Source organism: Aeromonas sp. MTB, from assembly GCF_056632455.1.
In genome coordinates this window covers 4,227,501-4,283,520 of the sequence record NZ_CP147026.1, presented here as the reverse complement: position 1 = coordinate 4,283,520, position 56,020 = coordinate 4,227,501, and the positions used below count along the sequence as shown (strand labels likewise).

Below are 56,020 nucleotides of genomic sequence, written 5' to 3'. Positions count from 1 at the left end.
TTTTTGTTACCGGTTTATCCGTATCACTCAGCCACGGCCGAGGCGATTCTCCGGGTAGTTCTTGGCCAGCACTTCGCGGGCGTGCTTGGCCAACTGCGGCATCTTCAGAGCATCGTAAGACTCGACCATGATCTCCAGCGCCTTCTCGGTTTCGGCTGTGTCGGGGTAGGTTTCGACAATCAGCTTGGCCCGGTTGGCGGCCGCGACCAGTGCATCACGCTTCACGTAATACTCGGCGACGCTCAGGTCATATCGGGCCAGACGATTCTTCAGGCCAATCATGCGGGCGCGGGCATCGGCGGCATAGACGCTGTTGGGGTAGTTCTGCAACAGGGTCTTGAAGTCCTGGAATGCCTGACGGGCATAAGCCGGGTCTTTGTCGTCACGACCGATACCGAACAGGCTCTGGAAGAAATTGTAATCCGCCGCCATGTTGGTCAGGCCGCGCATATAGAAGACGTAATCGATATTTTTATGCGCCGGATTGAGGCGGATAAAACGGTCGATATTGGCGATCGCCTGAGCGGTATCATCCTGCTTGTAGTAGGCATAGATGAGGTCAAGCTGCACCTGATTGGAGTAGGCGCCGAACGGGTAGCGAGAGTCCAAAGCCTCCAGCAATTCAGTGGCTTGCACGTAATTGCCAACGTCCAGTTTGAGGCGTGCTTTCTGGTACAGGGTCTCCGGCGGTTCGTCGGGTACCTTGGGTTTGGTGCTGGAACAGCCTGTGATCAAGGTAGCGACCAAGGCGAGCGACATCAGCAGGTGAGACTTCTTTCCCATCAACAACATCCGGTCCATTTCCACGAAATTGGCAAAGTATCCGTTATGCTTGGCTAAAAGAAAAGCTAGAATACCCGGATTATTTCGAATTGATACCCCCCGCTCAAGAGACCATACATGAGCCAGCATATTGAACTGACAGGCGAATTCCAGGATCACCAATTCGGGCAGCGACTCGACCAGGCCCTGGCCGAATTGTTTCCAGACTACTCCCGCACCCGCATCAAGGAGTGGATTTTACAGGACAGAGTGACCCTGGACGGTCAGGTTGCCAACACCCCGCGCGAGAAGATTCTGGCCGGGCAGCAGGTGCATGTGAATGTCGAGCTGGAAGATGATACTCGCTGGGATGCCCAGGATATCGAGCTCAACATCGTTTATGAAGATGAACACATTCTGGTGATCGACAAACCGGCCGGTCTGGTGGTTCACCCGGGCGCAGGTACGCCGGATGGCACCATCCTCAACGCCCTGCTGCACCGCTACCCCGGCATTGCCGAGGTACCTCGCGCCGGTATCGTGCACCGTCTGGATAAAGACACCACAGGTTTGATGGTGGTTGCCAAAACCGTACCCGCACAGACCCATCTGGTGGAAGCGTTGCAGGCGCGCCAGATCACCCGTGAGTACGAAGCGATCGCCATCGGTCACATGACCGCAGGTGGCACCGTCGATGCGCCCATAGGCCGTCACCCGACCCAGCGTACTCATATGGCCGTGGTGCCCAATGGTCGTCCTTCCGTGACTCACTACCGGGTTCACGAGAAGTTCCGTGGCCACACCCGTCTGCGTCTGCGTCTGGAGACCGGCCGTACCCACCAGATCCGTGTCCACATGGCGCACATCAAACATCCGCTGGTGGGTGATCCCGCTTACGGTGGCCGTCTGCGCCCGCTGCGCAACGCGACCCCCGAGCTGACTCAGGCACTGCGTAACTTCAACCGTCAGGCGCTGCATGCCACCATGCTGCAACTGGCTCACCCCATCACGGGTGAAGTGATGCAGTGGCATTCAGCTACACCGCAAGACATGGTGGAGCTGATGGAAGTGCTGCGCGCGGATACTCTCGCCAATCCGGACGATCTGGTCTGGAACTGATGTGATCGGGCCTGCTGCGTCGGTTTCTGGCGTCATCCGGCCCGAACAGATGCCAAACGGGGTTCCCTTGCAGGAGCCCCGTTTTTATATCGGTGAAATTGAAGGAGTCACAGATGAAATGGATCGAACCTGACTGGCCTGCTCCGGCCAATGTCAGAGCCCTGTCAACTACTCGGGATGGCGGGGTAAGCGAGGGGTTTTTCGCCGAGCTGAATCTGGGCGCCCATGTGGGTGACGAACCGGCGCGAGTCGAGTCTAACCGAGCCCGCTTGCAGCAGGCGGCCGCCATCCCGGGGCCCCTCAACTGGCTTAATCAGGTGCACGGCACCGTGGTTCATCAGGTCAGCAGCCATTATCAGCAAGCACCGGATGCCGATGCCGCCTGCGCCCATGAGGCGGATCAGGCCTGTATCGTGATGACTGCCGACTGTCTGCCGGTGCTGTTCTGCGATCGGGCAGGTACCGTGGTCGCAGCGGCCCACGCAGGCTGGCGTGGACTGAAAGAGGGCGTGCTGGAGGCGAGCATCGCCGCCATGGGCTGCGAGCCGGGTGAAATCCTGGCCTGGCTTGGCCCGGCCATTGGCCCCACTGCATTTGAAGTGGGGGGAGAGGTGCGCGAGGCCTTTATGGCTGAGCAGGCTGAATCGGTCGCGGCTTTCGTGCCTTCCGCCAACGACGGCAAATGGTTGGCGGATATCTACCAGCTGGCGCGGTTGCGCCTTGCCCGTGCTGGCGTCACCGCCGTCTATGGCGGCGAATACTGCACCTTCAGCGATAGCGAGCAGTTTTACTCCTATCGTCGCGATGGTCAGACCGGCCGGATGGCCTCCCTCATCTGGTTGGCCCGCTAAGCAATCACCCGCCAAGTAATAGCCCGTCTCTCTCAAGAACAGATCCGTATGAGAGAGGCGGGGATCCTGCCCTCTCCCCGCTTTGCAGAAAAAATAACCAGCCCATGCCCTTGAAATAGCCCGTACGGGCCTCATCTTTCATCTCAGAAAGTTATGTTGTTTGCCGCGCAAGCGGCGTCTGCCTGTTTGAAGGGGGAGTGCAATGCGCCTCGATCGCCTGACCAGCAAATTCCAGATTGCTATTTCCGATGCCCAGTCTCTTGCGCTGGGTCGTGACCACCAATTCATCGAACCCGTTCACCTGATGACCGCACTGGTCAATCAGGATGGCGGCTCTATCCGTCCGTTGCTCACCCTGACCGGGATGGATATCAACGCCCTGCGCTCCCGCCTCGGTGAGGAGCTGGATCGCCTGCCGCGCGTCAGCGGCGTAGAAGGGGACGTGCAGCTCTCCAACGGCCTCGGCCGCCTGCTCAACGTCTGCGACAAACTGGCCCAGCAGCGCAAGGATCAGTTCATCTCCTCCGAGCTGTTCGTGCTGGCTGCCCTCGACGACAAGGGAACGCTGGGCGAGCTGTTGCGCGCTCAGGGGCTGACCAAGGAAAAACTCGAAGCGGCCATCGACAAGGTGCGTGGCGGCAAGAAGGTGGAAGATGCCAACGCCGAGGAGAACCGTCAGGCGCTGGAGAAGTACACCATCGATCTGACCGAGCGGGCCGAAATCGGCAAACTCGACCCGGTGATCGGCCGTGATGACGAGATCCGCCGCACCATTCAGGTGCTGCAACGCCGCACCAAGAACAACCCCGTGCTGATCGGTGCTCCCGGTGTCGGTAAAACCGCTATCGTCGAGGGGCTGGCCCAGCGCATCATCAACGGCGAAGTGCCGGAAGGGCTCAAGAACAAGCGGGTGCTGTCGCTGGACATGGGGGCGCTGGTGGCCGGGGCCAAGTATCGCGGCGAGTTTGAAGAGCGGCTCAAGGCCGTACTGACCGATCTCGCCAAGGAGGAGGGCAACGTCATCCTCTTTATCGACGAGCTGCACACCATGGTTGGCGCCGGCAAGGGCGAGGGGGCCATGGATGCGGGCAACATGCTCAAGCCTGCACTGGCCCGTGGTGACTTGCACTGCGTCGGCGCCACCACCCTGGATGAGTACCGTCAGTACATCGAGAAAGATGCTGCCCTCGAGCGCCGTTTCCAGAAGGTGCTGGTGGAGGAGCCGACAGTCGAAGATACCATCGCCATCCTGCGCGGTCTGAAAGAGCGTTACGAGCTGCACCACCATGTGCAGATCACCGACCCCGCCATCGTGGCGGCGGCCCAGCTGTCCCACCGCTACATTGCGGATCGCCAGCTGCCGGACAAGGCCATCGACCTTATTGACGAGGCGGCGGCCAGCATCCGGCTGCAGATCGATTCCAAGCCGGAGGCGCTCGATCGCCTCGAGCGGCGCATCATCCAGCTCAAGCTGGAGCAGCAGGCGCTGATGAAGGAGGACGATGACGCCAGTCGCAAGCGTCTGGAGCTGATCAATCAGGAGATTGGCGAGAAAGATAGGGAATACAACGAGCTAGATGAGGTGTGGAAGGCCGAGAAGGCCGCCCTCGCCGGCACCCAGCATATCAAGGCTGCGCTGGAGCAGGCCCGTCAGGATCTCGATGTGGCACGCCGCGCAGGCGACCTGGGCCGGATGTCCGAGCTGCAGTACGGCCGCATTCCCGAGCTGGAGAAACAACTGGATCTCGCCACTCAGGCGGAGATGCAGGAGACCAGTTTGCTGCGCAACCGGGTCACCGACGTGGAGATTGCAGACGTGCTGGCCCGCTGGACCGGTATTCCGGTCGCCCGCATGCTGGAAGGGGAGCGCGACAAGCTGCTGCGGATGGAAGATCAGCTGCACAGCCGGGTGATTGGTCAGGAGGAGGCGGTCGATGCGGTCTCCAACGCCATTCGTCGCTCCCGTGCCGGTCTCTCCGACCCTAACCGCCCCATCGGCTCCTTCCTGTTCCTGGGGCCCACCGGGGTGGGCAAGACCGAGCTGTGCAAGGCGCTGGCCGAGTTCCTGTTCGATACCCAGGATGCCATGGTGCGGATCGATATGTCCGAGTTCATGGAGAAACACAGCGTGGCCCGTCTGGTGGGGGCGCCTCCCGGATACGTGGGTTATGAAGAGGGTGGTTATCTGACCGAGGCGGTACGCCGTCGTCCCTACTCGGTGATCCTGCTGGACGAGGTGGAGAAGGCACATCCCGATGTGTTCAACATCCTGTTGCAGGTGCTCGATGATGGCCGCCTGACCGATGGTCAGGGTCGCACCGTCGATTTCCGTAACTCGGTGGTGATCATGACCTCCAACCTCGGGTCGGATCTGATTCAGGAGCACCACTCCGAGAAGGACTACGACGAGATGAAGGCCATGCTGATGGATGTGCTGACCCGCAGTTTCCGGCCGGAGTTTATCAACCGGATCGACGAGACCGTGGTGTTCCATCCCCTCGGCGAGGATCACATCAAGTCCATCGCCCGCATCCAGCTCAAGAGCCTGATGGGCCGACTGGAGGCTCAGGGCTACGAGGTGGAGGTGAGCGAAGCGCTGCTCGAGAAGCTGGTGCATGCCGGGTTCGACCCCGTCTACGGGGCGCGTCCCCTCAAACGGGCGATCCAGCAGAAGGTGGAGAACCCGCTGGCGCAGGCCCTGCTCTCCGGTCGCATCGTGCCGGGCAAAAAACTGGTGCTGGGGGCCGACAGCAACGGCCTTACCATGACCCAGTAACCGATCTCGTGTCGATGTTTGCAACGCCAGCCTTCGGGCTGGCGTTGTCATATCTGGTGGCGGGGATTCGGGCGCAAAAAAAACGGCAATCCGAAGATTGCCGGGAGGAATGTAGTGACGCGACCTGACGTGGGTTGAGCGGGTCGCAGGGGCAAGCCCCGGTTTCGCCGTGGGCCATCAGGGATGACCACGCGACTTACAGCATGTCCGGACTGCGCTCGTTCAGTCCGCACCGCCACACACCTTCAGGGCTGACTCGCGAGCCACTGCGCGCAGGCCAGACCGATGAAATCAACGCGTTTACAGCATGCCCGGGATGGCGGCTTTCATCTCGGCTGGCCACACACCAACCTGAACCTGCCCGATATGCTCTTTTTGCAGTAACAGCATGGCCAGACGGGATTGGCCGATGCCGCCACCGATGGTTTGCGGCATCCGTGCGGCCAGCAGATCCTGATGCCAGTCATACTGCAGGCGATCCTCGTCGCCGGTGATGGCGAGCTGGCGGCGCAGTGCCTCGGCATCGACCCGGATCCCCATGGAGGAGATCTCGAAGCTGTCTTGCAGCACCGGGTTCCACACCAGAATGTCACCGTTCAGACCCGCCAGACCCAGCTCGCTGTGGCTGCTCCAGTCGTCGTAGTCCGGGGCACGCACATCGTGACGCTCACCGTGGGAGAGGGCACCGCCGATGCCGATCAGGAACACGGCGCCCAGCTCTTTGGCGATGGCGCGCTCGCGCCCCTTGGCATCGAGGTCCGGGTAACGGGCCAGCAGCTCTTCGCTATGCAGGAACTGGATCTCCGCCGGCAGGAAGGGGGTCAGCTCGTGCTCGGCGCAGACCGCGCGCTCGGTGGCCTTGATGGCGGCCCAGATGCCGCGCACGGTTTCTTGCAGATAGGCGAGATCGCGGCGCTCGCTCGGCATCACCTTCTCCCAGTCCCACTGATCCACGTAGACGGAGTGGATGGGGGTGAGGCGATCCTCGTCCGGACGCAGTGCCTTCATGTGGGTGTAGATCCCTTCGCCGGGGCCGAACCCGAAGCGACCGAGAGTCTGGCGCTTCCATTTGGCCAGTGAATGAACCACTTCGTAGCTGTGCTCCGGCAGGGTTTTCACTTTGACCTGCACTGCATTCTCATGGCCAGATAGGTTGTCCTGAGTGCCATCACCGACCCGGCTCAGAATGGGGGCTTGCACCTCCATCAGACCCAGTTGTTGGGCGAGTTGGCGGGAGAACATCTCTTTGACGAAGCTGATCTGCTGTTGGCTGCGAATGTAGTGCTGTTTCATGCTGAATTCCTGTTTCAAACCCCGTTGGATGTGGTGATTCTTCAACGGAATGCCAACTAAATTCAATATTCGATAATAGAAATAGGCTTTGTGTATTTTTTTCTTCAAAATAAGCTGTTGTTTAATGAGGTATCGTCAACGGGAGTGCAAAAAAATGCCGGAAAATTACCGGATCGATAATCTCGATCAGGCCATCCTTACCGCTCTGATGGAGAATGCGCGGATCCCTTACGCCGAACTTGCGAAACAACTGGCGGTCAGCCCGGGCACCATCCATGTGCGGGTGGAGAAGATGAAACAGGCGGGGATCATCGAGGGGACACGGGTGCAGGTTAACCCCAAGAAGCTGGGTTACGACGTCTGCTGCTTTATCGGGATCAATCTGAAGAGTGCCAAGGATTACCCCTCGGCACTGGCCAAGCTGCAGGCGCTGGACGAGGTAGTGGAGGCCTACTACACCACCGGCCACTACAGCATCTTCATGAAGGTGATGACCCGCTCCATCGACGAGCTGCAGATAGTGCTGATCAACAAGATCCAGACCATCGACGAGATCCAGTCCACTGAAACCCTGATCTCGTTGCAAAACCCGATCCTGCGGGATGTGAAACCCTGACCCCTTGATCAGGGTTCGATATAGGGGATGGCGTACTTGTCGTAGAGGGCCTTGAGGCTGCCGTTGCGTTTCATGCGCAGCAGTTCGGCATCGTAGGCCGCCATCAGGGCGGGGGTTTGTGCATCCGCCCGTGCGCGGGCCCAGGTGTTGAAGTAGGGGCTGCTCTTGAGCGGTTTGGGCAGGTAATCGACCTTGCCTGTCAGCCCCTCCTCCTTGATTTGGGTGAAGGCGGTGACCAGTGGCATGGGCACGGTATCGATGCGTCCGGCCAGCAGTTTGCGCAGTTGCAGCTGGTTCATGGTGATCTCCTGGAACTGATAGGCCGGGTCGGTCATGGCCGCTGCCAGTTCAGGGGTATAGGAGAAATCCTTGGTCACACCGATGCGCCAGGGTTTGAGATCGGCCAGCGTTTCGTAGCGGATCTTCAGCAGGTCAGTCTTGCGCACGAAGAAGTGCCAGCTGTGGCGAAGATGTGCCTGTTGGGGATAGATGAGATAGCTCTCCCGCTCCGCCTTGTAGGAGTGGGTCATCACCAGGTCGCAGGCGCCGGTTTCGGCGTTGCGGGTGAGGCGGGCGCCGGAGTCGGCCAGCTCGATCCTAAAAGGCGTCTCCAGCTTGTCGAAGATGGCGGTGACTATGTCGATATCGAGTCCGCGAGGTTTCTGATCGGCATCGAGAAACTTGAGCGGGGGCTCCATGGTGCCGCAGATCACCAGCTCTTTGGCGGGCAATCCGAGTGGAAACAGCAACCAAAACAGGGGGATCACACGCAAACTACGTATCCTGAGCCCGTTTGAAGATATTCCAAGACCTGATTCCAGTATATTGGATGGCACCTGATCCGTTAGAAGCGACTGTTTATGGCAAATCCTGAAATCGAGAGCCCGCTGGACGGGATCGACAAGTTGACCGTCTCGCTCTACCGCCTTGGCTTGAGTGCGGCAGCCTTGTTGCTGCTTTGCTGCTTTGCCGCGGTGCGGCGCTGCTGAGCGGGATGGCATTGCTCCCGTTGGCACAATGGTTGATGTCGCTGGCAGTGGCAAGCGCAATATGCGGCTTCTCGCTGCATATCTACGACAAGCGGATTCGCCTGATTCTGCAGGGATTTGGGTGGGGCGCACTGGCCCTGGCAGCGGTGGGGGCACCGGATGCGCTGGTGCTGGGGGCGGCGTTGGCGACCCTCTCCGGGCTGGCGTTCAAGGAGCAGTTTTGCTTCGCCATTCCCGGCATCAAGCTGGTGCCCGTATTGCTGCCGGCGTTATGGCTGCTGGAGTGGTTGCGGGTGGAGTGGGCCGCCGCACTGGTGGCGCTGGTCTGCGGGGCCCTGTTGACCTTGCTGGCGCTGGCCAAGTGGCGAATGCCCCTGCACTTCGATATCGGTGACAAGGGGCGTTATCAGATCTAGGTCTGCTGGCACACCTTCATCTGCTGGTTGAGGGCCTTCATCACCTGACGGCGGCTGATGATGCCGATCACCTTGCCCTGTTGAAGCACCGGGTAGATCTTGGGCTTGGCATCGGCCATCTGGCGAGCCAGATCCAGAATGCTCTCATCCGGCCCTACCGAGAGGGGCGAACGGTTCATCAGATCCTCCACCCGGGTGCGGGTATCGCAGTGGTAGCTGCCGGTGAGCAGGCTGGGGATGCAATCTTGTTCGGAAAGAAAGCCGATCAGCCGTTTCTGCTCATCCAGCACCGGCAGGCCGCCAAGACCCGATTGATGCAGGCGATCCAGCGCCTCGGCCAGGCCGAGCCCAGCTGTGAGGGAGTGGGTCAGGCGACCCATGTGGTGGTGTACTTTCAGCATGGTGGTGACTCCGCAAGAGGGGGATGCCGCCACTATGACGCGGGTGGGTGGCACGCGACCAATGGCTTGTGCCGCAGGGATTGATAGGCACAAGCCATCGGCGGTGATCCGCTGGCTGGCGGGCTTCGTTCATGCAAGACCATGAAAGGGAAAGGAGATCGTATGCGTGCATTGGTGACGGGCTGCGGCCGTCGACTCGGATTTTATCTCTGTGAACAGCTGGTGGCAGCGGGCTGGCAGGTGACGGGCAGTTATCGCAGCGAGCGGCCGGAGCTGGCCACGCTGGCGGCACTGGGGGTCGAGCTGGTGCAGGCGGATTTTGGTCGGGAAGAGGACGTTGGCAAGCTGATCGATGTGCTGGCGACCCATCAGGATCTGACGCTGGTGATCCACAACGCCTCGGCCTTCGAGCCGCAGGCAACTGATCCGGCGGCGCAACTGGCCCAGTTCGAGCAGTTTTACCGGGTACACATGGCGGCCCCCTTCCAGCTAAACCGGGCGCTGGCCCCCCAGCTGGCCAGCAATCCCAACGCCAGCATCATTCATATCACCGATATCTATATCCATGCCCCGGCCCCCCGTTTTGCCAGCTATGTGGCCACCAAGGCGGGAGCCCATTCGCTGGCCATGAGCTTTGCCCGCGAGCTGGCCCCGGCAATCCGGGTCAACACCATAGAGCCGGGCCCCATCCTGTTTCTCGACGAGCATGACGAGGCGTGGCGCCAGCAGGTGTTGGCGAAAACGCCGCTGGCGCGGGAGGGGGGACTTGAGCCCATCTGGCAGGCGGTGCAGTTACTGATGGGGAGCAGTTATATGACGGGGGCCAGCATCAAGGTAGATGGCGGGCGTGCGCTGGCCACTCTCTGAAGATTTGCCAAGCACCAGCGGCTCCAGCCCGACCTGCCGGGTCAGCAAGCCCTTGCCGGGTTTGAGCTTGCCCGACGGGGCGGGGAGCGTCACTTGCAGCGCCACCTTGGGGTCATGCACCTCGCCATGGCCATAGAGCTCTGCCAGCAGCTCCGCCAGATAGGAATCGACCTCTGCCGAGGCAAAGTCACCGCTCCTGTTGCTGGCCAGAATATCGATGTCGAGCGGCCGATCGTGCACCTTGCAGAGCGGATCGCTTCGATCCCGGCCGTGCGCCACCTCGAGGGTGACAAAGTGCTGCTTGAGGCTGGTGGCATCGAGCGGGCTCTCCACCACCAGCAGGCAGTTGAGAAAGTCGTGGCTGGAGTGCATTCCCACCGGCTTGGTGCGGATCACCGAACTCAGCCGCAGGGGGCCGACGTTCGCAAACAGCTCGGCCAGCGCCCGGCTGACATGGATATGCGGGTCAATATTGGAACCAATGCTACACAGATAGAACATGCTCACCTTCCCGGGGTTGGGCTCATCTGAAATGTATACGCAGCTCACGGTTATCGGATTAACTATGGCTTAACATTGTCTTATCTATTGTGATCCGGCACTGATTGGCAGAAAGGAGGTTTGCATGAGTGTGGAGCTGAAATGGGCGCTGTTGACCGCCTCGGGCGCGCTGGCGATGATCATGATTATCTGTCTGGCCTCTGTCGCGTTGGCGTGAATCACCACAATCCAGATAATACAAACCGGCCTGTTGGCCGGTTTTGTTTTTTGGGGCGGTGCGGCTATGCTGGCGCACCGGTGAGAATGCAAGAGTAGAGATGATGACCAAGGTTCGCCCACGCTCCCTGCTGCAGGTGGTATTGATGGGATTTGTGCTGGTGTTGATGCCGCTGGGCGGCATGATCTGGCACAACAGCACCTCCCTTGCCCACCTCAGTCAGCTCACCAGCGACGAGATGGAGCGGGCGGTCAAGGATACCCGCCGCGCCACCCTGCTGACGGCGCAAGCCATCGATATCGAACGCACCTTGCGCCGCTTCGCGGTGCTGGGGGATCGCCGTAGTCTCACCAGCTACCAGCAGCAACTCGACGGGTATCGGGTGTTGCTGGCGGAACACCGTAACTCCATCACCGACGGCCAGCTCTACAGCGGGCTCGATCAGGGGCTGGCCTGGCTCGATAGCCTGCAGGATGCCGCGCTGGCCCGGGCGGCGGTAGCGGGGGACAAGCTGGAGCAGTTCAACGATGCCAACAAGCAGCTCGAAATAGTCACCCGCAGCCGGGTTGACGAACACATGGATCGGGTGCAGCTCACCATCGCCGGACTGACCAGCGAGCTCTGGTGGGTGAGTGGAGCGGTAGCGGCGCTTAGCCTGCTGATGGTCTTTATCTTCACCTACCTCATCATCCACCCGGTACGACAGATTGAGTCGCGCATCTTGAGCCTGGGTGCCGGGGTCGAACCCGATCCCAAGCCGGTTGACGGCCCTGCCGAGCTGGTATTGCTGGGGGAGCGGATCGTCTGGCTGCACGACAAACTCAAGGAGCTGGAGCTGCAGAAATACCAGTTCCTGCGCCATGTATCCCACGAGCTCAAGACCCCGCTGGCGGTGCTGCGGGAAGGGACGGATCTGCTCTGCGAGCAGCTGGTCGGGCCTTTGACGCCGGATCAGCTGGAGATCTGCCAGATGCTCGATGAGAACAGTCGGCGCCTGCAGACCCTGATCGAGCGGCTGCTCGACTTCAACCGGCTCAGTCAGCAGGAGGCCTTCGAACTGGAGCCCGTCCCCCTGCTGCCGATGTTGTCGGAACTTTCTGCCGAGTACCGGCTGGCATTGGAGTCCAAGCAGATCCGTGTACACTTGCCGACCGTGCCGGTTACCCTGTGGGCGGAGCCCTACCGGCTACGACTGATCCTCGATAACCTCTTCTCCAACGCCGTCAGTTACGGCGCCAGCGGGGGCAATATCTGGATCAGGGCGGGGCAGAATGAACAGATAAGCTGGCTGGAAGTGGCCAACGAGGGGCCCAAGATCCCCGTGGCCGATCAGCAACGTATTTTTGAACCCTTCGAGCAGGGCAGCACTGTGCGGCAAGGTCTCTTGAAAGGCTCGGGCATGGGCCTCTCCATCGCCCGTGAGTCTGCCAACAGCCTGGGGGGGGAACTGGTTCTGGTAGAGGATGAACAGGCTGATGTCTGTTTCAGGTTGACGTTGAAATGAGGACTATGAAGATACAACGCGTATTTCCAGCTCTGATGGCAGGGCTGCTCGCGGGTTGCTCCTTGCTGCCGCAACAGGCACAGCGGGAGTCCTCCGATATCGCTTTTGCCAAGCGGATGGAGTTTGCCAACAAGGAGATGCAGGTGCGTCTGCAATACTCCGACTGGCTGCTGGCCAGTCACCCCCAGCAACGGGTGCAGGAGCGTCAGCGTCTGAAAGGGGCCGACGATCTGGAGAGCCGGGTCAGTCTGGCCATGGTGGACTCCCACCCCGCCGAGTCGGTGGCCAATCGCACCGCCGGTCTGGCGCGCCTGAAGCAGATGTTGCCCGAGCTGGGTCTCGATGCGCAGGCCTTTTTGCGCAGCTGGATCGCCCTAGGCGAGCAGCTGCTGGCTCGCGACAGCCGTCGCGATGACCAGAGTCAGGAGATCCAGCGGCTGCGCCGCCAGATCGAGCAGCTGACCGCTATCGACGACCAGCTCAACCAGCGCAAGCTGAACGAGAATCGTGAGGTAATACCATGAGCCGGATCCTGTTGGTGGATGACGACGTCAGCCTGCTCAAACTGATGAGCATGCGGCTGCGCAGTCAGGGTTATGAAGTGGATACCGCCGACAGCGCGGAAGGGGCTCTCGACCGGTTGCGTCAGCAACGGGCCGATCTGGTACTGAGCGATCTGCGGATGGCCGGCATGGACGGTCTGGCGCTGTTCGAGCGGATCCAGGCCCAGTGGCTGGGTTTGCCGGTGATCATCATGACCGCCCATGGCACCATCCCGGACGCCATTCAGGCGACCCGCTCCGGGGTATTCAGCTTTCTGACCAAACCCATCAACAAGGATGAGCTGTTCGCCACCATCGAACATGCGCTGAGCCTGACCCGGCCGAAACAGCAGCAGGAGTGGCAATCGCTGATCCTGACCCGCAATCCCCAGCTGGAACAGCTGCTGATCCAGGCCCACAGCATTGCGACCATGGAGGTACCGGTGCTGATCATGGGGCCGTCAGGCTCCGGCAAGGGGGCGATGGCGCAGGCGCTGCACCAGGCCAGCCAGCGGCGCGACAAGCCGCTTCATACCATCAACTGTGCCGCCATTCCGTGGGCGTCACTCGACTTGCAGCTGTTTGGTGAAGATGGCCAGTCAGGGCTGTTCGAGCAGGCCAAGGGGGCGACCCTATTTCTCGACGAGATTGGCAGCCTCTCCGAATCCCTGCAGGCCAAGCTGCTGCAGGTGATGGAGGAGTATGGTCAGGGCACGCCGGAGGTGCGGGTGCTCAGCTCCAGCCATCAGGATCTGGTCAGGGCGATGGAGGAGGGGCGCTTTCGGGAAGATCTCTTCTACCGTCTCAACGTTGCCAATATCACCTTGCCGTCTCTCAGTGCCCGCAGCGAGGATATCCCCCTGCTGGCCCGTCAGGCGCTCGACGATTACCGTAGCCGCCACAGTGACTGCGCCGCCATGGGTTTTTCGCCCGAGTCGCTGGCGATGCTGGCTGCCGCGGCCTGGCCCGGCAACGTGCGCCAGCTCTGCAACGTGGTGGAGCAGCTCGCCAGCCTCTGTTGCAGCCCGGTGATCGGGGTCTCCATGGTGGAGTCCGCCCTGAGCGGTGGTGGCGGCGGCATCCCCTCGTTCAACGAGGCGCGGGCCGAATTCGAGAAGGAGTATCTGATCCGTTTGCTGCGCACCACCGAGGGCAACGTGACCCTGGCGGCCAACATGGCGGGCAGAAACCGTACCGATTTCTACAAGTTATTGAATCGGCACGGTATTGAAGCAGCAAACTTCAAATCGAAGGGATAAATCAGGCGGGATCAACTACTGCCGGAGCGGCGTCAGCTTTCTGGGTTTTATGGGAGAGCCAGAGGCCGCTCGCCTTCATCAGGTAACCGAACAAGGCGCCAATGATGAGGGAGGGCAGGATCAGCCGCCACTCGCCAGCCGCCCCGAAGGTTGCACAGCAACCGGCAAAGGTGCCGGGAATGTAGCCGAGCCACTGCTGCTTGGCCTGTACGCACATCAGGGTGGCGACTACCCCCGTCATCACATAACCCGCCACACCCGCTCCCCACAGACTGTCGCCATGGATCAACAGCAGTGCCCACAGCATGCCGCTGGTGTTGCAGAAGATGGTCTGCAGCAGCGCCTTGTAGCCACCGCTTGACGCGAAATAGCTGGTGCAGCCGAGAAAGCCGACCCAGGAGATAAGGCCGAACGCGACGGCAATCCAGCCCCAGACGGCGGAGAGAATTCCAGTGGTGATGGCGATGGCGATCAGTGGGCTCATGGGGCGACTCTTCAGTTGGCTTCGCAAAATGGGCAGCCTACCCCCGGCAATCGGGGCGGCAAGCGGGGGCCGAATTGTGTGTGATCTTCATCACCCTTTTCAACTCAGGAATACGCTTGCGCTCGCGAAAAAAATTCATTGGTGACCGGCCTGACAGTCGGCCATAGTTAGAGGCCCTGTCCTGCTCATGGAGTGAGTCTGATGGCGCCAAATGTGATCGTTCCCCTGCTGGTGTTCGTAGTCCTGTTTCTGGTCGGCACCATGGCCAAGGCACTGCCCCTGCACCACATGATGTAAATTTGTGTGAAATAAAAATCTGCCGGGGCGGGTCTTATCCATACTGCCTCACTCAGCCCCGGGAGTTTTTCATGTTGATCAAGCGTCGTACCGCCCACCCCCTCACCGAACAGGATGTCACCCCGGAAGCCGTCTATCAGGACCGCCGCCTTATTCTCAAGGGGCTGGGTCTGGGCGCGGCCACCCTGGCGTTTCCCACTCAGGCCGGTGTACTCGATCTGCTGCGCGGTAAAGAGGATGCTCCCCAGTTAGCCACCAAACCGCTCAACAGCAAGCCTGCCGAGCGCCCGGCCAATCTGGTACTGACACCGGAAGAGAAGGCCACCAGTTACAACAACTTCTATGAGCTCGGCACCGACAAGTCCGACCCGGCTCGCAACGGCCATTACCTCAAGCCCGAACCCTGGACTCTCAAGGTGGAGGGGGAGGTGGCCAAGCCCTTTACCCTCGATGTGTGGGATCTCATCAACAAGAGCGAGTTGGAGGAGCGGATCTACCGGCTGCGCTGCGTCGAAGCCTGGTCCATGGTACTGCCCTGGAATGGCATCTCGCTGGCGGAGATCATCCGCCGTGCCGAGCCCACCAGTCGTGCCAAGTTTGTCGCCTTCGAAACCCTGTTTGATCCGAAACAGCTGCCGGGGCAGGCCTCCAGTTTGGGGGGCGGCATCGAGTATCCCTACGTCGAAGGGCTGCGTATCGACGAGGCGATGCACCCTCTCTCTTTCCTTGCGATGGGGCTCTACGGCAAGACCCTGCCCGCCCAGAATGGCGCGCCGATCCGGCTGGTAGTGCCGTGGAAGTACGGCTTCAAGAGCATCAAGAGCATCGTCTCGATCCGGCTGGTGGAGGAGATGCCGCCGACCACCTGGAACCTGCTGGCTCCCAACGAATATGGCTTCTACGCCAACGTCAACCCGCAGGTGGATCACCCGCGCTGGAGTCAGGCCAGCGAGCGTTTCATCGGCGAGGGCGGAGTGTTTGGCGCCAAGCGTCAGCCGACCCTGATGTTCAACGGCTATGGTGACGAAGTCGCCTCGCTCTATCAGGGGATGGATCTGCGCCAATGGTACTGAGATTGAAACCGGCCCATATCAGCGGCCTGCGGGCGCTGGTGCATCTGTGCTCCCTCGGCTTCCTGCTCTGGCTGGTTTTTGCCATTCCGGCAGGCCTGCTGGGGGGCGATCCGGTGCCCGAGCTCATCCACTACCTCGGCAAGGGGGCGCTCAACCTGCTGCTGCTCACCCTGCTGGTGTCGCCGCTGGCCAAGCGCTGGCGGCAGGGGCAGCTTATCAAGCTGCGCCGCCCCCTCGGGCTCTGGTGCTTTGCCTGGGCGCTGCTCCACTTCATGGCGTGGCTGGGGCTGGATCTGCAGTTTGACTGGGGCCTGATTGGCGGCGAGCTGGTCAAGCGCAGCTATATCGTGGTGGGGATGGTGGCCCTGTTGCTGCTGGCCGCCCTCAGCATCACCTCGCTGCCCGCATTGCAGCGCAGAATGGGCACAGCATGGCAGAAACTGCACAACTGGATCTATGCCATCGCCCTGCTGGTGCCGGTGCACTACTGGTGGTCGCTCAAGAGCGGTTGGGGGGAGCCCCTCGTCTACCTGCTGCTGGCCTGCGCCTTGCTCTGGCCGAGGCGGGAGAAGCTGCTGCGCCCCATGCGGGGACGCTGGAATGCAAAAGAGGCCTAATCGGCCTCTTGTTGTTTGATCTCGCCAGTGTAGGCATCGACGATGAGATGCACCTTCTGATCCTGGCGATTGAGGGTTTTGACCTCGAATTTGTCCCCTTCCAGCTCCACTTCCCGAATGTCGTGATACCCTTGCGCCAGCAACAGTTTGACCAGCCCGGCCATGTCGAGACGGCTCTGGGCCGCCCAGCTTGTGGCACTCAACAGGCAAAGGATCAGCAGGAAACTGCGCGGGATCATATTCATTCCGGATTCATGGCTGGCAGACTATAAACGCCATTATGTTAGGTTTTTGGAGATGAATCATCCATGAATAGAGCGCTCCCTCTGCTTGGGTTATTGCTGCCGGTGCTGACACAGGCGGTCACGCCTGATGAAGCCCAGCTGCAGCAAGCTGTCCATGAGGGACGGGTTCGGCCCTTCCATGAAATGATGGAGGTGGCGGCCAGATTGCCGGTGCGGGTGTTGCGGGTGGATCTGGGGGAAGAGGATGGTATCTGGCTCTATGAACTGCGAGTCATCGATCGGGAGAACAGCGTGATCAAGGTGGCCTATCGGGCCGACAACCTTGAGCTGGTGTGGGCCAAGGGCCACCATCTGGAGCGGCTGTTCGAACCGCCAAAGCCCCCGGTCGAGGATGATGAATAACCCCTGTGTGGAAGCCTGTTCATGCGAATTCTGATTGTTGAAGACGAAAAAATTCTGGCTGGCCAGCTGGCCGAACAGCTGCGCCTCTCCGGCTTTGTCACCGACCTCTGCCACGATGGCAACGAGGCCGGTTTCCTCGGCGAGACCGAACCCTATGACGCCATCATTCTCGACCTCGGCCTGCCGGGGCGCGATGGCTTGAGCGTGCTGAAGGAGTGGCGCAGCAAGGGGATCGATACCCCTGTGCTGGTGCTGACCGCCCGTGGTCAGCTGCACGAGAAGATAGAGGGGCTCAACGCCGGTGCCGATGACTACCTGACCAAGCCGTTCCAGGTGGCCGAGCTGGTGGCGCGGGTCCATGCGCTGGTGCGCCGGGCGGCAGGCAACGCCAGCTCCATTCTGGAGATTGGCGGAGTGCGGCTCGACATGGCGGCGTCGCAGGTGTGGTACGAAGGAACCCCCATCAAGCTGACCGCCCACGAGTTCCGGGTGCTGGGTTATCTGATGCAGCACCGGGGCAAGGTGGTGTCGCGCAGCGAGCTGATCGACCACATCTATGCTCAGGATTTCGACCGCGACTCCAACACGGTGGAGGTGTTCATCGGCCGGATCCGCAAGAAAACCAACCCAGACCTGATTGAAACAGTGCGCGGCCTCGGGTACCGGATCAACGAATGAGGCTGGTCAGAACCCTGCGGGGGCGACTGGTCGCCATCGCGCTGGTGTGGTGCGGGCTGTTTCTGTTCGCCACCGGTTTCAGTCTGCAGACCATGATGCGCAACTACTGGCAGGAGGCGGAGGCCGACGGTCTGCGCCTGCAGCTCTATGATCTGCTCTCCCGGCTGGAAGTGGCCAAAACCGGCCTGCCGGTGGTCACCGGCTCCCTCTCAGATCCCCGTTTCAATCAACCCTACTCCGGCTACTACTGGCAGCTGGAGCTGGGCCGCGATGTGGTGGGGCGCTCCCGTTCCCTGTGGGATACCAACCTGAAGAGCGACGGCCTCAAGTCGGCGTTTGGCGATCCTGACCTCTTCGTCGGCAAGGGGCCCAACAAGGAGCCCCTGCTGATCATGACCCGTACCGTACTGCTACCAGGCTCGGATCGGGTGTTCACTCTGGTGATGGCCAAGGACAGCAGCGCCCTGACCCAGACCCTCAACAAGACCCGGATCAGCCTGTTTCTCGGTCTCGGCTTTGCCGCTGCCGGTCTGGTACTCGGCTTCATGTTCCAGATCGTCTACGGCTTGCGGCCGCTGCACCTGCTGCGCCGCGAACTGGGGCGGGTTCACGAGGGCCATCAGGAGGGCTTCCGGCTGCGCTATCCGCTGGAGATCCAGCCGCTGGTGGAGGATATCAACCGGCTGCTGCACCACTACGGCGAGCTGCTGCAGCGTGCGCGCTCTCATACCGGCAATCTGGCCCACGCCCTCAAGACGCCGCTCAGCATCATGCGCAATCAGGTGGCCCAGTTGCCGCCGGAGGATCAGGCCGCCATCGGCGAGCAGCTCGACCAGATCCAGCGCCATATCGACTATCACCTCGGCAAGGCACGGGTGACCGGCGCCGCCAAGATCCTCGGGGTCTCTACCCCGGTGCGGGCGCGGGTAGAGTATATCTGCCGCGCCTTCTCCCGCCTCTATCCGGGCAAGACGGTGGATCTGCAAGTGCCCGCCAATCTGGCGGTCGGGGTGGAGGAGCAGGATTTCGACGAGATGGTGGGCAATTTGCTGGAGAACGCCTTCAAGTGGTCCGCCAGCGAGCTGCGCATCTCCAGCGCCGAGCTGGGGGGCTGGATCACCTTGCGTATCGAGGATGACGGCCCCGGCATGAGCGAGGATCAGATCGCCAAGGCGGTGCTGCGCGGGGTGCGGCTCGACGAGAAGGTGCCGGGCTCGGGCCTGGGCCTCAATATCGTCTCCGATCTGGCGGAAGCCTATCGGGGCAGTTTCATCATGGGCCGCGCCGAACTGGGCGGTCTGGCCGCCTCCCTCTCGTTGCCCAAGGTGGCAAGAGTCGAGAGCTAGGCATAACATATGGCATTTGTTTTAGCCTGAGGAAGAGAAGCATGACCGACGATCCGTGGGCACTGTGTCACCTTGACGATTCGTTTGATGCCTCTGTGCTGGGGGTCAAGGGCGCCCAGATCCAGTGGTTTGAAGACAGGGATGGCCTGATCGCGTTCCTTCTGGAAGATTTTGTCGACTTGCTGGCCGATGTGGGCGAGCTGGACGAGGAGCAGACCGAGCAGGCGCGCGAGCGCTTCACCCTGCTGGTGGAGCAGAGCTTCGACGATCGCACCCTGATGGATGCCATCAACGATCTCGCCTCCGGCCTGCGCCGCATCGCCTGGTTGGGGCCGCTCTCGGAGCTGGCCGAGATCAGCGACGAGTTTGCCTCCGGCCTGCGCCGCTATTTCTGGAGCCAGTACGACGGGGATGAAGATGACCCGGACGCCTGGGTGCCGGAAGAGCTGTGGCCGCAGCTGGTTGAATGCGCGCAGGAGTATATGGAGGAGGGGGAGTTCTAAACCCGTCCCGACCATGCCTGCGCTTTGGCAGACAGATAAAGAAACGGCGCCTTGATGGCGCCGTTTTTATTGGGTGGCAATCGCCTTAGCCGTTGGCCGGTACCGCGTGGGCGGTGTTGGCCAGCACCGAGCCTGTGTACTTCTCGATCTGCAGCTGGGCCATGTGGCCGCAGTTGCCCTGAGCCAGACTGGACGAGCCTTCGTCGAAGGTGAGGCAGTTGACGTTGCCGTTCTTGCAGATGCTACCCACTTCACCCGGCTTGGCTGGGTCGTACCAGGCCCCTTCGCAGATCCGCACCACCCCTTGGCGCACATCCTCGGAGAGCAGGGCGCCCACCAGGATCTGGCCGCGCTCGTTGAAGGCGCGCACCAGATCCCCCTGGGCGATGCCACGAGCCTTGGCATCCAGCGGATGGATCATGATCGCCTCGCGGTCGGCGATGGCGAACTTGTCCCGCAGCGGGGTGTTGTCGAGCTGGGAGTGCAGCCGCTGGGTCGGGTGGGAGGTGTTGAGCGACAGCGGATAGCGCGCTGCCACCTCGCTCTTCACCCACTCCTTGGGCTCATACCACTTGGGATGGCCGGCACAGTCGGCGTAACCCATCCCCGCCACCGTGTTGGAGAAGATCTCGATCTTGCCGGACGGGGTGCCGAGCGGGTTGAGCAGCGGATTCTCGCGAAAATCGGCGTGACGGATCCACTGGCGGTTGGCCTCGGGGATCGGGAAGCGGATGTAGTTGTTGGACTCCCAGAACATGTTGAACGGCGGCAGCGCGACGCGGGCGCCGCGGGCCTGCGCCGCCATGCCGTCGTACATCTGCTTGAGCCACAGCATCTCGTCCTTCCCTTCTGTGTACTGCTCCTGCACGCCCAGCTTGGCGGCGATGGCGCTGAATATGTCGAAGTCATTGCGGGACTCGTGCTGGGGCGGGACGCACTGGTGCATCGGGAACACATAGCGCTGGGAGTAGTCGCCGCCCATCTCCAGATCGTTGCGCTCGTAGCTGGTGGTGACCGGCAGCACGATATCGGCGTGCTTGGCGGTAGCGGTCCAGTAAGGCTCGTGAACGATCACGGTCTGCGGCTTGCGCCACGCTTGCAGCAGGTTGTTGGTGTCCTGATGGTGGTGGAAGGGGTTGCCGCCCGCCACGTAGACCAGCTTGATGTCCGGATAGGTCACCTTGCGGCCGTTGAAGTCGATGGTCTTGCCCGGATTGGCGAGACAGTCGGCGATGCGGGCCACCGGGATCGGAGCCGGGCTGTTCTTCGGTGCGTTGCCGGCGGAGATACCCGCCAGAATGCCACCCTTGGCGGTGGGGCTGCCACCGGAGGAGTAGTGGTAGCTGAAGCCGTAGCCGCCGCCCGGCAGGCCGATCTGGCCCAGCATGGAGGCCAGAGTGACCAGCATCCAGTTTGGCTGTTCACCATGCTGCTGACGCTGCATCCCCCAACCGGCCATGATCATGGTGCGCTTGGCGGCCATGTCGAGAGCCAGCTGGCGGATCACCTTGGCATCGACGCCGCAGACGGTGCTCGCCCACTCGGCGCTCTTCGGTTGGCCGTCATCCTTGCCGAGCAGGTAGTTCAGGAACTTGTCGAAGCCGACGGTGTAGCGATCGAGGAAAGCCTGATCGTGCTTCTTCTCGCTGTAGAGGGTGTGGGCCACACCCAGCATCATGGCTACGTCGGTGTAGGCGTTCGGGGCAATCCACTCGGCGCCGACCAGCTTGGCGGTCTCGTTGTAGATGGGATCGATGCTGATGACGCGGGTACCTTTCTCCTTGAGGGCCATGAAGCCGGCCTGACCCTCGTGATCCGGCATGTTCCAGCTGTTCTTCAGGGTGACCTGGGCGTTGACCCCCCACAGCACCACCAGTTCGGCGTTCTCCACCACGTTGGGCCAGGCGGTCTGCTGCTCGTACACCTCGATGGAACCCATCACGTGGGACATGATCACCTGAGCCGCGCCGGTGGAATAGTCACCGGCATAACCGGTGAAGCCGCCGGAGAGGTTCATCAGGCGGTGCAGCAGGGTACGGCTGTTGTGGAACATGCCGACGCTTTTCCAGCCGTAGGAGCCGGCGTGGATCGCCTGCGGGCCAAAGTCACTCTGCACGCGCTGGATTTCACCGGCTACCAGTTCGATCGCCTTGTCCCAGCTCACTCGCACCCACTGGTCGGCACCGCGCAGCTCCGGCTTGGCGCCCGGGCCATGCTCCAGCCAGCTCTTGCGTACCATGGGGTATTTGATGCGGTTCTTGGCGTGCACCTGGAACGGCGCCATATCGATGAGATCGTTCGGCGCCGGATCATCGGCCACCGGCTGGACGCGCACCATGCGGCCATCTTCGACGATCGCCTCGAAAGCCCCCCAGTGGGCGCCGGTCAGAATGCCCTTCTGGGCGGGCACCAGGGTCGGGAACTGACTCAATGCGGTGCTGATGGCTTGTGCCAGCGCACTCTTGGGAAAAATGCCGCCGAGCAGGGGCAGGGCTGCGCAGGCGCCGAGCCCCTTGAGCAGGTTGCGGCGGGACAGATTGGTCTTCTTGTCATTGAAAAAAGTCATAACGGTTATCCTCTGTGCCAGCCTTAGTGGGCCGCGCTCATGTCACTGGCGTGTTTCTGGACATACTGGGTCAACATGCGAGCCTGTTCCGGGGTCAGGGAGGTACGAGATTCCATCCCCTTGATGACGCCGATCCACTGGTTGGCATTGAAGTGATCCAGCGCGGTGAGGCCGTGGCAGCCGGTACAGTTGTTGGACATCAGGGTGGAGGCGTATTGCCACAGCTTGCCCTGATCGCCGATGAGCTGGCTCTGGTCGACCCAGGCGGTCAGCTTGACCTGATGCCAGGTGAGGTTGGTGGCGCTGTCGGTTTCGCTCTGGCCGGTGACCAGCGCTTTCTTGGCGGCATCGCCGACCAGTACGCTGAGGATCCGTTTGCCCGGTGCAGCGTAGAATACTTCGCTCACACCATCCTGTTGCCAGCCTTCGATCTGCACCTTGGCGCGGCCGTTTTCGTTGGCCAGTACTTCCACCTTGGTGGAGGGCATCAGGGTGCCTTCGTCGGTCTTGGCGGCGGCATCGAGGAACAGCGGGGTGGTGGCGATGGCGTAGCGGGTGGTGACATTGGCCGGAGTCTGGGCCGCAGCCTGCGCCAGCTCGCTGGCACCGGCGGCAGCCAGACCGCTCATGTCAGGCATGATGTGGGCGACACCGCGGTGGCAGTCGATACAGGTCTGGCCCTCCTTGATGGCGACCGGGTGCTCGGCACGGGCATTGGGGCGCTGGGCCAGAATGTCCATCGCCTCGTAGCTGTGGCAGCTGCGGCAGGTGGCGGAGTCGTTGGCTTTCAGCTCGTCCCAGACGGATTGAGCCATCCGCAGCTTGTGGGCTTCATACTTTTCCGGGGTATCCAGCGTGCCGATCGCCTCGTGATAGATATCCTTCACTGCGCGGAGCTTGGTCCACAGGTAGGAGGTGGGGGCGCCCGGGATGTGGCAGTCGGCGCACTCGGCGCGGATCCCCTTGGTGTTCTGGAAGTGGACACTGCCCTGATACTCGGCGAGCGGAGTCTGCATGGAGTGGCAGGAGACGCAGAATTCGGTGGAGCTGGTCTTGTGCAGCACGGTCACGGTGACACCCAGTGCCGCGACACCCAGCAGGGCCCCGAGCAGCAGGAGCCAGAACCAGGTTTTTCTTATCAGTTTTCCAATCATGGCGGCGTTTTCCTAAGGTCAATAATTACCTACATAGTACTAGTCCAATAGTAGTAGTAATGATAGGGATAAGGCGTTGACCTCCATCATGGTTTATATTTTTGATTGCTGTCACATTTTGTCTTTTATTTTGTTATTGATTTAATTATCGAATTAAATTCATTCTTTTTCTGTTATATCTATTTGTGCACTTTCCGCGACAGCTGTTAGCCCCCTCGCAAAACCCCACAAGATTCGCTGATATAGTGAGCAGTGAGCCTCAACGGAGTGTCGCTGATGAGCCCTTTCTCACTGCTGTGTGTCGCTGCCAACGTGCAACTGCTGGCCGAATTCGAACAGGAGTTGGCTCCGCTGCTCGGCCATTTCGCGCTGGTGGTGGTGGTCGGTCAGGGGTCGGCTGAGCTGGCCTTGGACGAACTGGATCGCAAGGGGCAGCCACCCGCCGTGGTGGTGTGTGACAGCGAGCTGGGGGATGGGCGAGGGGCCGATTTTCTGATCCGCCTCGGCAGTCGTCACGAGGCGTGCCGCAAGATCCTGCTCGGCAACCAGCCGGAGATGAAATCGATCATCGAGGCGGTCAACCTCGGTCGTCTCGACTACTACCTGCAACGCCCCTGGCGCGATGGCAGCCTGCGCCGGGCGGTGATCGAGCAGGCGAGCCACTTTGTATTGCAACGTCCCGATGCGGATCTGCTGAGCTATGCCGCCGTGCTCGATAACCAGAAGCTGCTGCGAGCCCACGTCGATCGCCAGTTGGCTGCCTATCGGCAGGGCTTTATGGATTACACCCACTGCAGCGATGAAGAACTCTCCCGGGTGGTGATCGACGGCCTCTATCAGTTTTTCGAGGGTAATGACGAGGAGCGGGTCTGCCGCCACTACAGTCCGGGCCATGTGCTGACCCGCGAGGGGGAGCCCAACAGCTTCCTCTGGTTTATCGCCAAGGGGGAGGTGGTGCTGCGCAAGCGGGACGAGCAGGGGGTCGATCAGGAGGTGGTGCACTACCGTACCGGCTCGCTGGTGGGGGGCATGTCCTTCGTGACTGGCGAACCCGCCTTCACCACCGGGGTGACTCTGACCGGTGCCGAGGTGATCAAGCTCGACAAGCTGCAATTCTCCCGGGTGATGCAGGCGCGCAGCGAACTGCTCCCCTCCTTTACCAACCTGCTGCTGCGCCACTTCAACCGTCGCCTGCAAAACAGCATCCGTACCGAGATGCGGCTGCAACAGACCCTCAACTCCCTCGATGCTGCTCACGCCCAGCTGGTGGAGAGCGAAAAGATGGCGATGCTGGGTCAGCTGGTGGCCGGTGTAGCCCACGAGCTGAACAACCCGGTGGCGGCCATTATCCGTGGCAGCGAGACCCTGCGGGCCGCCATCCCTGACCTGGTCAATCTCGAACTGCCTGCCCCCATCAAGGGTCTGGGCAACCAGACCCTCTGTCAGGCGCTCTCCTCCCAGCCGGTCTCGACCCGCGAGATCCGTGACAAGACCCGGCAGGCAGAGGGGCGCTTTGGTGATCGCCAGCAGGCGCGGCTGGCGGTGCAGATGAATCTGGATGACGAGCTTAACTGGCAGCGCTGGTTTGCCAGCCGCACTGCCGACGAGCGGGAGGCGCTGCTCTCCCGGCTGGAGCTGTTCCAGCAGACCGGCAGCTTCCTGCGCAACATCGAGGTGTGTGCCCGTCGCATCGGCGATCTGGTCAAGAGCCTCAAGCAGTATGCCCGGCAGGATCGGGACGAGCCCTCGCTGGTAGACCTGCACGAGGGGCTGGAAGATACCCTGATGATTTTCGAAAACCGCCTCAAGCATCATGAGCTCTGCAAGGAGTACCAGCCGTTGCCGCTGGTGCGCTGTCACCCTATCGCCCTGCAACAGGTGTGGACCAACCTGATCGCCAACAGTCTGGATGCCATGAGCGGCCCGGGGCGGCTCACCATCCGCACCGGATTGCTGGATCCCGAGTGGGTCATGGTAGAGATCGAGGATAGCGGTTGCGGCATCGAGCCCGAACTGTGGCAGCGGATCTTCGATCTCAACTTCACCACCAAGCGGGAGGGACATTTCGGCCTCGGGATTGGTCTGAGCGTTTCGCTGCAGATAGTGCAACAGCACCACGGCCGGATCGAGGTGGCCTCCGAACCGGGCCGTTACACCCGGATGCGGGTCTGTCTGCCGCTGGACGGCATGGGGCAGGCCGGTTACGGGGGCGAACCTCAAAACAACAAGGAGCATGCGGCCTGAGCCGTCGCCAGCATCAATCGCGCGGCGTGCCAAACCATGTCGCCAAGGAGGAGCAATGAACAAACACTATCTGATCCTGTGTGTGGACGATGAGCGTGAGGTGCTGGATGCGGTGATCCACGATCTCGCCCCGTTCCGTTCCCACTTCGAACTGGAAGCCGCCGAGAGCGTCGATGAGGCGCGTGCGGTGGTGGAGGAGTGGGAGCGCGACGGCAACAAGCTGGCGCTGATCCTCTGTGACCACATCATGCCGGGAACCCTGGGGGTCGATTTTCTGGTGGAGCTGAACCGGCGTGCCACCACTCGGGCCAGCCGCAAATTGCTGCTGACCGGACAAGCGGGGCTGGAGGCCACCGTCGAAGCGGTCAATCGCGGCGGGTTGCACTACTACCTTGCCAAACCGTGGAAGCTGGAGACCCTGCAAGAGGCGGTGCGCGAACAGCTGACCGACTACCTGCTGGCTGAAGATGGCGAAAATGCCTTCCACTATGCGCCGCTGCTCAATCAGGCGCGGCTGTTTGCCGCCATCCACGAGCACCCGTTCGACGAATAGGGGCAGTTGGGCTTTCGCGGCGGCAGTTGTATACTGTCTGCATATACAGTATTGCAGGTAGCCACCGATGCGACTCTTTATCGCCGAGAAGCCCACGCTGGGCCGCGCCATTGCCGATGCCCTGCCCAAGCCCCACAAGAAGGGCGACGGTTTTATCGAAACAGCCCAGGGGGATGTGGTCACCTGGTGCATCGGCCATCTGCTGGAGCAGGCCGAGCCCGATGCCTATGACGCCGCCTTCAAGCAGTGGCGGATGGAGCATCTCCCCATCATCCCCGCCCAGTGGCAGCTGGTGGCCAAGCCCAAGACCAAAACCCAGCTCACCGTCATCAAGCGGCTGATCAAGCAGGCCGACTGCGTGGTCAACGCCGGTGACCCGGACAGGGAAGGGCAACTGCTGGTGGATGAGGTGATCGACTTTCTCGGCTACCCGAAAACCAAACCGGTGCAGCGCTGCCTCATCAGCGATCTCAACCCGCCCGCGGTGCGCCGCGCCCTCGACAAACTGAGGGATAACAAGGAGTTCGTGCCGCTGGCGGTTTCCGCACTGGCCCGCAGTCGGGCCGACTGGCTCTACGGCATCAACATGACCCGCGCCTACACCCTGCTCGGCCGCAAGGCCGGTTGCAGCGAACTGCTCTCGGTCGGTCGGGTGCAGACCCCGCTGCTGGGGCTGGTGGTGCGGCGGGATCTCGAGATCGAGGCCTTCGTGCCCAAACCCTTCTACGAGGTGCTGGCCCATCTGCTGACCGATAGCAACGAGCGCTTCACCGCCAAGTGGCTGCCATCGGAAGCCTGCCTGCCGTGGCAGGATGAGGAGGGGCGGGTGCTCAATCGGGCGCTGGCCGACAAGGTGGTGAGCCGGATCAACGGCCAGCCCGCTCAGGTCGAATCGGTGGAGGAGCAGGCCCGCAAGCAGGCGGCGCCGTTGCCCTATAACCTCTCCAGCCTGCAGATCGATGCCGCCAAGCGCTTCGGCATGGATGCCAAGCGGGTGCTCGATATCTGCCAGAGCCTCTACGAGCGTCACAAGCTCATCACCTATCCGCGCTCCGATAGCCGCTATTTGCCGACCGACCACTTCAAGCGGGCCGAGCAGGTGCGCGGTGCCATCGCCGCCACAGCGCCTGCGCTGGCCAAGGCGGTGAGCGAGGCAGACGGCAAGATCCGCAGCAAAGCGTGGAACGACAGCAAGGTGGATGCCCACCACGCCATCATCCCCACCGAGAAGCAGGGCAACCCCGCCACGCTGGGGGCCGACGAGGCGAAGCTCTATGGCCTGATTGCCCGACAGTATCTGCTGCAGTTCTATCCCCCGTTCGAATACAATGACAGCAAGGTGCTGCTGCGCATCGCCGGTGGCCTGTTTCAGGCCAAGGCGCGGCGAATCCTCAAGGCGGGCTGGAAGGCGCTGCTCGGGGTGGAGGAGGATGACGACGAAGAGAAGGCGGGCACGCTGCCTGCCCTGAAAGAGGGAGAGCAACTGCTCTGTGAGCGGGGCGAACTGCAGGAGAAGATGACCCAGCCGCCCAAGTCGTTCACCGATGCCACCCTGCTGGCGGCCATGACCGGCATCGCCCGCTATGTGCAGGATCCCGAGATCCGCAAGACCCTGCGCGACACCGATGGCCTCGGCACAGAAGCGACCCGGGCTGGCATCATCGACCTGTTGTTCAAGCGCCGCTTTCTGGTGCGTCAGGGCAAGAGCATCAAGGCGACCCCGACCGGGCGGGCGCTGGTGCAGGCGTTGCCAGCCACCGCCACCACGCCGGATATGACGGCGCTGTGGGAGCAGAGCCTCGGCCAGATCGCCGAGCGTCACGGCAGCTACCAGCAGTTTATGGGCCCGCTCACCGAGCAGCTCAACGGCCTGATCGAGGGGGCGCGGCAGGACTCCGGCGCCAGCTTCAGCGCCCTGCCCAAGGAGGCGCCGGGTGCCGGTAAGCGGCGTTTTACCAGGCGCAAGAGTCCGGCGGCCAGCACGACTGGCGGGCCCCGACCGCGCAAGACGGCCAGCAAGCGCCATACCAGGGCTGTATAACGAAAAAAGGCGCCCATCCCGGGCGCCAAAGGCATTGTTGTCAGGCTGCCTGAGTGGACAAGCTGGCACGGATCCTGTGCTGGTAGTGCAGAACCACACCGAGAAACACCAGATCCTTGAACAGGAAGAACTCGGTGACTGGCACGCCATCAACCACTTTCCAGACACCTGTCAGAGTCAGCAGGAAGCTCAGCGTCGCCAGGAAGGTGACGATAGCCCCCATGCTGCACCAGTAACCGATGCGAGGTTGCCACAGACCCACGACCAGTCCGATGGCGATCACTATCTCGACCACCCCGATCAGGTTCGATACGCTCTGTTCCGACAGGGGGCCATAGAGCCAGCTCATCAAGGGGTGGCTGGCTACCAGTGGTTTGATGGCGGCTGCCTCTGTCGGGGTAAACTTGAAGACGCCGATCCAGAGCAGGGTCAATACCACGCCCGCCAGAGCGACCAGAAAGCCTTTGTCATGTTGCTGCATGGGGGCTCCTTGTTTAAGGGGTCAGAGTGACGGGCGGGAAGTCGATCTCGGTCGCCGCCAGGTGGTTGCCATAGTTGGTCAGGGTATTGACGATCACCTGGCCGAGCACCTCCAGCAGCAGCTCGTCATCTACACCTGCGGCACGGGCGCTAGCAAGCTGCTCGTCACTGATCACCCCGCGCTGGTTGACCAGTGCCGTTGCCAGTTGCAGCAGGGCGTGATCAAGGGGAGCCGAGGCCTGGCCGAGTCGGGCTGCCCGGATCTCCTGGGCCGAGAATCCGGCCTTGCCCGCGAGCAGTGTATGGGCAGACAAACAGTATTGGCAGGCGTTGGCTTGACCTATGGCCAGTGCCAGCAACTCCCGTTGTGGGGCAGTGAGGCGCCCCTTGCCAAGCGCCTCGGCAAAGGCCAGGAAGCCATTGAGCAGGGCTGGCGAGTGGGCCAGGGTGGCGTAGAGGTTGGGTACCATGCCCAGATTGCGGCGCAGGGTGGTCAGGGTCTGGGCGGCTGCGGGTTGCGGTTGGGATACGGGTTGGATACGGCTCATGATCTTCTCCTGTGGTAGTGAAGGTACGGGAGACAGTGTGCCGTCATTCGTGATACGGTTTATCACTCATCGTCTGCAAATAAATACTATTCGTCTCAAATATGGATCCGCTCTCTGCCCTGTTGGTTCATGCCTCCCCCGAAGCCAAGATCTTCTTCGCCGGCAACCTGTGCCAGAACTCCTCCAGTGATGATTATCCGAGTGGCGGACATCTTCATCTGCTGCGCAGCGGTGCCGTCATGCTGCGTGAAGAGGGGAGAACCAGCTTGCTGCTCGAGGAGCCGACCCTGATCCTGTTCCCTCGGGGACGTCCCCACAAGCTTGAACCCAGAACGCTGGGGGGTTGTGATTTGGTGTGCGCCAATGTCGCATTCGGCAAGGGGGGCGCATCGCCGTTGCAACTGGCATTACCGGGCTCGCTGGTGCTGCCGCTACGTGAGTTGCCTGCCCTGACGCCGGTGCTGAGTCAGCTGTTTGACGAGGCGTTTCACCCCCGCTACGGGCAGGATCCGCTGATCTCCCGCTTGCTGGAGGTACTGTTGATCCTGCTGCTGCGTCATCTGGTCGAGCAAGGGGTGTGTCAGCAGGGGATGCTGGCAGGTATTTCCGATCCCCAGTTGGCCAAGGCGATCTCGGTGATGCATCAGCGTGGGGATGAACCCTGGACGGTGGCCACGCTGGCGCGGGAGGCCGGCATGTCGCGGGCCCGCTTTGCCGCGAGGTTTCAGGAGCGGGTTGGTCAAGCGCCGCTTGGTTATCTGACCCACTGGCGCATGGCGCGCGCCTGCCAGCAACTGCTGGCGGGGGAGCCCATGGTGCAGGTGGCGCTGGGGGCGGGGTATGGCAGCAGTGTTGCCTTTGGTCGGGCATTCGAGCGGGACCTGGGGGTGAGCCCGGGGCGCTGGCTCAAGGCGCAACAACAAGCCGAATAAAAAATGGGGCAGCTAGTGGCTGCCCCGTGTTCATAACCGGTCAGCCGGTATAGACGTTCTCTTCCGGATAACGGATGCGGGTCTCGACCGGGCGGGCCAGCATAAAGGCCAGGGTGAGGGGGCCGAGACGGCCGCAGATCATCACCAGCACCAGGATCAGCTTGCCCGGCTCGCTCAGGGAGGCGGTGATGCCGGTGGAGAGGCCGACGGTGGCAAATGCCGAGATGGTCTCGAACATGATTTTGTCGAACGGCAGATCCTCGGTCACCATCAGCAGGAACATCGCCAGCATCAGCACCATGGTGCTGACGATGATGATGGCCAGCGAGCGGGTCACGATCTGGGGCGACAGGGTGCGGCCAAAGGCGGTGACATGGGGTCGTTTGGTCAGAAACGCCTTGGTCGCCAGCAGCACGACGGCGAAGGTGGTCACCTTGATACCGCCACCGGTCGAGGTGGCACCGGCACCGATAAACATCAACATCATCAGGAACAGCAACGCCGCCGGGGTCATCAGCCCGATATCTATGGTATTGAAACCGGCGGTACGGGCACTGGCAGACTGGAAGAAGGCAGCCAGCAGCTGGCCACCGACACCGGCCTTGCCGAGGGTGCCGGGGTTGTTGTGTTCCAGCAGCCAAAACATCAGGGTACCGGCCAGCAGCAGCGCCGGGGTCATCAGCAGCATCAGCTTGCTGTGCAGCTTCAGCTTGCGCCAACGGCGGTTGCGCACCAGATCGACGATGACGGTAAAGCCAATCCCCCCCAGGATCAGCAGGCCGGCGATGGTCAGGCTGATGATGGGGTCGTCCCTATAGTCGATGAGATTGTTGGCAAACAGCGAAAATCCGGCGTTGTTGAAGGCCGATACTGCGTGGAAGAAGCTGACATAGAGGCCGTGCACCCACCCCATCTCGGGCACCCAGCGGATCGCCATGATGCCGGTGCCGATCAGCTGGGCAATAAAGGCGAACAGCACGATCCGTTTGACCAGCTGAATGATGTTGACCGAGCCTTCCTGTCCCAGCGCCTCCTTGGCCAGTACCTGCTGGCGCAGACCGACCCGCTTGCTGAAGATGGCGATCAGCAGCAGGGTCATGGTCATCTGGCCCAGACCGCCGATCTCCATCAGCATCAGCAGGAAAATCTGCCCCTGCAGGGTGAAGGCGGTGCCGGTATCCACCACGCCAAGACCTGTCACGCTGATGGCCGAGGTGGCGGTAAACAGGGCGTTGACGAAGGTAACCTCGCCATTGTGGCTGGAGGGTTGCACCAGAAAGATGGTGCCAATCAGCAGAATGATCAGAAAGCTGCCGAGGATCAGCCGGGCTTCGCTCCAGCGAGAGTCCTGCTCCCGATGGAGGGCGAAGGCGTAGCTGCTGCGCCAGTTGATCATAGGGTTTCGAGCCAGTGGTCGATGGCGTGCTTGTTGCCCGCCAGGATCAGGATGTCGCCCAGTTGCAGCTCCATCTTGCCGGTCAGTACGTTGTGCAGCACGTCACCACGCTTGATGGCGAGCAGCTGGAAATCGCTCTGTTGCAGCAGGTGGAAGTCGCCCAGTTCCCGGCCATTCTGTTGCAGGCCAATCACGAACTCGGTCAGCACCATGTCGTGGCCCAGCTCCAGATAGTCGAACAGCCGGTTGTCCAGCATGCTCTGGGCGACCCGGCGGCCCATGTCCCACTCCGGGTTGATCACCTTGTCGGCGCCCACTTTCTGCAGGATCTTGGCGTGGAACTTGTCGCGCGCCTTGACCCACACCTTCTTCACGCCCGCCTCTTTCAAGACGAGGGTGGTGAGGATGCTGGTCTCCAGGTTGTCACCGATGGCAACGAAGACGATATCGAAATTGGCCAGTCCCAGCTCGGCCACGGTGGCCTCGTCGGTGGCATCCGCCACGATAACGTGATTGCAGAGGGCGGCGATTTGCCGGGTCTTGCTCTCGTCGATATCGATGGCCAGTACTTCGGCATCTTGCCGTTGCAGCTCTTCGCACAGCGCGCTGCCAAACAGGCCCAGGCCGATGACGGCAAACTGGTTGTTCATGAGTTGTTCCTCAGCAGTTGAAGTCGCCTACTCTAAACCACTGCTATTCCCCCGAAAAGGGCTCGGGTTTTTCGTCATGGGGTAACTTGAGGTAGACTGCGCCCTTGCACCAAGCCGGGATAGACCGATGAAACTGAATGCCAACGCCTCCTTGTTGAAGCTCAACACCCTTGCCCTCGATGCGTACTGCCTCTGGCTGGCCGAGGTGGAGCAGGTTGCCGATCTGGCGACCCTGCGTGCTGAGCCACAACTCAACCAGTTGCCTCGCCTCAATCTGGGCGGCGGCAGCAACATGCTCTTCACCACCGATTTTCTCGGTCTGGTGGTGCTCAACCGGCTCAAGGGGATTACCGCTGAAGATGGTAGTGATCACTGGTTGCTCCATGTGGCGGCGGGTGAGGATTGGCATCAGCTGGTGCGCCATACCTTGCAACAGGGCTGGTTCGGGCTGGAGAATCTGGCGCTCATTCCCGGTACGGTCGGTGCGGCGCCGGTGCAGAACATCGGTGCGTATGGCGTTGAGCTGGCCGACTTCTGTTCCTATGTCGAGGCGTTCAACTGGCAGAGCGGCGAGATTGAGCGGATCGCGGCGGCAGAGTGCCGCTTCGGTTATCGCGACAGCATCTTCAAACACGAGTATCAGGATTCCCACCTGATCACCGCCGTCGGGCTCAAACTGCCCAAGGCGTGGCAACCTGTGCTGGGCTATGGCCCGCTGGCGGCGCTCGGTGACGCGCCTTCGGCGCAGGCCATCTTCGATACCGTCTGTGCCACCCGCATGGCCAAGCTGCCGGATCCCGCCGTACTCGGCAATGCCGGCAGCTTCTTCAAAAATCCGGTGGTGCCTGCCGCGCTGGCGGAGTCGCTCAAGTCGCGCTATCCGCAGATGCCCTGCTATCCGGCCGGAGAAGGGCAGGCCAAGCTGGCGGCAGGCTGGCTCATCGATCAGTGCGGTCTGAAAGGTTTCGCCATCGGCCGCGCCGCTGTTCATCAGGAGCAGGCGCTGGTGCTGGTCAATCTGGGGGGCGCCAGTGCCATGGAGCTGATCGCACTGGCGGCCCATGTCCGTGACAGCGTGGAGCAGACGTTTGGCGTGGTGCTGGAGCATGAGGTGCGCTTTATGGGCGCGCACGGTGAAACCTGGCTCGACGAGGTGCTCTCATGACGTTGACCCCCATCAGACAGACCCTGATCACCCTGCTTAGCGACGGCCAGTTTCACTCCGGCGAACAGCTGGGCGAGCAGCTCGGCATCAGCCGGGCTGCGGTAAGCAAACACATGGCGGCGCTCAAGGAGCTGGGGCTGGATCTCTTTAGCCTGACCGGCAAAGGCTACCGGTTGGCGGTACCGATGGCGCTCTATGATCAGGCTACCTTGCAGGTACTGGCCCCGATGGCGCCGGTGCACTGTTTTCCGGTCATTGGCTCGACCAATCAACACCTGCTGGATCGGGTCAATGAGCTGCGCTCCGGCGAGAGCTGTCTGGCCGAGTGTCAGACCGCCGGGCGCGGTCGTCGTGGCAAACCCTGGATTTCGCCGTTCGGTTGCCAGCTGATCCTCAGCATGTACTGGCGGCTGGAACAAGGCATGGCGGCCGCCATGGGGCTCAGTCTGGCGGTCGGCGTGGCAGTGGTTGAAGCGCTGGAGAGCCTTGGTTATCAAGGCGTCGAGCTCAAGTGGCCGAACGACCTCTACTATCAGGGCCGCAAGCTGGCGGGAATACTGGTGGAGATGAGCGGTAGCGCCGGGGCCAGCTGTCATCTGGTGATCGGCATCGGTCTCAATCTGGCGATGCCTGCCCGTGAAGGGGAGAAGATCGATCAGGCCTGGGCCGAGCTGCGCCACATCAATCCCGAGCTGGTCGATCGCAATCAGTTGGCGGCCCGGATGATCGTCCATCTGCAGCGGGCGCTGCACACCTTTGAGCAGCAGGGGTTGGCAAGCTTTGTCGATGAGTGGAACCGGCTCGATCACTTTGCCGGTCGCCCGGTGCGCCTGCTGATGGGGGATCAGGAGATCCGCGGCATCGCTCGTGGTATCGACGATCGCGGCGCCCTGCGACTGGAGACAGGTGAAGGGATCAAATTCTATCTGGGCGGCGAGCTCTCCCTGCGCCGGGGCGACTGAGGGCCAGCAAGGCTGCTCATGATACCAAACAAGAAGAGGGGGCCCGCGGGCCCCCTCTTCGTTATCCGGAAACTGCAGTCATCATTTGCGCAGCTTGATCTGTTCGATGGCGTGCTCATGGCCCTTGGTCATGATCAGGTTGGCACGCTCACGCGTTGGCAGGATATTTTCTTGCAAATTCAGATAGTTGATATCTTGCCAGATGTTGCTGGCGATCTGGGTCGCCTCACTCTCCGCCAGCTTGGCGTAGTTATGGAAGTAGGAGTCGGGATCCGAGAAGGCGCCGCTGCGGAATTTCAGGAAGCGTTCGATATACCAGGTGCGCAGCAGTTCGGCATCGGCATCCACATAGATGGAGAAGTCGACGAAGTCCGACACGAAGACCCGATGGGGCTCCTGAGGGTAGTCCATGCCGCTTTGCAGCACATTGAGCCCTTCCAGGATCAGGATGTCCGGCTGCTCCACCACCTTCTTCTCATCGGGAATGATGTCGTAGATAAGGTGGGAGTAAACCGGCGCTTCGACCTTCTCGTGACCAGCGCGGATGTTGGCGACAAATTCCACCAGATGGCGGATGTCGTAGGATTCCGGGAACCCCTTGCGGCGCATCAGGCCGCGCTCTTCCAGTACCTTGTTGGGATAGAGGAAGCCGTCGGTGGTGACCAGCTCCACCCGCGGATGTTCCGGCCAGCGCTCCAACAGGGCCTGCAGAATACGGGCCGTGGTGCTTTTGCCCCCCGCCACGCTGCCGGCAATGCTGATAATATAGGTGCCCTTGCCGCGGGACTGGCCGAGGAACTGCTCCAGCACCCGGCTGCGACGCTGTTTGGCTTTGACATAGAGATTGAGCAGGCGGGAGAGAGGCAGATAGATCTCTTCCACTTCCCGCAATGACACCTTCTCGTTGATCCCGCGCAGGGTCTGCAGATCGTGTTCGGTCAGGGTCAGGGGGACCGAATCGCGCAATAACGCCCATTGTTCGCGGGTGAATTGCAGATAGGGGTTATGCTCTGTCGTCATGGTGTCATCACTGTTTCTTGGGCACGGCGACCATACACCAAGGGTGGGGGAGCGACAAGGGACGCAGCAGGATTGGCTTGTTTGCCCCCGCTTTTTTGCAAACTTCCCAGCAATAAAGCATATTTTGCCGGGTTCAATGGTTGCATCCCCCAAAACCTTACAATAAAATGCGCGACGCTTGACTGTCTGTCGTCTATTTGCCGTGCAAAAACGATAAACACAACGGGTGCAAGCAGAATTACCGTTGTGACAATCTGGCGTCTGGAGGGGTTCCCGAGCGGCCAAAGGGATCAGACTGTAAATCTGACGGCTCTGCCTTCGAAGGTTCGAATCCTTCTCCCTCCACCATATTTCTCTGCGGTTTGAGTTCTTTGGGTTAGAGAAATGCGGGCATCGTATAATGGCTATTACCTCAGCCTTCCAAGCTGATGATGCGGGTTCGATTCCCGCTGCCCGCTCCAAGATGCTGATATGGCTCAGGCGTTAGCAGAGCCACACCCTAGGGTGAGTTCGGCAAGCGAACCAGCCATCAGTACCTCTCTCTTTCCCACCAGATTCAAATCCATCATATAAACTGTTCTGTGGTTAGCTTGCCACCGCGTACTCAGCGTTAGTTTAGAGGGACGATCATGTCTAAAGAAAAATTTGAGCGTAATAAACCGCACGTTAACGTGGGTACCATCGGCCACGTTGACCACGGTAAAACCACCCTGACTGCAGCTATCACCAACGTGCTGGCCAAGCACTTCGGTGGTAAAGCTTTCGCCTTCGACCAGATCGACAAGGCACCGGAAGAGCGTGAGCGTGGTATCACCATCAACACCTCCCACGTAGAATACGACACCGCTACCCGTCACTACGCGCACGTAGACTGCCCGGGTCACGCCGACTACGTTAAAAACATGATCACCGGTGCTGCCCAGATGGACGGCGCGATCCTGGTAGTAGCAGCGACTGACGGCCCGATGCCGCAGACTCGTGAGCACATCCTGCTGGGTCGTCAGGTTGGTATCCCGTACATGATCGTGTTCATGAACAAGTGTGACATGGTTGATGACGAAGAGCTGCTCGAACTGGTTGAGATGGAAGTTCGTGAACTGCTGACCGAGTACGACTTCCCGGGTGATGACCTGCCGGTAGTTCGTGGTTCCGCGCTGAAAGCGCTGGAAGGCGACGCTCAGTGGGAAGAGAAGATCATCGAGCTGGCTGGCCACCTGGATACCTATATCCCGGAGCCGGAGCGCGCGATTGACCAGCCGTTCCTGATGCCTATCGAAGACGTATTCTCTATCGCTGGCCGTGGTACCGTAGTAACCGGTCGTGTAGAGCGCGGTATCGTTAAAGTAGGTGAGACCGTAGAAATCGTTGGTATCAAAGATACCGTTTCTACCACCTGTACCGGTGTTGAAATGTTCCGCAAGCTGCTGGACGAAGGTCGTGCAGGCGAGAACATCGGCGCGCTGTTGCGTGGTGTTAAGCGTGAAGACGTAGAGCGTGGTCAGGTACTGGCCAAGCCGGGTTCTATCAAGCCGCACACCAAGTTCGAATCTGAAGTGTACGTACTGTCCAAAGAAGAAGGTGGTCGTCATACCCCGTTCTTCAAAGGCTACCGTCCGCAGTTCTACTTCCGTACTACCGACGTGACCGGTACCATCGAACTGCCGGAAGGCGTAGAGATGGTAATGCCGGGCGACAACATCAAGATGGTTGTTACCCTGATTGCTCCGATCGCAATGGACGACGGCCTGCGTTTTGCTATCCGTGAAGGTGGCCGTACCGTAGGTGCCGGTGTTGTAGCCAGCGTAATCGCTTAATCTTTGGCTTACATAAATAAAGCAAAGCCCCTATAATAGGGGCTTTCTTGTGTAGGGGCGTAGTTCGAATTGGTAGAACAGCGGTCTCCAAAACCGATGGTTGCGGGTTCGAGTCCTGCCGCCCCTGCCATATACCTCGTCTCGTACGGGGCTTTTGTGTCTTTGGTTACGTCAGATACAGGTGGGTTGTATGAGTGTTAGTTCTGAGAGCCAGGGCGGAAGCAAGGATACCCTGCTTTGGGGCCTGGTTTTCATTATCCTGGCGGCCGCTGTAGTGGGTAATTACCTGCTCAACGATGTTGTCGCTGCCGTCCGCGCCTTGGGTGTGGTCGTTGTCATTGCTGCTGCCGGTGCAGTAGCCCTGCAAACCACCAAGGGAAAGGCAACACTGGCATTTGCCCGTGAGTCTCGCCTGGAAGTCCGCAAGGTCGTATGGCCGACCCGTCAGGAAGCCATTCAGACAACCCTGATTGTGCTGGCGGTGACCGCCGTGATGGGGCTGCTGCTGTTCGTTCTGGACGGTGCCTTGGTCTGGTTGGTCAACTTGATTACCGGTGTGTAAGGATAAGCCATGACTGAACAACGTGAACAACGTATGAGATGGTATGTCGTGCAGGCTTTTTCCGGCTATGAAGGCCGTGTAGCCAAGTCCCTGCGTGAACATATCAAGATGCATGGCATGGAAGACATGTTCGGTGAAGTACTGGTCCCGACCGAAGAAGTGGTCGAGATGCGTGCTGGCCAGAAGCGCAAGAGTGAGCGCAAGTTTTTCCCGGGTTATGTCCTGGTCCAGATGATCATGGATGAAACCACATGGCACTTGGTGCGTAACGTACCGCGTGTAATGGGCTTCATTGGCGGTACTTCCGACCGTCCGGCACCGATCTCCGACAAAGAGGCCGATGCCATCCTGAACCGTCTGCAGGATGCCCACGACAAGCCGCGTCCGAAAACCCTGTTTGAACCGGGTGAAATGGTGCGGGTTGCCGATGGTCCGTTTGCCGACTTCAACGGCACCGTTGAAGAGGTCGATTATGAGAAGAGCCGCGTGAAGGTCTCTGTACTGATCTTCGGTCGTTCTACTCCTGTTGAACTGGATTTTGGTCAGGTCGAAAAGGGCTGATTGAATTCTGTACGTTTAACGGTTGTCAGGGGCAGCGAATATCTCTATAATTCGCTGCCCCTTTATTAGTTGGGGAGCCGTTTGCAGGAGCAAGTCTCCGAGGCGCTAGAACCCATTTTTGAGGTATTTTCCTAATGGCTAAGAAAGTCACAGCTTATATCAAGCTGCAGGTTGCTGCTGGTGCAGCCAACCCGTCTCCTCCCGTTGGTCCTGCACTGGGTCAACACGGTGTTAACATCATGGAATTCTGTAAGGCGTTCAACGCACGTACAGAGAAGCTGGAAAAAGGTTCACCGACTCCGGTCGTGATCACCGTTTACAGCGACCGTTCCTTCACCTTCGAAACCAAGACTCCGCCTGCTTCCTTCCTGCTGAAGAAAGCTGCTGGCATCAAGTCTGGTTCTTCCAAGCCGAACAAAGACAAGGTTGGTAAGGTGACCGTTGCTCAGCTGCAAGAAATCGCCAAGACCAAAGAGCCGGATATGACTGGTGCCGATCTGGATGCAAAAGTACGTTGCATCGCAGGCTCCGCTCGTTCCATGGGTCTGGTAGTGGAGGATTAAGACAATGGCTAAACTTTCCAAGCGTATGCGCGTTATTCGCGAAAAAGTTGACGGTACCAAAGAGTACTCCATCAACGAAGCCATTGCCCTGCTGAAAGAACTGGCTACCGCCAAGTTCGTTGAAAGCGTTGACGTTGCTGTCAACCTGGGTATCGACGCTCGTAAATCTGACCAGAACGTACGTGGTGCTACTGTACTGCCGCACGGTACCGGTCGTGATGTACGCGTTGCCGTATTTACCCAAGGTGCCAACGCCGAAGCAGCTAAAGCTGCCGGTGCTGACCTGGTAGGTATGGATGACCTGGCCGATCTGGTTAAGAAAGGCGAGATGAACTTCGACGTAGTTATCGCATCCCCGGATGCCATGCGCGTTGTTGGTCAACTGGGTCAAATCCTGGGCCCGCGCGGCCTGATGCCGAACCCGAAAGTTGGTACTGTAACTCCTAACGTTGCCGAAGCTGTCAAGAACGCCAAGGCTGGTCAGGTTCGTTACCGTAACGACAAGAATGGTATCATCCATACCACTCTGGGTAAGGTTTCTTTCAACGAAGTTCAGCTGAAAGAAAACTTGGAAGCTCTGCTGGTTGCCCTGAAAAAAGGCAAGCCCTCTTCCGCCAAAGGTCAATTCATCAAGAAAGTCAGCATCTCCACCACCATGGGTGCCGGTGTTGCCGTAGACCAAGCTTCTCTGGAAGCTCAGGCCTAATTGATGGGTTTTACAAGGCGCAAAATTTAATCTATAATTTTGCGCCTTGATTGGTTGGGGGTTTCGACCTCCGTCCAAGACCGCAGGAGGCTGCAAAGCCTTAATGTTTCCTGCGTAGACGGTGCCGGAAACCCAGCGAGAAAGATTCTTTCTCTTCTGGAATCCTGCTACCGCATCGTTCCCCTCTGTTGTAAAGGTAGGGGGGATGTGTCAGTACTGGGTCAATAGACCCGGATTCAATCCAGGAGTTAAGCCAATGGCATTGGGACTCGAAGACAAAAAGGCAATTGTTGCTGAAGTCAACGAAGCTGCCAAAGGCGCTCTTTCTGCAGTTGTTGCCGATTCTCGCGGTGTAACTGTAGACAAGATGACCGTCCTGCGTAAAACCGCTCGTGAAGCCGGTGTGTACATGCGCGTTGTGCGTAACACCCTGCTGCGTCGCGCGGTAGAAGGTACCGAATACGAGTGCCTGAACGACGCATTTACCGGTCCTACCTTGATTGCTTTCTCTAACGAACACCCGGGCGCTGCTGCTCGTCTGTTCAAAGAGTTTGCCAAAGCGAACCAAAAGTTCGAAATCAAGGCTGGCGCTTTTAACGGTGAGTTTATCGCCGCAGCACAAATTGATCGTCTGGCCACGCTGCCGACTTACGAAGAAGCAATTGCGAAGTTGATGGCGACTATGAAAGAAGCCTCTGCTGGCAAGCTGGTTCGTACTATCGCTGCTGTTCGCGACCAGAAACAAGCTGCTGCTTGATTCTCGCCTATTTAGGCTGTTTGAGTTTATTCAACATCAGGAATTTTTGTCATGTCTATCACTAAAGACCAAATCATCGAAGCCGTTGCTTCCATGTCCGTAATGGAAGTTGTTGAGCTGATCGAAGCTATGGAAGAGAAGTTCGGTGTTTCTGCCGCTGCTGCCGTAATGGCTGGCCCGGCTGCTGCTGAAGCAGTAGAAGAGAAGACCGAGTTCGACGTAGTTCTGACTGCTGCTGGCGCCAACAAAGTTGCCGTTATCAAAGCCGTTCGTGGCGCTACCGGTCTGGGCCTGAAAGAAGCCAAAGATCTGGTAGAAGCTGCTCCGGCTAACCTGAAGGAAGGCGTGTCCAAGGACGAAGCTGAAGCTCTGAAGAAAGAGCTGGAAGCTGCCGGTGCTTCTGTTGAGATCAAATAATCTGCATTTATGTAGATTAGCCTGATAAAACAGGCTAGGGCTGGTGAATTTTTGTTCACCAGCCTTTTTGCGCTGTAGACTGAGAGCATTTCACACCGTTTACGACTCTCGGTGCACCAGCAATCCGGACTGTCTTCTTTCGTCCGGGCCAACACAAAACGGTGTTGAGACAGAGCTGTCCCGCGGGACAGAGTGGGTCACTTATCAGCGAGCTGAGGAACCCTATGGTTTACTCTTATACCGAAAAAAAACGCATTCGTAAGGACTTCGGTAAGCGAGACCAGGTACTGGACACGCCTTATCTGTTGTCCATTCAGCTGGACTCCTTCAAGCAGTTCATCGAGGCTGACCCGGAAGGTGAATATGGCCTAGAGGCCGCTTTCCGTAGCGTTTTCCCGATCACCAGTTACTCCGGTAGTGCTGAGCTTCAGTATGTCAGCTATCGCCTGGGTGAGCCGGTATTTGACGTAAAAGAATGCCAGATCCGTGGAGTGACCTACTCCGCGCCGCTGCGTGTCAAGCTTCGTATGGTTCTGTACGACCGTGAAGCAGCTGCCGGCACCGTCAAAGACATCAAGGAACAAGAAGTATACATGGGCGAAATTCCGCTCATGACCGAGAACGGCACCTTTGTTATCAATGGTACCGAGCGGGTTATCGTCTCCCAGCTGCACCGCAGCCCGGGCGTCTTCTTCGACCACGATAAAGGCAAAACTCATTCATCCGGTAAGGTACTGTATAACGCTCGCGTTATCCCCTACCGTGGCTCCTGGCTGGACTTCGAGTTTGATGCGAAAGACAACCTGTTTGTCCGTATCGACCGTCGTCGCAAACTGCCAGCATCCATTATTCTGCGCGCCCTGGACTTCACTTCCGAACAAATCCTGGCCACCTTCTTCGAGACCATCGGTTTTGAAGTAAAAGATGGCAAGTTGATGATGGATCTGGTGCCGGAGCGTCTGCGTGGTGAAACTGCGACCTTTGACATCGTGGCCAATGGCGCCGTGGTGGTTGAGACCGGTCGTCGTGTGACTGCGCGTCACATCCGTCAGTTGGAAAAAGATGCCGTTACCCAGATTGAGGTACCGGTTGAGTATGTTGTTGGCAAAGTTGCTGCCAAGGACTACGCACATCCGCAAACTGGCGAGATGGTCGTGACCGCCAACCAGGCGCTGAGCCTGGAAGCGATCGCCAACCTGTCCCAAGCCGGCTTCAAGCATTTCGAGGTTCTGTTCACCAACGAACTGGATCACGGTGCCTACATGTCCGAGACCCTGCGTGTCGACTCCAGCTCCAACCGTTTGGAAGCGCTGGTCGAGATCTATCGCATGATGCGTCCGGGCGAGCCGCCTACTCGCGAAGCTGCAGAACAGCTGTTCGAAAACCTGTTCTTCTCCGCCGAGCGTTACGACCTGTCTACCGTAGGTCGGATGAAGTTCAACCGCCGTCTGGGTCGTGAAGACGAGACTGGCGCGGGCGTACTGACCAAAGACGACATCGTCGATGTGATGAAGCGCCTGATCGACATCCGTAACGGTAACGACGAAGTGGACGATATCGACCACCTGGGTAACCGTCGTATCCGTTCTGTCGGTGAAATGGCTGAAAACCAGTTCCGCGTCGGTCTGGTGCGTGTCGAGCGTGCGGTCAAGGAGCGTCTCTCCCTGGGCGACCTGGACACCCTGATGCCGCAGGATCTGATCAACGCCAAGCCGATCTCCGCCGCAGTCAAAGAGTTCTTTGGTTCCAGCCAGCTGTCCCAGTTTATGGACCAGAACAACCCGCTCTCCGAAGTGACCCACAAGCGTCGTATCTCCGCGCTGGGCCCGGGCGGTTTGACTCGTGAGCGTGCCGGCTTTGAAGTCCGAGACGTACACCCGACTCACTACGGTCGTCTGTGCCCTATCGAGACTCCTGAAGGTCCGAACATCGGTCTGATCAACTCTCTGTCCGTGTACTCTCGTACCAACGAGTACGGTTTCCTCGAGACCCCGTACCGTAAGGTCATTGACGGTGTGATCACCGACGAAGTGGACTACCTGTCTGCTATTGAAGAAGGCAAGTACGTGATCGCACAGGCTAACGCCGCGACCACCGAAGATGGCCGTCTGAAAGATGAATTGATCCCGTGCCGTCACAAAGGTGAATCCACCTTTATGAACGCCGACCAGATCCAGTATATGGACGTGAGCCCGCAGCAGATCGTATCTGTGGCAGCGGCTCTGATCCCGTTCCTGGAACACGATGACGCGAACCGCGCATTGATGGGTTCAAACATGCAACGTCAGGCTGTACCGACTCTGCGTGCTGACAAGCCGCTGGTAGGTACCGGTATGGAACGCGCTGTGGCCGTTGACTCCGGTGTAACCGTAGTGGCCAAGCGTGGTGGCGTAATCGACTATGTCGATGCCTCCCGTATCGTCCTGAAGGTCAATGAAGATGAGCTGATGCCAGGCGAAGCCGGTATCGACATCTACAACCTGACCAAATACACCCGTTCCAACCAGAACACCTGTATCAACCAACGTCCTTGCGTGATGTTGGGTGAGCCGGTCATGGCTGGCGACGTACTGGCTGACGGCCCGTCCACCGACTTGGGTGAACTGGCGCTGGGTCAGAACATGCGCGTCGCGTTCATGCCGTGGAACGGTTACAACTTCGAAGACTCGATCCTGGTGAACGAGCGTGTTGTTCAGGAAGATCGCCTGACCACCATCCATATCCAGGAACTGGCCTGTATCTCCCGTGACACCAAGCTGGGTCCGGAAGAGATCACTGCTGACATCCCGAACGTGGGTGAAGCCGCTCTGTCCAAGCTGGACGAGTCCGGTATCGTCTACGTGGGTGCCGAAGTGAAGGGCGGCGACATTCTGGTCGGTAAGGTAACCCCGAAAGGTGAAACCCAGCTGACGCCGGAAGAGAAGCTGCTGCGCGCCATCTTCGGTGAGAAGGCGTCCGATGTGAAGGACTCCTCCCTGCGTGTGCCGAACGGTGTGTACGGTACCGTGGTTGACGTGCAAGTCTTTACCCGCGATGGCGTGGAAAAAGACAAGCGCGCCAAAGAAATCGAAGAGATGCAGCTGAAGGAAGCGAAGAAGGACTTGACCGAAGAGTTCAAGATCCTGGAAGACGGCATTTTCGGCCGCTCCCGCAACCTGCTGCTGGCCGCCGGTTACAGCGAAGATCGTCTGAACAAGCTCGATCGCTCCAAGTGGTTTGAACTGGCCATCGAAGATGAAGGCAAGCAGACCGAACTGGAACAGATCGCTGAACAGCACGTTGAGCTGAAAGCCGAGTTCGACAAGAAATTCGAGAACAAGCGTCGCAAGATTATCCAGGGTGATGATCTGGCACCGGGCGTACTGAAAATCGTCAAGGTTTATCTGGCAGTCAAGCGTCGCATCCAGCCGGGTGACAAGATGGCGGGCCGTCACGGTAACAAGGGTGTTATCTCCAAGATCTGTCCGGTCGAGGATATGCCTCATGACGAGTTCGGCCGTCCGGTCGACATCGTACTGAACCCGTTGGGCGTACCATCCCGTATGAACATCGGTCAGATCCTCGAAGTGCACCTGGGCCTTGCGGCCAAGGGTATCGGCGAGAAGATCGATCGCATGGTCAAAGAGCAGCGTGAGCTGCACGAGATGCGCAACTTCCTGCAACAGGTCTATGACCTGGGCGAGAAGGACACCCAGCAAGTGAACATCGCCGAACTGTCTGATGACGACGTACGTACCCTGGTGGGTAACCTGCGTAAGGGTCTGCCGGTTGCTACTCCAGTGTTTGATGGTGCCAAAGAGCGCGAAATCAAAGCCCTGCTGAAGCTGGCCGATCTGCCGGAATCCGGTCAGATTGATCTGTTCGATGGCCGTACCGGTAACCGCTTCGAGCGTAAAGTAACCGTTGGTTACATGTACATGCTCAAGCTGAACCACTTGGTCGACGACAAGATGCACGCGCGTTCTACCGGTTCTTACAGCCTGGTTACCCAGCAGCCGCTGGGTGGTAAGGCTCAGTTCGGTGGTCAGCGTTTCGGTGAGATGGAAGTGTGGGCCCTGGAGGCTTACGGTGCGGCATATACCCTGCAGGAAATGCTGACCGTCAAGTCTGACGATGTGAATGGCCGTACCAAGATGTATAAGAACATCGTGGATGGCGACCACCGTATGGAGCCGGGCATGCCCGAATCCTTCAACGTATTGCTGAAGGAAATCCGCTCTCTGGGTATCAACATCGAGCTGGACGAAGAGTAAGAGCTCGCTCTTATTGTTCGAGAATTGACGTGGGCGCCCCGCTGTTTTGGCAGCCGGGGCGCCGAGGTTAGACTCCTGACAGGGGAAACACGTGAAAGACTTACTCAAGTTTTTGAAGGCTCAGACCAAGACCGAAGAGTTTGACAGTATCAAGATCGGTCTGGCCTCTCCTGACATGATCCGCTCCTGGTCATTCGGTGAGGTCAAAAAGCCTGAGACCATCAACTACCGGACTTTCAAGCCGGAGCGTGATGGTCTGTTCTGCGCCCGTATCTTCGGACCGGTGAAGGACTACGAGTGTCTGTGCGGCAAGTACAAGCGCCTGAAACACCGTGGTGTGATCTGTGAGAAGTGCGGCGTTGAAGTGACCCAGACCAAGGTCCGTCGTGAGCGTATGGGCCACATCGAGCTGGCCAGCCCGACTGCCCACATCTGGTTCCTGAAGTCCCTGCCGTCCCGTATCGGTCTGCTGCTGGACATGACCCTGCGCGACATCGAGCGCGTGCTCTACTTCGAATCTTTCGTCGTAATCGAGCCGGGCATGACCAACCTCGAACGCAGCCAGATGCTCTCTGAAGAGCAGTACCTGGATGCGCTGGAAGAGTGGGGCGACGAATTTGACGCCAAGATGGGGGCCGAAGCAATCCTGGCATTGCTGCGCGCTATCGATCTGGAAGGTGAAGTCAAAACCATGCGTGAGGAGCTGGATCAAACCAACTCCGAGACCAAGCGCAAGAAGACCACCAAGCGTCTGAAGCTGATGGAAGCTTTCCTGCAGTCCGGCAACAAGCCGGAGTGGATGATCATGACAGTGCTGCCTGTGCTGCCGCCGGACCTGCGTCCGCTGGTACCGCTGGACGGCGGCCGTTTCGCGACTTCCGATCTGAACGATCTGTACCGTCGCGTGATCAACCGTAACAACCGCTTGAAGCGTCTGCTGGATCTGGCTGCTCCGGACATCATCGTGCGCAACGAAAAGCGCATGCTGCAAGAGTCCGTCGATGCGCTGCTGGATAACGGCCGTCGCGGTCGTGCCATCACCGGTTCCAACAAGCGCCCGCTGAAATCCCTGGCCGACATGATCAAGGGTAAGCAGGGTCGTTTCCGTCAGAACCTGCTCGGTAAACGTGTCGACTACTCCGGTCGTTCCGTTATCACCGTAGGCCCGACTCTGCGTCTGCATCAGTGCGGTCTGCCGAAGAAGATGGCGCTGGAACTGTTCAAGCCGTTCATCTATGGCAAGCTGGAAACCCGCGGTCTGGCGACCACTATCAAGGCCGCCAAGAAGATGGTGGAGCGCGAGGAAGCTGTCGTTTGGGATATCCTGGACGAAGTGATCCGCGAGCACCCGGTTCTGCTGAACCGTGCACCGACTCTGCACCGTCTGGGTATCCAGGCATTCGAACCGACTCTGGTCGAAGGCAAGGCAATCCAGCTGCACCCGCTGGTTTGTGCTGCGTATAACGCGGACTTCGATGGTGACCAGATGGCGGTCCACGTACCGCTGACCCTGGAAGCCCAGCTGGAAGCGCGTGCGCTGATGATGTCTACCAACAACATCCTGTCGCCTGCCTCCGGTGAGCCGATCATCGTTCCTTCTCAGGACGTGGTCTTGGGTCTGTACTACATGACCCGTGCCCGTATCAACGCCAAAGGCGAAGGTATGGTGCTGGCCGGCCCGAAAGAAGCCGAGAAAGTATATCGCGCCGGTCTGGCCGATCTGCATGCTCGTGTGAAAGTACGCATTACCGAATACCTACGTCAGGAAGACGGTTCTCTGCGTGAACACACCGAGATGAAGAACACCACCGTTGGTCGTGCGATCCTGAGCCTGATCCTGCCGAAAGGCATGGAATACGCCCTGATCGACGAGCCGAAGGTGCTGACTGCTGCAGAACAGGCTGATCTGGATGCCAATCCGCAGAACTGGATCAAGTGCGTATCCAACAAGGCGCTGGGCAAAAAGCTCATCTCCCGTCTGCTGAACACCTGCTATCGCAAGCAGGGCCTGAAGGACACCGTTATCTTCGCTGACCAGCTGATGTATACCGGTTTCCACTACGCGGCCCTGTCCGGTGCTTCCGTTGGTATCGATGACATGGTCATCCCGGATGCCAAGAAAGACATCATCGCAGCAGCCGAAGCCGAAGTTGCCGAGATCCAGGACCAGTTCCTGTCAGGTCTGGTAACTGCGGGCGAGCGTTACAACAAGGTTATCGATATCTGGGCCAGCGCCAACGAGCGTGTCTCCAAGGCCATGATGGAGAACTTGTCCAAAGAGCGTAACGTCAACTCGCTGGGTGAAGAAGAAGAGCAGGCCTCGTTCAACAGCATCTTTATGATGGCCGACTCTGGTGCGCGTGGTTCCGCCGCCCAGATCCGTCAGCTGGCCGGTATGCGTGGCCTGATGGCCAAGCCCGATGGCTCCATCATCGAGACCCCGATCATCGCGAACTTCCGCGAAGGTCTGAACGTACTGCAGTACTTTATCTCTACCCACGGTGCTCGTAAGGGTCTGGCGGATACTGCACTGAAGACTGCGAACTCCGGTTACCTGACTCGTCGTCTGGTAGACGTGGCGCAGGACATGGTGATCACCGAGGACGATTGCGGCACTACCGACGGTCTGTGGATGACTCCGCTGATCGAGGGTGGCGACGTGGTCGAGCCGCTGCGTGAGCGCGTGCTGGGTCGTGTGGTGGCAGAAGATGTCATCAAGCCGGGTACCGAGGACGAGATCCTGGTTGCTCGCAACACCCTGCTCGACGAGCAGCTGTGTGACCTGCTGGAACGCAACTCCGTTGACCGTGTGAAGGTGCGTTCTGCCATCACCTGTGAAACTGACTTCGGTAACTGTGCTCACTGCTACGGCCGTGATCTGGCCCGTGGTCACCTGGTTAACAAGGGTGAGGCTGTCGGTGTTATCGCCGCCCAGTCCATCGGTGAACCGGGTACCCAGCTGACGATGCGTACTTTCCACATCGGTGGTGCTGCATCTCGTGCCGCTGCTGAAAGCAGCATCCAGGTCAAGAACACCGGTACCATCAAGCTGCAGAACGCCAAGTTCGTTCACAACAGCGATGACAAACTGGTTATCACCTCACGTTCTACCGAACTGACCATCATGGACGACATGGGCCGTACCAAGGAAAGCCACAAGCTGCCTTACGGTTCCGTGCTGGAAGTGAAGGACGGCCAGGCCGTGAGCGCTGGCGAGACCGTTGCCAACTGGGATCCGCACACCCACCCGATCATCACCGAAGTGGCAGGTCGCCTGCAGTTCGAACACATGATCGATGGCGTGACCATCACTCGTCAGACCGACGAGCTGACCGGTCTCTCTTCTATCGTTGTTCTGGACGTCAACGAGCGTCCGAGCGCCGGTAAAGAGATGCGTCCGACCGTGAAACTGGTCGACCTGAACGGCAAAGACGTGATGATCCCGGGTACCGATGTAGCCGCCCAGTACTTCCTGCCGGGCAAGGCGATCGTGAACCTGGAAGATGGTGCCAACGTGGGCGTGGGTGACGCGGTAGCGCGTATCCCGCAAGAGTCCGGCGGTACCAAGGACATCACCGGTGGTCTGCCGCGTGTTGCGGATCTGTTCGAAGCACGTCAACCGAAGGAACCGGCAATTCTGGCCGAGATCTCCGGTACCATCTCCTTCGGGAAAGAGACCAAGGGCAAGCGCCGTCTGGTCATCACCCCGACCGATGGTGGCAACGTCTACGAAGAGATGATTCCGAAGTGGCGTAACCTGAACGTGTTCGAAGGTGAAAAAGTTGAGAAGGGTGAAGTGCTGGCGGACGGTCCCGAGTCTGCTCACGACATCCTGCGTCTGCGCGGTATCAGCCCGGTCGCCAACTACATCGCCAACGAAGTGCAGGACGTTTACCGTCTGCAAGGCGTTAAGATCAACGACAAGCACATCGAAGTCATCGTTCGTCAGATGCTGCGCAAGTGCGAGATCCTGAGCGCTGGCGATACCGATCTGATCGAAGGCGAACAGGTTGAAGTTGCTCGTGTGAAGATTGCCAACCGTAAGCTGGTTGCCGAGGGCAAGACCCCTGCGACCTACCGTCATGTTCTGATGGGTATTACCAAGGCATCTCTGAGCACCGAGTCCTTCATCTCCGCGGCTTCCTTCCAGGAAACCACTCGCGTTCTGACCGAAGCCGCCGTAGGTGGCAAGCGTGATGAACTGCGTGGTCTGAAAGAGAACGTCATCGTGGGTCGTCTGATCCCGGCTGGTACCGGCTTTGCCTACCACCATAGCCGGATCAACCAGCGTGCTGCCGCAGCTCGTGCTGTTGGTACCCCGCAGGTGACCGCTGATGAAGCGGAGCAGAACCTGGCGGATCTGCTGAACGCAGCCGGTAGCTTCGACGAAGAGTAACTCGTCATCCGTGATTAAAAAGGGCTCCTTCAAGGAGCCCTTTTTGTTGGCCAATTCCTCGGCAAAGGTAGACGCAGCGCGGGTTTCAGGATGATCCAGAGCAAAGTTGTAGAGTAAAAAATCAAAAAAAGTTGACTTTACTCCCCTGCAATTTAAAACTCGGGAAAGTTGAATGGTTATTACAGGGGTAGAACATGACTGTCGGTATCGAGGAAGCCATGCTTCCCGAAGAACAGCTGATCAGCCGCACTTTTACAGATGAAGACAGGGAATTGTTGCGCTCATACGATGGGCTCATCGATGGTTTGGCCGAGCTGTTCGGCAAGCATTGTGAAGTGGTACTCCACTCCCTGGAAAATCTGCACGAGTCGGTGATCAAGATCGCCAACGGCTTCAATACCGGACGCACCCTCGGGGCGCCCATCACCGATCTCGCCCTGCGCATGCTCAAGGACATCGAGAGCACCGGCCAGGATTACACCCAGAGCTATTTCGCTCGCAGCCGTACCGGCGCGCTGATGAAGTCGAGCACCATCGCCATTCGCAACAGCGAGCGGCAAGTTGTGGGGCTTATCTGCATCAACCTGCACATCAATGCGCCTTTCCACGAGTTCGTTGCCGAATTTTTCCCGACGCCCCAGCAGGCGGCGCGCCAGTCACCAGAGACCTTCGCCAACAGCGTGGAAGAGCTGGTTGCCCAGACGGTGGATAACACCATCGACGAGATCAATCGCGATCCCACCGTGGCCAACAATGCCAAGAACCGCTTCATCGTGACCCAGCTGTTCGAGAAGGGCATTTTTGACATCAAGGATTCGATCAATCTGGTGGCGGACAAACTCAATATTTCAAAACATACCGTTTATCTTTACATCCGACAGCGCAAGCAGGGTGAAGACGAGAACGAGTAACTCATTCCAGAAGGGGATAGATGAATGGCTAAAGAAGTGATTGCAACCGACAAGGCGCCTGCCGCGATTGGTCCGTATGTTCAGGCTACCAAGGTTGGCGAGATGATCTTCACCTCCGGGCAGATCCCGCTCGATCCTGCCACCATGGAGATCGTGGCCGGCGGCATCGAAGAGCAGGCCGAGCGGGTGATGAAGAATCTGGTTGCCGTGTTGCACGCTGCGGGTGCCGATGCCAGCAAAGTGGTCAAAACCACCTGCTTCCTGAGCGACATGAACAACTTCGTTGCCTTCAATCAGGTCTATGCCCGCTACTTTGGCGATGCGGCGCCAGCTCGCTCCTGCGTAGAGGTGGCCCGTCTGCCGAAAGATGTGCTAGTCGAAGTTGAGGCTATTGCCCATCTCTGATCAACAGATCGAATCAAGCCCCTCCTGGCAGGGGCTTTTTTGTTTTTGGCGTAAAATGGACCGGGTCAGCACAGGAGCCCTGCTATGAGTCTGAGTTTTGCCATCCTGGTCACGGGGCCTGCCTATGGCTCCCAATCGGCCAGCACCGCCTATCGTTTTGCCCGCACCCTGTTGGCACAGGGGCATACCTTGTCCCACCTGTTTTTCTATCAGGATGGGGTCTGCAACGGCAACGGTCTGCATCTGCCTGCATCCGATGAGACTGACCTGGTGCGTCTGTGGCGAGAGCTGGCAGAAGAGCAGGGGATCCGTATCGACGTCTGTGTCGCCGCCGCCATGCGGCGCGGTGTGCTCGATGAGCAGGAGGCCAAGGGGGCAGGGCAGGTGCACTTCAATCTGCAAGCGCCATTTTGCCTGAGCGGTCTGGGCCAGTTGGCCGAGGCGGCGCTCACCGCCGATCGGCTGGTTCAGTTCTAGGGGGAGTCATGAGCAAGAAAATCGCCTTTATCTGCAGTCGTGGCCCCCATGGCCATGCCGCCGGTCGGGAAGGACTGGATGCCCTGCTGGCCACCTCGGCCATGACCGATGAGCTGGCCCTCTTCCTGATTGGGGACGGCGTGCTGCAACTGCTCAAGGAGCAGCAGCCTGCCGCCATTTTGCAGCGCCACTACGCGCCCACCTTCAAAATGCTGGAACTCTACGACATCGAAGAGGTCTATGTTTGTGCTGACTCGCTGGCAGAGCGTGGCGTGACAGTGGATGATCTGCTGATCCCCGTCGAGAGTCTGCCGCGCCAGGAACTGGCTCGGCGCTGGGCACAGTGTTCGACTCACATCAGCTTTTGAGGTCTCCATGTTGCATCTGATATTGAACTCCCCTTTTCAGAGTCAGGCTCTGGCAGAGGCGCTCTCATACCTTCAGCCCGAGGATGAGCTGGTACTGATGCAGGATGCCGTGATTGCGGCATCGGCTCCCCAGTGGAGCGCGCGGCTGGCGGGTATCCCGCTTTATGTGATGCAGGAAGATCTGCAAGCTCGCGGTTTGCAGCATCGGGTGGGCAATGTGCTCGATATGGCGGGTCTGGTGGCACTGATTGCGCAAAAAGGTTCTCCGCGCACCTGGGGTGGCTGAGAAGCATATTTTCAAGAAAATTCAAGGTGATGTTGTGAAATCAAACGGATCTGAATTGCCCTTTTGTGACGCAAATTGTATAAATCTTGACTCCCCAGACAACAGGGCATAAAATTTCGCGTCCCCGTATCTGCGGGGAGGATTTTCCACACGTTTATGAAGTCATTATCAGGAGCCTTTTGATGGCAACTATTAACCAGTTGGTTCGCAAGCCACGCATCAAGCTCGTTGTGAAAAGCAACGTGCCGGCGCTGGAAGCGTGCCCTCAGAAGCGTGGCGTATGCACTCGTGTATATACCACCACCCCGAAGAAGCCTAACTCTGCACTGCGTAAAGTGTGCCGTGTACGTCTGACCAACGGCTTCGAAGTCACCTCCTACATCGGTGGTGAAGGTCACAACCTGCAAGAGCACTCTGTTGTTCTGATCCGTGGCGGTCGTGTAAAAGACTTGCCAGGTGTTCGTTATCACACCGTTCGTGGTGCGTTGGACTGTGCCGGTGTTAAAGACCGTAAGCAGGCTCGCTCCAAGTATGGCGTGAAGCGTCCTAAAGCTTAATGGTTCTCCGTTAAGTAAGGCCAAACGTTAATTCGTTTCTAGTTAGATAGCTTTCTAGTTTTGGGTAATCCCTGAAGTTACGGAGAATTTGAAATGCCAAGACGTCGTGTTGTTGGTCAGCGTAAAATCCTGCCAGATCCCAAGTTCGGATCAGAGCTGCTGGCTAAATTTGTCAACGTAGTAATGGTTGACGGTAAGAAATCTGTTGCAGAAGCCATTGTTTATGGCGCCCTGGACATCATTGCCACCAAATCTGGCAAAGAGCACCTGGCCGTATTCGAAGAAGCTCTGGATAACATTCGTCCGGCGGTCGAGGTTAAATCTCGTCGCGTCGGTGGTGCAACCTATCAGGTGCCGGTAGAAGTTCGTCCGGTACGTCGCAATGCCCTGGCAATGCGCTGGTTGGTTGATGCCGCTCGTAAACGTGGTGAAAAATCAATGGCTCAGCGTCTGGCTGGCGAGCTGCTGGATGCCGCTGACAATAAGGGTTCGTCTGTCAAGAAACGTGAAGACGTTCACCGTATGGCTGAAGCGAACAAAGCCTTCGCTCACTTCCGCTGGTAATCCGCTTGCGCAGGGTCTTTTGACTCTGCGCACCTTTAATTATCTAGGGACAAGCGCCTTAGTAAGAGGATGACAATGGCTCGTACAACCCCCATTGAGCGTTATCGTAACATCGGTATCTCCGCTCACATTGACGCCGGTAAGACTACTACTACCGAGCGCGTACTGTTTTACACCGGTGTAAGTCACAAGATCGGTGAAGTTCACGATGGCGCTGCCACCATGGACTGGATGGAACAGGAACAAGAGCGTGGTATCACCATCACCTCCGCCGCGACCACCGCTTTCTGGTCCGGTATGGGTAAACAGTTCCAACCGCACCGTATCAACATCATCGATACCCCGGGCCACGTTGACTTTACTATCGAAGTAGAGCGTTCAATGCGTGTTCTGGACGGTGCCGTGATGGTGTACTGTGCCGTAGGTGGCGTACAGCCACAGTCTGAAACCGTATGGCGTCAGGCTAACAAGTACAAGGTTCCCCGTATCGCGTTCGTCAACAAGATGGACCGTACCGGCGCCAACTTCCTGCGCTGCGTTGAGCACATCAAGACCCGTCTGAAAGGTACTCCGGTTCCCCTTCAGCTGAACATCGGCTCTGAAGAGAACTTCAAGGGCGTTGTTGACCTGGTCAAGATGAAAGCCATCAACTGGAATGAAGCTGATCAGGGCGTATCCTTCGATTACGAAGACGTCCCGGCCGAGTTGCTGGAACAGGCGCAAGAAATGCGCATGAATCTGGTTGAAGCCGCTGCTGAAGCGTCTGAAGACCTGATGGAAAAATACCTGGGCGGCGAAGAGCTGACCGAGGAAGAGATCAAAGGTGCTCTGCGTCAGCGCGTGCTGAACAACGAAATCATCCTGGTAACCTGTGGCTCCGCGTTCAAGAACAAGGGTGTACAGGCAATGCTGGATGCCGTGATCGAGTACCTGCCGGCTCCGACCGACGTTGCTGCTATCGACGGCCTGAAAATGGACGGCGAGACCAAAGACGAGCGTCACGCTTCTGATGACGAGCCGTTCTCTGCTCTGGCGTTCAAGATCGCTACCGACCCGTTCGTTGGTAACCTGACCTTCTTCCGTGTCTACTCTGGCGTGATTAACTCCGGTGACACCGTGCTGAACTCCGTCAAGGACAAGCGCGAGCGTTTTGGCCGTATCGTTCAGATGCATGCCAACAAGCGTGAAGAGATCAAAGAAGTACGCGCTGGTGACATTGCTGCTGCTATCGGTCTGAAAGACGTGACCACTGGTGACACCCTGTGTGACCCGAACGCACCGATCATCCTCGAGCGTATGGAATTCCCGGAGCCGGTAATTTCTATCGCTGTTGAGCCGAAAACCAAGGCTGACCAGGAGAAGATGGGTCTGGCACTGGGCCGTCTGGCTCAGGAAGATCCGTCCTTCCGCGTATGGACTGACGAAGAGTCAGGTCAAACCATCATCGCTGGTATGGGTGAGCTGCACCTGGACATCATCGTTGACCGTATGCGTCGCGAGTTCAAGGTTGAAGCCAACGTAGGTAAGCCGCAGGTTGCTTACCGTGAAACCATCCGTACCACTGTTAAAGACATCGAAGGCAAGCATGCCAAGCAGTCTGGTGGTCGCGGTCAGTACGGTCATGTTGTTATCGACATGTACCCGCTGGAAGAAGGCAAAGCCTACGAATTCGTCAACGACATCAAAGGTGGTGTCATTCCTGGTGAATTCATCCCGGGTGTTGATAAAGGTATCCGTGAGCAGCTCAAATCTGGTCCGCTGGCTGGTTACCCGGTTATGGATCTGGGTGTGCGTCTGCACTTCGGTTCTTACCACGATGTCGACTCTTCCGAACTGGCGTTCAAAATCGCTGCTTCCATGGCCTTTAAGGCTGGCTTCATGAAAGCCAACCCGGTTCTGCTCGAACCGATCATGAAAGTAGAAGTTGAAACTCCGGAAGATTACATGGGCGACGTTATCGGTGACCTGAACCGTCGTCGTGGCCTGATCGAAGGTATGGAAGATGGCCCGTCTGGCAAGATCGTACGTGCTCTGGTGCCGCTGGCCGAAATGTTCGGTTATGCAACTGCACTGCGTTCCGCTACCCAGGGTCGTGCTTCCTACGCCATGGAATTCGCCAAGTATCACGATGCACCGACCAACGTTGCACAAGCCGTGATCGAAGAGCGCAAATCCAAGTAATTTAAGATTCCCCGCCTACGACGGTAGGCGGGTTTAACCTAGAAGGACTACGTCGTGTCTAAAGAAAAATTTGAGCGTAATAAACCGCACGTAAACGTCGGCACCATCGGCCACGTTGACCACGGTAAAACCACCCTGACTGCAGCTATCACCAACGTGCTGGCCAAGCACTTCGGTGGTAAAGCTTTCGCCTTCGACCAGATCGACAAGGCACCGGAAGAGCGTGAGCGTGGTATCACCATCAACACCTCCCACGTAGAATACGACACCGCTACCCGTCACTACGCCCACGTAGACTGCCCGGGTCACGCCGACTACGTTAAAAACATGATCACCGGTGCTGCCCAGATGGACGGCGCGATCCTGGTAGTAGCAGCGACTGACGGCCCGATGCCGCAGACTCGTGAGCACATCCTGCTGGGTCGTCAGGTTGGTATCCCGTACATGATCGTGTTCATGAACAAGTGTGACATGGTTGATGACGAAGAGCTGCTCGAACTGGTCGAGATGGAAGTTCGTGAACTGCTGACCGAGTACGACTTCCCGGGTGATGACCTGCCGGTAGTTCGCGGTTCCGCACTGAAAGCGCTGGAAGGCGACGCTCAGTGGGAAGAGAAAATCATCGAGCTGGCTGGCCACCTGGATACCTACATCCCGGAGCCGGAGCGCGCGATTGACCAGCCGTTCCTGATGCCTATCGAAGACGTATTCTCCATCGCTGGCCGTGGTACCGTAGTTACCGGTCGTGTAGAGCGCGGTATCGTTAAAGTAGG

53 protein-coding genes, 3 tRNA genes and 1 pseudogene (1 of these 57 running past the window's edge) are annotated in these 56,020 nt (G+C 59.1%); 43 read left to right on the top strand and 14 right to left on the bottom strand.

Going from position 1 to position 56,020, the window contains the following annotated elements; genetic code table 11:
• Positions 1-27 precede the first annotated feature (27 nt).
• A complete protein-coding gene (locus WBR25_RS19625; RefSeq protein WP_005339769.1) occupies positions 28-783 on the bottom strand; it encodes an outer membrane protein assembly factor BamD in 756 nt (251 codons plus the stop codon).
• Between the two features lie 117 nt (positions 784-900).
• Here WBR25_RS19625 and rluD point away from each other — a divergent pair, with 117 nt between their 5' ends.
• From rluD to clpB, 3 genes are all read left to right on the top strand, one after another.
• Entirely contained in the window at positions 901-1,881 is a 981-nt protein-coding gene (gene rluD, locus WBR25_RS19620) for a 23S rRNA pseudouridine(1911/1915/1917) synthase RluD (RefSeq protein WP_005339771.1), read from the top strand.
• A 113-nt stretch (positions 1,882-1,994) separates the two neighbouring features.
• Positions 1,995-2,732 carry a peptidoglycan editing factor PgeF gene (pgeF, locus tag WBR25_RS19615; RefSeq protein WP_479749007.1) on the top strand — a complete coding sequence of 246 codons (738 nt, stop codon included), beginning with the start codon at positions 1,995-1,997 and terminating at the stop codon, positions 2,730-2,732.
• A gap of 202 nt (positions 2,733-2,934) precedes the next feature.
• Entirely contained in the window at positions 2,935-5,508 is a 2,574-nt protein-coding gene (gene clpB, locus WBR25_RS19610; protein WP_100647062.1) for an ATP-dependent chaperone ClpB, read from the top strand.
• 300 nt (positions 5,509-5,808) lie between these two features.
• Here clpB and asnA read toward each other — a convergent pair whose 3' ends face one another.
• Positions 5,809-6,801, bottom strand: coding sequence for an aspartate--ammonia ligase (asnA, locus tag WBR25_RS19605; RefSeq protein ID WP_216976636.1), 993 nt, complete (start codon positions 6,799-6,801; stop codon positions 5,809-5,811).
• Between the two features lie 154 nt (positions 6,802-6,955).
• On the opposite strand from asnA, the gene asnC reads away from it, so the two are divergent.
• The gene (gene asnC / locus WBR25_RS19600; RefSeq protein ID WP_005339783.1) at positions 6,956-7,417 is read left to right on the top strand and encodes a transcriptional regulator AsnC; all 462 of its coding nucleotides are present in this window, start codon (positions 6,956-6,958) and stop codon (positions 7,415-7,417) included.
• 8 nt (positions 7,418-7,425) lie between these two features.
• Here the strand turns inward: asnC and WBR25_RS19595 are convergent, their stop codons facing one another.
• On the bottom strand, positions 7,426-8,190 hold the full coding sequence (locus WBR25_RS19595; RefSeq protein ID WP_335832573.1) for a substrate-binding periplasmic protein: 765 nt from the start codon (positions 8,188-8,190) through the stop codon (positions 7,426-7,428).
• 87 nt (positions 8,191-8,277) lie between these two features.
• Between WBR25_RS19595 and WBR25_RS19590 the strand changes: the two are divergent.
• Positions 8,278-8,822, top strand: a pseudogene (locus tag WBR25_RS19590) (DUF2301 domain-containing membrane protein).
• Here WBR25_RS19590 and WBR25_RS19585 read toward each other — a convergent pair.
• Positions 8,819-9,223, bottom strand: a complete 405-nt coding sequence (locus WBR25_RS19585; protein ID WP_167570696.1) for a CBS domain-containing protein — start codon at positions 9,221-9,223, stop codon at positions 8,819-8,821. The pseudogene WBR25_RS19590 and the gene WBR25_RS19585 overlap by 4 nt on opposite strands.
• Before the next feature lie 162 nt (positions 9,224-9,385).
• Here WBR25_RS19585 and WBR25_RS19580 point away from each other — a divergent pair, with 162 nt between their 5' ends.
• On the top strand, positions 9,386-10,090 hold the full coding sequence (locus tag WBR25_RS19580) for an SDR family oxidoreductase (RefSeq protein WP_479749005.1): 705 nt from the start codon (positions 9,386-9,388) through the stop codon (positions 10,088-10,090).
• On the opposite strand, the gene WBR25_RS19575 is transcribed toward WBR25_RS19580, so the two are convergent.
• Positions 10,016-10,591: a 2-amino-4-hydroxy-6-hydroxymethyldihydropteridine diphosphokinase gene (locus tag WBR25_RS19575; RefSeq protein WP_479749003.1), complete on the bottom strand. Its 576-nt coding sequence runs from the start codon at positions 10,589-10,591 to the stop codon at positions 10,016-10,018. The genes WBR25_RS19580 and WBR25_RS19575 overlap by 75 nt on opposite strands.
• A 124-nt stretch (positions 10,592-10,715) precedes the next feature.
• Here WBR25_RS19575 and cydH point away from each other — a divergent pair, with 124 nt between their 5' ends.
• From cydH to WBR25_RS19555, 4 genes are all read left to right on the top strand, one after another.
• Positions 10,716-10,808 carry a cytochrome bd-I oxidase subunit CydH gene (gene cydH, locus WBR25_RS19570; RefSeq protein WP_005339800.1) on the top strand — a complete coding sequence of 31 codons (93 nt, stop codon included), beginning with the start codon at positions 10,716-10,718 and terminating at the stop codon, positions 10,806-10,808.
• Positions 10,809-10,911: 103 nt separating this feature from the next.
• Positions 10,912-12,312 (top strand): sensor histidine kinase, encoded by a 1,401-nt coding sequence (locus WBR25_RS19565; protein WP_042657344.1) that lies wholly within the window; start codon positions 10,912-10,914, stop codon positions 12,310-12,312.
• A 5-nt stretch (positions 12,313-12,317) separates the two neighbouring features.
• Positions 12,318-12,836, top strand: coding sequence for a hypothetical protein (locus WBR25_RS19560; RefSeq protein ID WP_040070048.1), 519 nt, complete (start codon positions 12,318-12,320; stop codon positions 12,834-12,836).
• Positions 12,833-14,113, top strand: a complete 1,281-nt coding sequence (locus tag WBR25_RS19555; protein ID WP_129504896.1) for a sigma 54-interacting transcriptional regulator — start codon at positions 12,833-12,835, stop codon at positions 14,111-14,113. The genes WBR25_RS19560 and WBR25_RS19555 overlap by 4 nt, the downstream gene beginning before the upstream one ends.
• Position 14,114: 1 nt before the next feature.
• Here WBR25_RS19555 and WBR25_RS19550 read toward each other — a convergent pair whose 3' ends face one another.
• Positions 14,115-14,597: a DUF1097 domain-containing protein gene (locus WBR25_RS19550; RefSeq protein ID WP_005339809.1), complete on the bottom strand. Its 483-nt coding sequence runs from the start codon at positions 14,595-14,597 to the stop codon at positions 14,115-14,117.
• A 368-nt stretch (positions 14,598-14,965) separates the two neighbouring features.
• Between WBR25_RS19550 and msrP the strand changes: the two genes are divergently transcribed.
• On the top strand, positions 14,966-15,967 hold the full coding sequence (gene msrP / locus WBR25_RS19545; RefSeq protein ID WP_005356348.1) for a protein-methionine-sulfoxide reductase catalytic subunit MsrP: 1,002 nt from the start codon (positions 14,966-14,968) through the stop codon (positions 15,965-15,967).
• Positions 15,958-16,584: a protein-methionine-sulfoxide reductase heme-binding subunit MsrQ gene (gene msrQ, locus WBR25_RS19540; protein WP_257700279.1), complete on the top strand. Its 627-nt coding sequence runs from the start codon at positions 15,958-15,960 to the stop codon at positions 16,582-16,584. Before msrP ends, msrQ begins: the two co-directional genes overlap by 10 nt.
• Here msrQ and WBR25_RS19535 read toward each other — a convergent pair.
• On the bottom strand, positions 16,581-16,829 hold the full coding sequence (locus tag WBR25_RS19535) for a PepSY domain-containing protein (RefSeq protein ID WP_013724184.1): 249 nt from the start codon (positions 16,827-16,829) through the stop codon (positions 16,581-16,583). The genes msrQ and WBR25_RS19535 overlap by 4 nt on opposite strands.
• Before the next feature lie 63 nt (positions 16,830-16,892).
• On the opposite strand from WBR25_RS19535, the gene WBR25_RS19530 reads away from it, so the two are divergent.
• The 4 genes from WBR25_RS19530 to WBR25_RS19515 are packed head-to-tail and all read left to right on the top strand — an operon-like array spanning position 16,893 to position 19,758.
• A complete protein-coding gene (locus WBR25_RS19530) occupies positions 16,893-17,231 on the top strand; it encodes a PepSY domain-containing protein (protein WP_479749000.1) in 339 nt (112 codons plus the stop codon).
• A gap of 21 nt (positions 17,232-17,252) precedes the next feature.
• Positions 17,253-17,909, top strand: a complete 657-nt coding sequence (locus WBR25_RS19525) for an AHA_4052 family stress response regulator transcription factor (protein ID WP_005339826.1) — start codon at positions 17,253-17,255, stop codon at positions 17,907-17,909.
• A complete protein-coding gene (locus tag WBR25_RS19520) occupies positions 17,906-19,255 on the top strand; it encodes a sensor histidine kinase (protein WP_005339828.1) in 1,350 nt (449 codons plus the stop codon). Before WBR25_RS19525 ends, WBR25_RS19520 begins: the two co-directional genes overlap by 4 nt.
• A gap of 41 nt (positions 19,256-19,296) precedes the next feature.
• Entirely contained in the window at positions 19,297-19,758 is a 462-nt protein-coding gene (locus WBR25_RS19515) for a hypothetical protein (protein WP_005339830.1), read from the top strand.
• Positions 19,759-19,843: 85 nt separating this feature from the next.
• On the opposite strand, the gene torA is transcribed toward WBR25_RS19515, so the two are convergent.
• Both torA and WBR25_RS19505 read right to left on the bottom strand, forming a co-directional pair.
• Complete coding sequence (gene torA, locus WBR25_RS19510; protein WP_479748997.1) at positions 19,844-22,324, bottom strand: trimethylamine-N-oxide reductase TorA; 2,481 nt, start codon at positions 22,322-22,324, stop codon at positions 19,844-19,846.
• 23 nt (positions 22,325-22,347) lie between these two features.
• The gene (locus tag WBR25_RS19505) at positions 22,348-23,478 is read right to left on the bottom strand and encodes a NapC/NirT family cytochrome c (RefSeq protein ID WP_479748995.1); all 1,131 of its coding nucleotides are present in this window, start codon (positions 23,476-23,478) and stop codon (positions 22,348-22,350) included.
• Positions 23,479-23,754: 276 nt separating this feature from the next.
• On the opposite strand from WBR25_RS19505, the gene WBR25_RS19500 reads away from it, so the two are divergent.
• From WBR25_RS19500 to WBR25_RS19490, 3 genes are all read left to right on the top strand, one after another.
• Positions 23,755-25,722 carry an ATP-binding protein gene (locus tag WBR25_RS19500; protein ID WP_479748993.1) on the top strand — a complete coding sequence of 656 codons (1,968 nt, stop codon included), beginning with the start codon at positions 23,755-23,757 and terminating at the stop codon, positions 25,720-25,722.
• A 55-nt stretch (positions 25,723-25,777) separates the two neighbouring features.
• Positions 25,778-26,275: a response regulator gene (locus tag WBR25_RS19495; RefSeq protein ID WP_416004452.1), complete on the top strand. Its 498-nt coding sequence runs from the start codon at positions 25,778-25,780 to the stop codon at positions 26,273-26,275.
• 67 nt (positions 26,276-26,342) lie between these two features.
• On the top strand, positions 26,343-28,316 hold the full coding sequence (locus WBR25_RS19490; protein ID WP_479748991.1) for a DNA topoisomerase III: 1,974 nt from the start codon (positions 26,343-26,345) through the stop codon (positions 28,314-28,316).
• A 40-nt stretch (positions 28,317-28,356) separates the two neighbouring features.
• Here WBR25_RS19490 and WBR25_RS19485 read toward each other — a convergent pair whose 3' ends face one another.
• Together WBR25_RS19485 and WBR25_RS19480 are read right to left on the bottom strand one after the other, a co-directional pair.
• Positions 28,357-28,797, bottom strand: coding sequence for a DUF417 family protein (locus WBR25_RS19485; RefSeq protein WP_005341854.1), 441 nt, complete (start codon positions 28,795-28,797; stop codon positions 28,357-28,359).
• A 13-nt stretch (positions 28,798-28,810) separates the two neighbouring features.
• On the bottom strand, positions 28,811-29,344 hold the full coding sequence (locus WBR25_RS19480) for a carboxymuconolactone decarboxylase family protein (protein ID WP_429239210.1): 534 nt from the start codon (positions 29,342-29,344) through the stop codon (positions 28,811-28,813).
• Between the two features lie 101 nt (positions 29,345-29,445).
• Here WBR25_RS19480 and WBR25_RS19475 point away from each other — a divergent pair, with 101 nt between their 5' ends.
• Complete coding sequence (locus tag WBR25_RS19475; protein WP_479748989.1) at positions 29,446-30,276, top strand: cupin domain-containing protein; 831 nt, start codon at positions 29,446-29,448, stop codon at positions 30,274-30,276.
• Positions 30,277-30,316: 40 nt separating this feature from the next.
• Here WBR25_RS19475 and WBR25_RS19470 read toward each other — a convergent pair whose 3' ends face one another.
• Positions 30,317-31,672 (bottom strand): TrkH family potassium uptake protein, encoded by a 1,356-nt coding sequence (locus tag WBR25_RS19470; protein ID WP_005339856.1) that lies wholly within the window; start codon positions 31,670-31,672, stop codon positions 30,317-30,319.
• Complete coding sequence (locus tag WBR25_RS19465; RefSeq protein WP_005339863.1) at positions 31,669-32,322, bottom strand: potassium channel family protein; 654 nt, start codon at positions 32,320-32,322, stop codon at positions 31,669-31,671. The genes WBR25_RS19470 and WBR25_RS19465 overlap by 4 nt, the downstream gene beginning before the upstream one ends.
• Before the next feature lie 127 nt (positions 32,323-32,449).
• On the opposite strand from WBR25_RS19465, the gene murB reads away from it, so the two are divergent.
• Complete coding sequence (gene murB, locus WBR25_RS19460) at positions 32,450-33,487, top strand: UDP-N-acetylmuramate dehydrogenase (protein ID WP_244774506.1); 1,038 nt, start codon at positions 32,450-32,452, stop codon at positions 33,485-33,487.
• A complete protein-coding gene (gene birA, locus WBR25_RS19455) occupies positions 33,484-34,449 on the top strand; it encodes a bifunctional biotin--[acetyl-CoA-carboxylase] ligase/biotin operon repressor BirA (protein ID WP_069555544.1) in 966 nt (321 codons plus the stop codon). Before murB ends, birA begins: the two co-directional genes overlap by 4 nt.
• An 81-nt stretch (positions 34,450-34,530) precedes the next feature.
• Here birA and coaA read toward each other — a convergent pair whose 3' ends face one another.
• Positions 34,531-35,469, bottom strand: coding sequence for a type I pantothenate kinase (coaA, locus tag WBR25_RS19450; protein ID WP_005339877.1), 939 nt, complete (start codon positions 35,467-35,469; stop codon positions 34,531-34,533).
• A 263-nt stretch (positions 35,470-35,732) separates the two neighbouring features.
• Here coaA and WBR25_RS19445 point away from each other — a divergent pair.
• The 21 genes from WBR25_RS19445 to tuf (WBR25_RS19345) form a co-directional block, all read left to right on the top strand.
• Positions 35,733-35,817: transfer RNA gene (locus WBR25_RS19445), tRNA-Tyr, on the top strand.
• A 38-nt stretch (positions 35,818-35,855) separates the two neighbouring features.
• Positions 35,856-35,930, top strand: a tRNA-Gly gene (locus tag WBR25_RS19440).
• Between the two features lie 168 nt (positions 35,931-36,098).
• Entirely contained in the window at positions 36,099-37,283 is a 1,185-nt protein-coding gene (gene tuf / locus WBR25_RS19435; protein WP_005339879.1) for an elongation factor Tu, read from the top strand.
• Positions 37,284-37,336: 53 nt separating this feature from the next.
• Positions 37,337-37,413: transfer RNA gene (locus WBR25_RS19430), tRNA-Trp, on the top strand.
• A gap of 60 nt (positions 37,414-37,473) precedes the next feature.
• On the top strand, positions 37,474-37,845 hold the full coding sequence (gene secE / locus WBR25_RS19425; RefSeq protein ID WP_005306322.1) for a preprotein translocase subunit SecE: 372 nt from the start codon (positions 37,474-37,476) through the stop codon (positions 37,843-37,845).
• A 9-nt stretch (positions 37,846-37,854) separates the two neighbouring features.
• The gene (nusG, locus tag WBR25_RS19420; protein ID WP_005306318.1) at positions 37,855-38,406 is read left to right on the top strand and encodes a transcription termination/antitermination protein NusG; all 552 of its coding nucleotides are present in this window, start codon (positions 37,855-37,857) and stop codon (positions 38,404-38,406) included.
• A gap of 134 nt (positions 38,407-38,540) precedes the next feature.
• Positions 38,541-38,969: a 50S ribosomal protein L11 gene (rplK, locus tag WBR25_RS19415; RefSeq protein WP_005339887.1), complete on the top strand. Its 429-nt coding sequence runs from the start codon at positions 38,541-38,543 to the stop codon at positions 38,967-38,969.
• Positions 38,970-38,973: 4 nt separating this feature from the next.
• Complete coding sequence (gene rplA / locus WBR25_RS19410) at positions 38,974-39,675, top strand: 50S ribosomal protein L1 (protein WP_005339888.1); 702 nt, start codon at positions 38,974-38,976, stop codon at positions 39,673-39,675.
• Positions 39,676-39,931: 256 nt separating this feature from the next.
• Positions 39,932-40,432, top strand: a complete 501-nt coding sequence (gene rplJ, locus WBR25_RS19405) for a 50S ribosomal protein L10 (RefSeq protein ID WP_005339895.1) — start codon at positions 39,932-39,934, stop codon at positions 40,430-40,432.
• 51 nt (positions 40,433-40,483) lie between these two features.
• Positions 40,484-40,849: a 50S ribosomal protein L7/L12 gene (rplL, locus tag WBR25_RS19400; RefSeq protein WP_005306304.1), complete on the top strand. Its 366-nt coding sequence runs from the start codon at positions 40,484-40,486 to the stop codon at positions 40,847-40,849.
• A gap of 224 nt (positions 40,850-41,073) precedes the next feature.
• On the top strand, positions 41,074-45,102 hold the full coding sequence (gene rpoB / locus WBR25_RS19395) for a DNA-directed RNA polymerase subunit beta (RefSeq protein ID WP_005339897.1): 4,029 nt from the start codon (positions 41,074-41,076) through the stop codon (positions 45,100-45,102).
• 91 nt (positions 45,103-45,193) lie between these two features.
• Positions 45,194-49,498 (top strand): DNA-directed RNA polymerase subunit beta', encoded by a 4,305-nt coding sequence (rpoC, locus tag WBR25_RS19390; RefSeq protein ID WP_005339899.1) that lies wholly within the window; start codon positions 45,194-45,196, stop codon positions 49,496-49,498.
• A 194-nt stretch (positions 49,499-49,692) separates the two neighbouring features.
• Positions 49,693-50,409, top strand: coding sequence for a helix-turn-helix transcriptional regulator (locus WBR25_RS19385; protein ID WP_005339902.1), 717 nt, complete (start codon positions 49,693-49,695; stop codon positions 50,407-50,409).
• 24 nt (positions 50,410-50,433) lie between these two features.
• Positions 50,434-50,814 carry a RidA family protein gene (locus tag WBR25_RS19380; RefSeq protein ID WP_005339904.1) on the top strand — a complete coding sequence of 127 codons (381 nt, stop codon included), beginning with the start codon at positions 50,434-50,436 and terminating at the stop codon, positions 50,812-50,814.
• A gap of 84 nt (positions 50,815-50,898) precedes the next feature.
• Positions 50,899-51,291 carry a sulfurtransferase complex subunit TusD gene (tusD, locus tag WBR25_RS19375; protein WP_479748984.1) on the top strand — a complete coding sequence of 131 codons (393 nt, stop codon included), beginning with the start codon at positions 50,899-50,901 and terminating at the stop codon, positions 51,289-51,291.
• Between the two features lie 8 nt (positions 51,292-51,299).
• A complete protein-coding gene (gene tusC / locus WBR25_RS19370; protein ID WP_005341830.1) occupies positions 51,300-51,659 on the top strand; it encodes a sulfurtransferase complex subunit TusC in 360 nt (119 codons plus the stop codon).
• A 7-nt stretch (positions 51,660-51,666) separates the two neighbouring features.
• A complete protein-coding gene (gene tusB, locus WBR25_RS19365) occupies positions 51,667-51,945 on the top strand; it encodes a sulfurtransferase complex subunit TusB (RefSeq protein ID WP_005339909.1) in 279 nt (92 codons plus the stop codon).
• Positions 51,946-52,127: 182 nt separating this feature from the next.
• The gene (gene rpsL / locus WBR25_RS19360) at positions 52,128-52,502 is read left to right on the top strand and encodes a 30S ribosomal protein S12 (RefSeq protein WP_005306278.1); all 375 of its coding nucleotides are present in this window, start codon (positions 52,128-52,130) and stop codon (positions 52,500-52,502) included.
• Between the two features lie 93 nt (positions 52,503-52,595).
• Positions 52,596-53,066: a 30S ribosomal protein S7 gene (gene rpsG, locus WBR25_RS19355; RefSeq protein WP_005339911.1), complete on the top strand. Its 471-nt coding sequence runs from the start codon at positions 52,596-52,598 to the stop codon at positions 53,064-53,066.
• 75 nt (positions 53,067-53,141) lie between these two features.
• A complete protein-coding gene (gene fusA, locus WBR25_RS19350; protein ID WP_021229318.1) occupies positions 53,142-55,247 on the top strand; it encodes an elongation factor G in 2,106 nt (701 codons plus the stop codon).
• A gap of 54 nt (positions 55,248-55,301) precedes the next feature.
• Positions 55,302-56,020 carry the 5' portion of an elongation factor Tu gene (tuf, locus tag WBR25_RS19345; protein WP_005339879.1) on the top strand. Its footprint extends 466 nt past the window's final position, so 719 of the gene's 1,185 nt are visible here — the first part of the coding sequence; its start codon is at positions 55,302-55,304; its stop codon lies beyond the right edge, outside the window.

Coding starts and splice junctions, on each gene's coding strand:
- WBR25_RS19470 (WP_005339856.1), bottom strand. CDS start 31,672: ATGATCAACTGGCGCAGCAGCTACGCCTTCGCCCTCCATCGGGAGCAG.
- coaA (WP_005339877.1), bottom strand. CDS start 35,469: ATGACGACAGAGCATAACCCCTATCTGCAATTCACCCGCGAACAATGG.
- WBR25_RS19500 (WP_479748993.1), top strand. CDS start 23,755: ATGAGCCCTTTCTCACTGCTGTGTGTCGCTGCCAACGTGCAACTGCTG.
- rpsL (WP_005306278.1), top strand. CDS start 52,128: ATGGCAACTATTAACCAGTTGGTTCGCAAGCCACGCATCAAGCTCGTT.
- WBR25_RS19505 (WP_479748995.1), bottom strand. CDS start 23,478: ATGATTGGAAAACTGATAAGAAAAACCTGGTTCTGGCTCCTGCTGCTC.
- secE (WP_005306322.1), top strand. CDS start 37,474: ATGAGTGTTAGTTCTGAGAGCCAGGGCGGAAGCAAGGATACCCTGCTT.
- tusC (WP_005341830.1), top strand. CDS start 51,300: ATGAGCAAGAAAATCGCCTTTATCTGCAGTCGTGGCCCCCATGGCCAT.
- fusA (WP_021229318.1), top strand. CDS start 53,142: ATGGCTCGTACAACCCCCATTGAGCGTTATCGTAACATCGGTATCTCC.
- WBR25_RS19580 (WP_479749005.1), top strand. CDS start 9,386: ATGCGTGCATTGGTGACGGGCTGCGGCCGTCGACTCGGATTTTATCTC.
- msrQ (WP_257700279.1), top strand. CDS start 15,958: ATGGTACTGAGATTGAAACCGGCCCATATCAGCGGCCTGCGGGCGCTG.
- pgeF (WP_479749007.1), top strand. CDS start 1,995: ATGAAATGGATCGAACCTGACTGGCCTGCTCCGGCCAATGTCAGAGCC.
- WBR25_RS19625 (WP_005339769.1), bottom strand. CDS start 783: ATGGGAAAGAAGTCTCACCTGCTGATGTCGCTCGCCTTGGTCGCTACC.
- tusD (WP_479748984.1), top strand. CDS start 50,899: ATGAGTCTGAGTTTTGCCATCCTGGTCACGGGGCCTGCCTATGGCTCC.
- rplA (WP_005339888.1), top strand. CDS start 38,974: ATGGCTAAACTTTCCAAGCGTATGCGCGTTATTCGCGAAAAAGTTGAC.
- WBR25_RS19555 (WP_129504896.1), top strand. CDS start 12,833: ATGAGCCGGATCCTGTTGGTGGATGACGACGTCAGCCTGCTCAAACTG.
- WBR25_RS19585 (WP_167570696.1), bottom strand. CDS start 9,223: ATGCTGAAAGTACACCACCACATGGGTCGCCTGACCCACTCCCTCACA.
- asnA (WP_216976636.1), bottom strand. CDS start 6,801: ATGAAACAGCACTACATTCGCAGCCAACAGCAGATCAGCTTCGTCAAA.
- rluD (WP_005339771.1), top strand. CDS start 901: ATGAGCCAGCATATTGAACTGACAGGCGAATTCCAGGATCACCAATTC.
- rpsG (WP_005339911.1), top strand. CDS start 52,596: ATGCCAAGACGTCGTGTTGTTGGTCAGCGTAAAATCCTGCCAGATCCC.
- asnC (WP_005339783.1), top strand. CDS start 6,956: ATGCCGGAAAATTACCGGATCGATAATCTCGATCAGGCCATCCTTACC.
- WBR25_RS19475 (WP_479748989.1), top strand. CDS start 29,446: ATGGATCCGCTCTCTGCCCTGTTGGTTCATGCCTCCCCCGAAGCCAAG.
- WBR25_RS19490 (WP_479748991.1), top strand. CDS start 26,343: ATGCGACTCTTTATCGCCGAGAAGCCCACGCTGGGCCGCGCCATTGCC.
- clpB (WP_100647062.1), top strand. CDS start 2,935: ATGCGCCTCGATCGCCTGACCAGCAAATTCCAGATTGCTATTTCCGAT.
- WBR25_RS19550 (WP_005339809.1), bottom strand. CDS start 14,597: ATGAGCCCACTGATCGCCATCGCCATCACCACTGGAATTCTCTCCGCC.
- WBR25_RS19560 (WP_040070048.1), top strand. CDS start 12,318: ATGAAGATACAACGCGTATTTCCAGCTCTGATGGCAGGGCTGCTCGCG.
- birA (WP_069555544.1), top strand. CDS start 33,484: ATGACGTTGACCCCCATCAGACAGACCCTGATCACCCTGCTTAGCGAC.
- WBR25_RS19380 (WP_005339904.1), top strand. CDS start 50,434: ATGGCTAAAGAAGTGATTGCAACCGACAAGGCGCCTGCCGCGATTGGT.
- murB (WP_244774506.1), top strand. CDS start 32,450: ATGAAACTGAATGCCAACGCCTCCTTGTTGAAGCTCAACACCCTTGCC.
- WBR25_RS19530 (WP_479749000.1), top strand. CDS start 16,893: ATGAATAGAGCGCTCCCTCTGCTTGGGTTATTGCTGCCGGTGCTGACA.
- WBR25_RS19525 (WP_005339826.1), top strand. CDS start 17,253: ATGCGAATTCTGATTGTTGAAGACGAAAAAATTCTGGCTGGCCAGCTG.
- cydH (WP_005339800.1), top strand. CDS start 10,716: ATGAGTGTGGAGCTGAAATGGGCGCTGTTGACCGCCTCGGGCGCGCTG.
- WBR25_RS19385 (WP_005339902.1), top strand. CDS start 49,693: ATGACTGTCGGTATCGAGGAAGCCATGCTTCCCGAAGAACAGCTGATC.
- WBR25_RS19520 (WP_005339828.1), top strand. CDS start 17,906: ATGAGGCTGGTCAGAACCCTGCGGGGGCGACTGGTCGCCATCGCGCTG.
- WBR25_RS19575 (WP_479749003.1), bottom strand. CDS start 10,591: ATGTTCTATCTGTGTAGCATTGGTTCCAATATTGACCCGCATATCCAT.
- WBR25_RS19515 (WP_005339830.1), top strand. CDS start 19,297: ATGACCGACGATCCGTGGGCACTGTGTCACCTTGACGATTCGTTTGAT.
- WBR25_RS19495 (WP_416004452.1), top strand. CDS start 25,778: ATGAACAAACACTATCTGATCCTGTGTGTGGACGATGAGCGTGAGGTG.
- rplJ (WP_005339895.1), top strand. CDS start 39,932: ATGGCATTGGGACTCGAAGACAAAAAGGCAATTGTTGCTGAAGTCAAC.
- WBR25_RS19480 (WP_429239210.1), bottom strand. CDS start 29,344: ATGAGCCGTATCCAACCCGTATCCCAACCGCAACCCGCAGCCGCCCAG.
- WBR25_RS19565 (WP_042657344.1), top strand. CDS start 10,912: ATGACCAAGGTTCGCCCACGCTCCCTGCTGCAGGTGGTATTGATGGGA.
- tuf (WP_005339879.1), top strand. CDS start 36,099: ATGTCTAAAGAAAAATTTGAGCGTAATAAACCGCACGTTAACGTGGGT.
- WBR25_RS19465 (WP_005339863.1), bottom strand. CDS start 32,322: ATGAACAACCAGTTTGCCGTCATCGGCCTGGGCCTGTTTGGCAGCGCG.
- WBR25_RS19485 (WP_005341854.1), bottom strand. CDS start 28,797: ATGCAGCAACATGACAAAGGCTTTCTGGTCGCTCTGGCGGGCGTGGTA.
- rpoB (WP_005339897.1), top strand. CDS start 41,074: ATGGTTTACTCTTATACCGAAAAAAAACGCATTCGTAAGGACTTCGGT.
- msrP (WP_005356348.1), top strand. CDS start 14,966: ATGTTGATCAAGCGTCGTACCGCCCACCCCCTCACCGAACAGGATGTC.
- rplK (WP_005339887.1), top strand. CDS start 38,541: ATGGCTAAGAAAGTCACAGCTTATATCAAGCTGCAGGTTGCTGCTGGT.
- tusB (WP_005339909.1), top strand. CDS start 51,667: ATGTTGCATCTGATATTGAACTCCCCTTTTCAGAGTCAGGCTCTGGCA.
- torA (WP_479748997.1), bottom strand. CDS start 22,324: ATGACTTTTTTCAATGACAAGAAGACCAATCTGTCCCGCCGCAACCTG.
- nusG (WP_005306318.1), top strand. CDS start 37,855: ATGACTGAACAACGTGAACAACGTATGAGATGGTATGTCGTGCAGGCT.
- rplL (WP_005306304.1), top strand. CDS start 40,484: ATGTCTATCACTAAAGACCAAATCATCGAAGCCGTTGCTTCCATGTCC.
- WBR25_RS19535 (WP_013724184.1), bottom strand. CDS start 16,829: ATGAATATGATCCCGCGCAGTTTCCTGCTGATCCTTTGCCTGTTGAGT.